The organism is Motilimonas sp. 1_MG-2023, assembly GCF_030547455.1.
Taxonomy (GTDB): domain Bacteria; phylum Pseudomonadota; class Gammaproteobacteria; order Enterobacterales; family CBDFNC01; genus Motilimonas.
The window spans coordinates 1-54,202 of record NZ_JAUOPX010000032.1 but is presented as its reverse complement, the minus strand read 5'-3'; the positions used below and the strand labels follow the sequence as shown (position 1 = coordinate 54,202).

58 protein-coding genes are annotated in these 54,202 nt (G+C 44.3%); 25 read left to right on the top strand and 33 right to left on the bottom strand.

Annotation, left to right across the window (positions count from 1 at the left end; genetic code table 11):
- Positions 1 to 43: 43 nt before the first annotated feature.
- Entirely contained in the window at positions 44 to 547 is a 504-nt protein-coding gene (locus Q4519_RS15675; protein ID WP_303513824.1) for a hypothetical protein, read from the bottom strand.
- A 171-nt stretch (positions 548 to 718) separates the two neighbouring features.
- Between Q4519_RS15675 and Q4519_RS15670 the strand changes: the two genes are divergently transcribed.
- Positions 719 to 1,627 (top strand): DMT family transporter, encoded by a 909-nt coding sequence (locus tag Q4519_RS15670; RefSeq protein ID WP_232800643.1) that lies wholly within the window; start codon positions 719 to 721, stop codon positions 1,625 to 1,627.
- A gap of 46 nt (positions 1,628 to 1,673) precedes the next feature.
- Here the strand turns inward: Q4519_RS15670 and Q4519_RS15665 are convergent, their stop codons facing one another.
- Positions 1,674 to 3,203 (bottom strand): bifunctional GNAT family N-acetyltransferase/carbon-nitrogen hydrolase family protein, encoded by a 1,530-nt coding sequence (locus tag Q4519_RS15665; RefSeq protein WP_232800642.1) that lies wholly within the window; start codon positions 3,201 to 3,203, stop codon positions 1,674 to 1,676.
- Positions 3,204 to 3,499: 296 nt separating this feature from the next.
- Between Q4519_RS15665 and metF the strand changes: the two genes are divergently transcribed.
- Positions 3,500 to 4,384: a methylenetetrahydrofolate reductase gene (gene metF, locus Q4519_RS15660; RefSeq protein WP_232800641.1), complete on the top strand. Its 885-nt coding sequence runs from the start codon at positions 3,500 to 3,502 to the stop codon at positions 4,382 to 4,384.
- A 205-nt stretch (positions 4,385 to 4,589) separates the two neighbouring features.
- Here metF and Q4519_RS15655 read toward each other — a convergent pair whose 3' ends face one another.
- Positions 4,590 to 5,483: a GyrI-like domain-containing protein gene (locus Q4519_RS15655; RefSeq protein WP_303513819.1), complete on the bottom strand. Its 894-nt coding sequence runs from the start codon at positions 5,481 to 5,483 to the stop codon at positions 4,590 to 4,592.
- A 102-nt stretch (positions 5,484 to 5,585) separates the two neighbouring features.
- Between Q4519_RS15655 and Q4519_RS15650 the strand changes: the two genes are divergently transcribed.
- Together Q4519_RS15650 and Q4519_RS15645 are read left to right on the top strand one after the other, a co-directional pair.
- Complete coding sequence (locus Q4519_RS15650) at positions 5,586 to 6,056, top strand: CYTH domain-containing protein (protein ID WP_232800639.1); 471 nt, start codon at positions 5,586 to 5,588, stop codon at positions 6,054 to 6,056.
- A 224-nt stretch (positions 6,057 to 6,280) separates the two neighbouring features.
- On the top strand, positions 6,281 to 7,411 hold the full coding sequence (locus tag Q4519_RS15645; protein ID WP_303513816.1) for a serine hydrolase: 1,131 nt from the start codon (positions 6,281 to 6,283) through the stop codon (positions 7,409 to 7,411).
- Positions 7,412 to 7,530: 119 nt separating this feature from the next.
- Here Q4519_RS15645 and Q4519_RS15640 read toward each other — a convergent pair whose 3' ends face one another.
- On the bottom strand, positions 7,531 to 8,202 hold the full coding sequence (locus Q4519_RS15640) for a TVP38/TMEM64 family protein (protein ID WP_232800637.1): 672 nt from the start codon (positions 8,200 to 8,202) through the stop codon (positions 7,531 to 7,533).
- Between the two features lie 29 nt (positions 8,203 to 8,231).
- Entirely contained in the window at positions 8,232 to 8,999 is a 768-nt protein-coding gene (locus Q4519_RS15635) for an SDR family oxidoreductase (protein WP_303513813.1), read from the bottom strand.
- Between the two features lie 132 nt (positions 9,000 to 9,131).
- Between Q4519_RS15635 and Q4519_RS15630 the strand changes: the two genes are divergently transcribed.
- From Q4519_RS15630 to Q4519_RS15620, 3 genes are all read left to right on the top strand, one after another.
- Positions 9,132 to 9,659 carry a Crp/Fnr family transcriptional regulator gene (locus Q4519_RS15630; protein WP_232800635.1) on the top strand — a complete coding sequence of 176 codons (528 nt, stop codon included), beginning with the start codon at positions 9,132 to 9,134 and terminating at the stop codon, positions 9,657 to 9,659.
- A 112-nt stretch (positions 9,660 to 9,771) separates the two neighbouring features.
- Positions 9,772 to 10,497, top strand: coding sequence for a LuxR family transcriptional regulator (locus tag Q4519_RS15625; RefSeq protein WP_232800634.1), 726 nt, complete (start codon positions 9,772 to 9,774; stop codon positions 10,495 to 10,497).
- Positions 10,498 to 10,916: 419 nt separating this feature from the next.
- On the top strand, positions 10,917 to 12,392 hold the full coding sequence (locus Q4519_RS15620) for an alpha/beta fold hydrolase (protein ID WP_303513810.1): 1,476 nt from the start codon (positions 10,917 to 10,919) through the stop codon (positions 12,390 to 12,392).
- Positions 12,393 to 12,584: 192 nt separating this feature from the next.
- Here Q4519_RS15620 and Q4519_RS15615 read toward each other — a convergent pair whose 3' ends face one another.
- Positions 12,585 to 13,430, bottom strand: a complete 846-nt coding sequence (locus Q4519_RS15615; RefSeq protein ID WP_303513808.1) for an MBL fold metallo-hydrolase — start codon at positions 13,428 to 13,430, stop codon at positions 12,585 to 12,587.
- On the bottom strand, positions 13,430 to 13,918 hold the full coding sequence (locus Q4519_RS15610; RefSeq protein WP_303513806.1) for a PaaI family thioesterase: 489 nt from the start codon (positions 13,916 to 13,918) through the stop codon (positions 13,430 to 13,432). The genes Q4519_RS15615 and Q4519_RS15610 overlap by 1 nt, the downstream gene beginning before the upstream one ends.
- Positions 13,919 to 14,002: 84 nt before the next feature.
- Between Q4519_RS15610 and Q4519_RS15605 the strand changes: the two genes are divergently transcribed.
- Genes Q4519_RS15605 through nqrM form a run of 3 tightly spaced genes read left to right on the top strand, consistent with a single transcriptional unit; the run spans position 14,003 to position 14,912 of the window.
- Positions 14,003 to 14,314: a DUF134 domain-containing protein gene (locus Q4519_RS15605; protein WP_232800630.1), complete on the top strand. Its 312-nt coding sequence runs from the start codon at positions 14,003 to 14,005 to the stop codon at positions 14,312 to 14,314.
- Entirely contained in the window at positions 14,311 to 14,712 is a 402-nt protein-coding gene (locus Q4519_RS15600) for a NifB/NifX family molybdenum-iron cluster-binding protein (protein ID WP_303513804.1), read from the top strand. The genes Q4519_RS15605 and Q4519_RS15600 overlap by 4 nt, the downstream gene beginning before the upstream one ends.
- Positions 14,712 to 14,912: a (Na+)-NQR maturation NqrM gene (gene nqrM / locus Q4519_RS15595; protein WP_303513803.1), complete on the top strand. Its 201-nt coding sequence runs from the start codon at positions 14,712 to 14,714 to the stop codon at positions 14,910 to 14,912. Before Q4519_RS15600 ends, nqrM begins: the two co-directional genes overlap by 1 nt.
- Before the next feature lie 256 nt (positions 14,913 to 15,168).
- On the opposite strand, the gene Q4519_RS15590 is transcribed toward nqrM, so the two are convergent.
- The 18 genes from Q4519_RS15590 to Q4519_RS15505 all read right to left on the bottom strand — a co-directional run bounded on the left by Q4519_RS15590 (position 15,169) and on the right by Q4519_RS15505 (position 30,556).
- The gene (locus tag Q4519_RS15590; RefSeq protein WP_303513801.1) at positions 15,169 to 16,413 is read right to left on the bottom strand and encodes a beta-ketoacyl-ACP synthase; all 1,245 of its coding nucleotides are present in this window, start codon (positions 16,411 to 16,413) and stop codon (positions 15,169 to 15,171) included.
- Positions 16,410 to 17,132, bottom strand: coding sequence for a 3-ketoacyl-ACP reductase FabG2 (locus tag Q4519_RS15585; protein WP_232800626.1), 723 nt, complete (start codon positions 17,130 to 17,132; stop codon positions 16,410 to 16,412). The genes Q4519_RS15590 and Q4519_RS15585 overlap by 4 nt, the downstream gene beginning before the upstream one ends.
- Before the next feature lie 62 nt (positions 17,133 to 17,194).
- The gene (locus tag Q4519_RS15580; protein ID WP_232800625.1) at positions 17,195 to 17,683 is read right to left on the bottom strand and encodes a 3-hydroxydecanoyl-ACP dehydratase; all 489 of its coding nucleotides are present in this window, start codon (positions 17,681 to 17,683) and stop codon (positions 17,195 to 17,197) included.
- Positions 17,673 to 18,902, bottom strand: a complete 1,230-nt coding sequence (locus tag Q4519_RS15575) for a beta-ketoacyl-[acyl-carrier-protein] synthase family protein (RefSeq protein ID WP_303513798.1) — start codon at positions 18,900 to 18,902, stop codon at positions 17,673 to 17,675. Before Q4519_RS15575 ends, Q4519_RS15580 begins: the two co-directional genes overlap by 11 nt.
- Positions 18,903 to 18,911: 9 nt before the next feature.
- A complete protein-coding gene (locus Q4519_RS15570; protein ID WP_303513797.1) occupies positions 18,912 to 19,562 on the bottom strand; it encodes a DUF3261 domain-containing protein in 651 nt (216 codons plus the stop codon).
- Positions 19,559 to 21,931 carry an MMPL family transporter gene (locus tag Q4519_RS15565; RefSeq protein ID WP_303513795.1) on the bottom strand — a complete coding sequence of 791 codons (2,373 nt, stop codon included), beginning with the start codon at positions 21,929 to 21,931 and terminating at the stop codon, positions 19,559 to 19,561. The genes Q4519_RS15570 and Q4519_RS15565 overlap by 4 nt, the downstream gene beginning before the upstream one ends.
- 5 nt (positions 21,932 to 21,936) lie before the next feature.
- Entirely contained in the window at positions 21,937 to 22,599 is a 663-nt protein-coding gene (locus Q4519_RS15560) for an outer membrane lipoprotein carrier protein LolA (RefSeq protein ID WP_232800621.1), read from the bottom strand.
- Positions 22,600 to 22,602: 3 nt separating this feature from the next.
- Positions 22,603 to 23,028, bottom strand: coding sequence for a thioesterase family protein (locus Q4519_RS15555; RefSeq protein WP_232800620.1), 426 nt, complete (start codon positions 23,026 to 23,028; stop codon positions 22,603 to 22,605).
- Positions 23,018 to 24,565 (bottom strand): histidine ammonia-lyase, encoded by a 1,548-nt coding sequence (gene hutH, locus Q4519_RS15550; RefSeq protein ID WP_232800619.1) that lies wholly within the window; start codon positions 24,563 to 24,565, stop codon positions 23,018 to 23,020. Before hutH ends, Q4519_RS15555 begins: the two co-directional genes overlap by 11 nt.
- Complete coding sequence (locus tag Q4519_RS15545) at positions 24,565 to 25,467, bottom strand: acyltransferase (RefSeq protein WP_303513791.1); 903 nt, start codon at positions 25,465 to 25,467, stop codon at positions 24,565 to 24,567. The genes hutH and Q4519_RS15545 overlap by 1 nt, the downstream gene beginning before the upstream one ends.
- A 2-nt stretch (positions 25,468 to 25,469) precedes the next feature.
- Positions 25,470 to 26,246: a glycosyltransferase family 2 protein gene (locus Q4519_RS15540; RefSeq protein WP_303513788.1), complete on the bottom strand. Its 777-nt coding sequence runs from the start codon at positions 26,244 to 26,246 to the stop codon at positions 25,470 to 25,472.
- Between the two features lie 6 nt (positions 26,247 to 26,252).
- Positions 26,253 to 26,597: a 3-hydroxyacyl-ACP dehydratase gene (locus Q4519_RS15535; protein ID WP_303513785.1), complete on the bottom strand. Its 345-nt coding sequence runs from the start codon at positions 26,595 to 26,597 to the stop codon at positions 26,253 to 26,255.
- Positions 26,590 to 27,924, bottom strand: coding sequence for a class I adenylate-forming enzyme family protein (locus Q4519_RS15530; RefSeq protein ID WP_303513782.1), 1,335 nt, complete (start codon positions 27,922 to 27,924; stop codon positions 26,590 to 26,592). The genes Q4519_RS15535 and Q4519_RS15530 overlap by 8 nt, the downstream gene beginning before the upstream one ends.
- Positions 27,917 to 28,486, bottom strand: a complete 570-nt coding sequence (locus Q4519_RS15525; RefSeq protein WP_232800614.1) for a hypothetical protein — start codon at positions 28,484 to 28,486, stop codon at positions 27,917 to 27,919. Before Q4519_RS15525 ends, Q4519_RS15530 begins: the two co-directional genes overlap by 8 nt.
- A 4-nt stretch (positions 28,487 to 28,490) precedes the next feature.
- Complete coding sequence (locus Q4519_RS15520) at positions 28,491 to 28,751, bottom strand: acyl carrier protein (RefSeq protein WP_232800613.1); 261 nt, start codon at positions 28,749 to 28,751, stop codon at positions 28,491 to 28,493.
- Positions 28,752 to 28,756: 5 nt separating this feature from the next.
- Positions 28,757 to 29,014, bottom strand: a complete 258-nt coding sequence (locus Q4519_RS15515; RefSeq protein WP_303513778.1) for a phosphopantetheine-binding protein — start codon at positions 29,012 to 29,014, stop codon at positions 28,757 to 28,759.
- Between the two features lie 41 nt (positions 29,015 to 29,055).
- On the bottom strand, positions 29,056 to 29,811 hold the full coding sequence (locus Q4519_RS15510) for a 1-acyl-sn-glycerol-3-phosphate acyltransferase (protein ID WP_232800611.1): 756 nt from the start codon (positions 29,809 to 29,811) through the stop codon (positions 29,056 to 29,058).
- Positions 29,798 to 30,556: a beta-ketoacyl synthase chain length factor gene (locus Q4519_RS15505; protein WP_232800610.1), complete on the bottom strand. Its 759-nt coding sequence runs from the start codon at positions 30,554 to 30,556 to the stop codon at positions 29,798 to 29,800. Before Q4519_RS15505 ends, Q4519_RS15510 begins: the two co-directional genes overlap by 14 nt.
- Positions 30,557 to 30,691: 135 nt before the next feature.
- On the opposite strand from Q4519_RS15505, the gene Q4519_RS15500 reads away from it, so the two are divergent.
- The 3 genes from Q4519_RS15500 to Q4519_RS15490 are packed head-to-tail and all read left to right on the top strand — an operon-like array spanning position 30,692 to position 33,427.
- On the top strand, positions 30,692 to 31,081 hold the full coding sequence (locus tag Q4519_RS15500; protein ID WP_303513775.1) for a hypothetical protein: 390 nt from the start codon (positions 30,692 to 30,694) through the stop codon (positions 31,079 to 31,081).
- A gap of 19 nt (positions 31,082 to 31,100) precedes the next feature.
- Positions 31,101 to 32,183 (top strand): class I SAM-dependent methyltransferase, encoded by a 1,083-nt coding sequence (locus tag Q4519_RS15495; RefSeq protein ID WP_303513773.1) that lies wholly within the window; start codon positions 31,101 to 31,103, stop codon positions 32,181 to 32,183.
- Positions 32,184 to 32,197: 14 nt separating this feature from the next.
- Entirely contained in the window at positions 32,198 to 33,427 is a 1,230-nt protein-coding gene (locus Q4519_RS15490) for an NAD(P)/FAD-dependent oxidoreductase (protein ID WP_232800607.1), read from the top strand.
- A 9-nt stretch (positions 33,428 to 33,436) separates the two neighbouring features.
- Here Q4519_RS15490 and Q4519_RS15485 read toward each other — a convergent pair whose 3' ends face one another.
- The 3 genes from Q4519_RS15485 to argE form a co-directional block, all read right to left on the bottom strand.
- Entirely contained in the window at positions 33,437 to 34,222 is a 786-nt protein-coding gene (locus Q4519_RS15485) for a hypothetical protein (protein WP_232800606.1), read from the bottom strand.
- 166 nt (positions 34,223 to 34,388) lie between these two features.
- A complete protein-coding gene (gene ppc / locus Q4519_RS15480) occupies positions 34,389 to 37,022 on the bottom strand; it encodes a phosphoenolpyruvate carboxylase (protein ID WP_232800605.1) in 2,634 nt (877 codons plus the stop codon).
- A gap of 413 nt (positions 37,023 to 37,435) precedes the next feature.
- Positions 37,436 to 38,584 carry an acetylornithine deacetylase gene (argE, locus tag Q4519_RS15475; protein WP_232800604.1) on the bottom strand — a complete coding sequence of 383 codons (1,149 nt, stop codon included), beginning with the start codon at positions 38,582 to 38,584 and terminating at the stop codon, positions 37,436 to 37,438.
- Positions 38,585 to 38,809: 225 nt separating this feature from the next.
- Between argE and argC the strand changes: the two genes are divergently transcribed.
- The 6 genes from argC (at position 38,810) to Q4519_RS15445 (ending at position 45,300) form a co-directional block, all read left to right on the top strand.
- Entirely contained in the window at positions 38,810 to 39,820 is a 1,011-nt protein-coding gene (gene argC / locus Q4519_RS15470; RefSeq protein ID WP_303513766.1) for an N-acetyl-gamma-glutamyl-phosphate reductase, read from the top strand.
- 97 nt (positions 39,821 to 39,917) lie between these two features.
- Positions 39,918 to 40,691 carry an acetylglutamate kinase gene (gene argB / locus Q4519_RS15465; RefSeq protein ID WP_303513765.1) on the top strand — a complete coding sequence of 258 codons (774 nt, stop codon included), beginning with the start codon at positions 39,918 to 39,920 and terminating at the stop codon, positions 40,689 to 40,691.
- Between the two features lie 46 nt (positions 40,692 to 40,737).
- On the top strand, positions 40,738 to 41,655 hold the full coding sequence (locus Q4519_RS15460; protein ID WP_303513763.1) for an ornithine carbamoyltransferase: 918 nt from the start codon (positions 40,738 to 40,740) through the stop codon (positions 41,653 to 41,655).
- Complete coding sequence (locus Q4519_RS15455) at positions 41,655 to 42,866, top strand: argininosuccinate synthase (protein ID WP_232800600.1); 1,212 nt, start codon at positions 41,655 to 41,657, stop codon at positions 42,864 to 42,866. Before Q4519_RS15460 ends, Q4519_RS15455 begins: the two co-directional genes overlap by 1 nt.
- A 130-nt stretch (positions 42,867 to 42,996) precedes the next feature.
- On the top strand, positions 42,997 to 44,856 hold the full coding sequence (gene argH, locus Q4519_RS15450; RefSeq protein ID WP_303513761.1) for an argininosuccinate lyase: 1,860 nt from the start codon (positions 42,997 to 42,999) through the stop codon (positions 44,854 to 44,856).
- 117 nt (positions 44,857 to 44,973) lie between these two features.
- Positions 44,974 to 45,300, top strand: coding sequence for a putative quinol monooxygenase (locus Q4519_RS15445; protein ID WP_232800913.1), 327 nt, complete (start codon positions 44,974 to 44,976; stop codon positions 45,298 to 45,300).
- Positions 45,301 to 45,359: 59 nt separating this feature from the next.
- Here Q4519_RS15445 and Q4519_RS15440 read toward each other — a convergent pair whose 3' ends face one another.
- The 3 genes from Q4519_RS15440 to Q4519_RS15430 form a co-directional block, all read right to left on the bottom strand.
- Entirely contained in the window at positions 45,360 to 46,154 is a 795-nt protein-coding gene (locus Q4519_RS15440; protein ID WP_232800598.1) for a carbonic anhydrase, read from the bottom strand.
- Positions 46,155 to 46,279: 125 nt separating this feature from the next.
- Positions 46,280 to 46,474, bottom strand: coding sequence for a hypothetical protein (locus tag Q4519_RS15435; RefSeq protein ID WP_232800597.1), 195 nt, complete (start codon positions 46,472 to 46,474; stop codon positions 46,280 to 46,282).
- 102 nt (positions 46,475 to 46,576) lie between these two features.
- Entirely contained in the window at positions 46,577 to 46,837 is a 261-nt protein-coding gene (locus Q4519_RS15430; RefSeq protein ID WP_232800596.1) for a glutathione S-transferase N-terminal domain-containing protein, read from the bottom strand.
- Between the two features lie 113 nt (positions 46,838 to 46,950).
- On the opposite strand from Q4519_RS15430, the gene Q4519_RS15425 reads away from it, so the two are divergent.
- Together Q4519_RS15425 and Q4519_RS15420 are read left to right on the top strand one after the other, a co-directional pair.
- Complete coding sequence (locus tag Q4519_RS15425) at positions 46,951 to 47,688, top strand: MbnP family copper-binding protein (protein WP_303513757.1); 738 nt, start codon at positions 46,951 to 46,953, stop codon at positions 47,686 to 47,688.
- A gap of 14 nt (positions 47,689 to 47,702) precedes the next feature.
- A complete protein-coding gene (locus tag Q4519_RS15420; RefSeq protein ID WP_303513755.1) occupies positions 47,703 to 48,770 on the top strand; it encodes an MbnH family di-heme enzyme in 1,068 nt (355 codons plus the stop codon).
- Here Q4519_RS15420 and Q4519_RS15415 read toward each other — a convergent pair.
- Together Q4519_RS15415 and Q4519_RS15410 are read right to left on the bottom strand one after the other, a co-directional pair.
- Entirely contained in the window at positions 48,767 to 49,495 is a 729-nt protein-coding gene (locus Q4519_RS15415) for a GGDEF domain-containing protein (RefSeq protein WP_303513752.1), read from the bottom strand. The two genes, Q4519_RS15420 and Q4519_RS15415, sit on opposite strands and share 4 nt — an antisense overlap.
- Before the next feature lie 41 nt (positions 49,496 to 49,536).
- On the bottom strand, positions 49,537 to 49,701 hold the full coding sequence (locus tag Q4519_RS15410; RefSeq protein WP_303513749.1) for a hypothetical protein: 165 nt from the start codon (positions 49,699 to 49,701) through the stop codon (positions 49,537 to 49,539).
- Positions 49,702 to 49,970: 269 nt separating this feature from the next.
- Between Q4519_RS15410 and pepQ the strand changes: the two genes are divergently transcribed.
- Genes pepQ through hemG form a run of 4 tightly spaced genes read left to right on the top strand, consistent with a single transcriptional unit; the run spans position 49,971 to position 53,959 of the window.
- A complete protein-coding gene (gene pepQ, locus Q4519_RS15405) occupies positions 49,971 to 51,296 on the top strand; it encodes a Xaa-Pro dipeptidase (RefSeq protein ID WP_232800592.1) in 1,326 nt (441 codons plus the stop codon).
- Positions 51,296 to 51,910 carry a YigZ family protein gene (locus Q4519_RS15400; RefSeq protein WP_303513745.1) on the top strand — a complete coding sequence of 205 codons (615 nt, stop codon included), beginning with the start codon at positions 51,296 to 51,298 and terminating at the stop codon, positions 51,908 to 51,910. Before pepQ ends, Q4519_RS15400 begins: the two co-directional genes overlap by 1 nt.
- Before the next feature lie 42 nt (positions 51,911 to 51,952).
- Positions 51,953 to 53,410: a TrkH family potassium uptake protein gene (locus Q4519_RS15395; protein WP_232800590.1), complete on the top strand. Its 1,458-nt coding sequence runs from the start codon at positions 51,953 to 51,955 to the stop codon at positions 53,408 to 53,410.
- A 30-nt stretch (positions 53,411 to 53,440) separates the two neighbouring features.
- A complete protein-coding gene (hemG, locus tag Q4519_RS15390; RefSeq protein WP_303513738.1) occupies positions 53,441 to 53,959 on the top strand; it encodes a menaquinone-dependent protoporphyrinogen IX dehydrogenase in 519 nt (172 codons plus the stop codon).
- The last annotated feature ends 243 nt before the right edge of the window (positions 53,960 to 54,202 follow it).

Below are 54,202 nucleotides of genomic sequence, written 5' to 3'. Positions count from 1 at the left end.
AGCCAATGGTGATCTGTCACCAGTGGAGTTTGAAAATTCTCAACTAAAGGTGTCCAGTTTTGGTTGACCAGAACAATAAGTTAACTAAAATGGTGTCGCTCATTTGCGCCATGGCCAAATGGCTTTCCGGCGCCGACCAATCCATTAACAGCATTTGCTGGCGATACATGGCTTCAAGCGCTGGCTGGCTAAAAAAGGTTAGGTCGGGCAGGGCGAGTTGCCGTGGGTCAATGTCAAACACTTGCAAGGCTAATTGCTTTAGGTGGCTATCCGTAAAATATAGGTGCATAAATTGTTGTGGATCGCCAAGCTGCCAGCGACTTTCACTGCCTTGTGGCATTAAGCAAAATTTACCGGCACCGCCTAATTCAGAGCGTATATCGGTACGATGGGTTTGCTCACCACCTGATAGATACAAGCTCAAGGTATGAAATTTATCGTTTTGGTAATACAAACGATCATAAGCATTGCTATATTGCGCCCACGCCAATTTCGGAGTGATCCCTTGCTGGCGATGGCACACTTTTGATGATTTAAAAAAGCTCATATAGCGGATGTTTTCGTTCATAACAAAATAATAAAGGCTTCAACGGTGGCGCTCAATCATTAGCGACAATTAAAACCGCAAGATCGTGTTAAAAGCCGCGCTATCGGGACAGCTTTACGCCATGCTATTGCTTAGAATCAAACAATCTTAAATCGATATGGGAGCGGTAAGATGTCGGCGTTGATATATGTGCTGATGATAGGCTTGTGGGGCTTTTCATGGATCGCTATTAAATGGCAGCAAGGCCTGGTAGCAACGGAAGTGTCAATCTTCTATCGCTTCGCGTTAGCTGCCTTGTTGATGTTTGTTTTTGGTAAGTTGTTTAACCAGTTGCAACAACCTAAGTTATCACAACATCGCTTTTTTGCTTTGCAGGGGCTGTGCTTGTTTTGTTGTAATTTCTTGGCCTTTTACAGCGCCACCCATTATATCGCCAGTGGCTTAACCGCGGTAATTATGGCAACGGCCCCCATTTTTAATGCGTTACATGGTCGCTTATTTTTCAAAACGCCCATTACCGCTAATTTTTGGCTAGGCGTGGCGATTGGCTTGTCAGGTATCGGGCTACTCTTTGGCGCTGATTTATTGGCGACAACATGGTCAATGGATGTGTTAATTGGCCTTGGTTATGCGCTAATGGGCACTTGGTGTTTCTCTATGGGTAATATGATCAGTATGCGTAACACACGCGATAATATTAAACCTTACACCGCTACTAGCTATGGTATGTTGTATGGCTGCGCAGCTTTGTTGGTGATTATTTACTTACGCGATTTACCTTTTAATATCGATTTACAAGTGAAATACCTCGGCAGTTTATTTTATCTGGCGGTACCCGCAACGGTGATGGGGTTTACCTTATATTTGATTTTGGTGGATCGCATTGGGGCTAACACCGCCTCGTATGTTTTACTCATTACGCCAATTGTGGCGTTGGTAGTCTCTAGCGTGTTTGAGTCATACCACTGGACTATCTATTCTAGTCTAGGTCTAGCGTTAGTTATTTTGGGGAATGTAGTGGCACGTACAGCTAAACCTTTATGGCGGCGTAAACAGAAACTAGCCGTTGGGGTATCATGACGCGTTCAAGTGGCATTTGAACGCGTCGGGATATCTAAAGCCGAGGTTAATCGGCTTTAATAAACGAGCCGTAAATATCCTTTCTACGATGTTTAAGATTGGTCACCGACCCCTCGGTATTAAGCTGCTTTAACTTGGTGAGGTCAACATCGGCAAAGATGATCATCTCGGTATTGGCACTGGCTTCAGTTAGAGTGGCATCGTGAGGAAAGTAAATGTCTGATGGTGAAAACACCGCCGATTGGGCATATTGAATATCAACGTTATCAACCCGTGGTAAGTTGCCAACACTGCCGCCAATGGCAACATAACATTCGTTCTCAATAGCACGGGCTTGCGAGCAAATTCGCACACGTTGGTAACCATTTTTGGTGTCGGTCCAAAACGGGACAAAGATAATTTGTACGCCTTGCTCTGCCATCATTCGACCCAGCTCAGGAAATTCACTGTCATAACAGATTAATATGCCCACTCTTCCGGCATCGGTATCATATACTTTGACACTATTACCACCATCAATAACCCAGTCTTTCTCTTCGTGAGGGGTAATATGAATTTTGTATTGAGCGTCAATTTGACCATCACGGTGCAGCAGATAAGAGACGTTGTAGAGCTTTTCGCCTTCGATAACAGGAACGCTGCCAGCAATGATGTTTATATTGTAGGTAACCGCCATTTGTGAAAAGCGATTTTTTATCTCGTCACTGAAGCTGGCCAGAAAGCGTATGGCCTCCACTGAATTCTGCCCTTCTTGTAAGCCCATTAGTGGCGCATTGAAGAACTCGGGAAACAGCGCAAAATCGGCTTTATAGTTAGAAAGTGAAGACACAAAATACTCGGCTTGATCCATTAAATCGTCAAGATCGTGCATGGTACGCATTTGCCATTGGATCACGCCAAGACGTACTAAGGTTTTTTCAATATCGTGGACGGATGTAATATCTTCTTCATAAAAAAAGTTATCCCACTCCAATAATGTGCCATAGCCCTTTGAAGCATCATCTTCGGGTAGGTAGCCTCGCATCAAACGCTTAACATCAAAGTCGTTGGCCAACTGAAATGACAAAATAGGGTCGTGTAATTCGCGGCGCTTAACTTTGTCTATGTATTCTGGCACGCTCAACTTATCGGCATGTTTGTAGTACAAAGGAATGCGGCCGCCCGCTAGGATAGCTTTAAAATTCTTATTTCGGCACAGCTCTTTGCGCGCATCATAAAGTCTGCGACCTAAGCGTAATCCGCGATAGTCAGGATGCACGAACACATCCAGTCCGTACATGGCATCACCCGTGGGGTTATTTTGTATTACATTGTTCTCATCTATGATGTCATTGTAAGTATGAGGTAAAGAATAGCGGTTGTAACTGACCTTAATAGTAAGGGCAACACCGACTATTTTATCGCTATCTACAATACAAATTTGTCCATCTGGAAACTGTTTAATAAGATCCATAATGGTCGTTTTTGGCCATGCTCCCCCCACGTCAGGAAAAACTAAGTCCATTAATTCAGCTATTTGGGTATAGTCACTTAATTCTATGGTACGTAAGGAAAGCTTGGGAGTATTGTGATCCATATTGAAAAGTCCTAGTGGCAATGTTTTGTTCAGGATGCCACAGGTATAGCGAAACAAAAACACCAGTCTCCAGTAATACCTTCTATTTCCAACGTTTGTTGCCAAGTAAGTGCAAATTGATTTACCTATAAATCATGAATATGAGTAAATTTCACCATATTTATGAGTAAATTTCATGTTAAATCAAAGTTGTTGACATTAATTCATAATTCATTAAATTAAGCCATTCAGACGGCTAAACGGCTATTTGTTTTAGTCACAGTTTCGTCTTTGCTTGAATTTAAAAGGAATGGATCATGGGTAGTCAAACGGCACGTAATATTGAAATTTTGAACCAGAATATCGCTGATTTAAAGGGCGATTTGAATGTGTCTTTTGAGTTTTTTCCGCCCACTTCCGAAGCGATGGAAGATACCTTATGGCAGTCTATTGATCGGTTAAAAACCCTAAAGCCAAAGTTTGTTTCGGTCACTTATGGTGCTAACTCGGGTACGCGTGATCGTACTCATAGCGTGATTAAAGAAATTAAAGATCGCACAGGGCTAGTAGCCGCGCCGCATTTAACTTGTATCGATGCCAGTAAAGATGAGTTAAAGCAAATAGCCCTAGACTATTGGAACAGCGGCATTAAGAACATTGTTGCCTTGCGCGGTGATATTCCAGCGGGCAGTGATAAGCCCCATATGTACGCGACTGACTTGGTGCGCTTATTAAAAGAGCAGGCCGACTTTGATATCTCGGTAGCGGCGTACCCAGAAGTACATCCTGAAGCGAAAAATGCACAAGCGGATTTACTCGCGTTTAAAGATAAAATGGATGCTGGTGCCGATCGTGCTATCACTCAGTTCTTTTTTGATGTGGAAAGCTACTTACGCTTTCGCGACCGTTGTGCTGCCATTGGTATTACGCAAGAGATTGTGCCGGGGATCTTACCCGTGTCTAACTACAAAACATTAGTGAAGTTTTCTAAGTTATGTAATGTGAAAGTGCCAGGTTGGATGCACAAGCTTTATGATGGTACGGATAACGATCCGACCACACGCAACTTGATTGGTGCCAGCATCGCGATGGACATGGTGAAGGTGCTAGGGCAAGAAGGCGTGAAAGATTTTCATTTTTACACCCTGAACCGCAGTGAACTAAGCTATGCAATTTGCCATACCTTAGGTTTGCGCCCTTAGTCATCACTAGCCTTCTCGCTGAGCTAATCGTGAAAGGGTGGGTTTGATTGAGCGAGTATACAAGGCAGGGATGCCTTGTTTCAGCCTACATGGATGTATTCACGGCGGCTCGTGAAACAAACTCACCCTTGAGTGTTGCAGTCTCAATTGCTAAAGCAGATCCCATCAGGATCTGCTTTTTTATTGGTGTAGAAGATTAATAAAGCTATTCAACCAAGCAATAGATCCTTGTGAGTAGATCTTTTGGCGCTGTGTCTTGTGGATTGTTGAGGTATTCTTCAAATGCGGGATGATCTTTAAGGGTACGGCCGCTTTGCGGCAACCATTGGCCAAATAGCCAAGCGTAGGGCTGCTCTAATTCGGCATAAGGCCCTTTAAACATCAAAGCAGCAGCTTTACTCGCTGGGATCGACAAGTGTTGGATCTGCTCATCCTCCAGTACCAAATTCGGATCGTCAATGGTAATACAAGCCATGGATTCCAGATCTTCCGTCGCAACGGTTTTAGGATCCTGATAATAGATGCCAAAGCTACGGGTTTGTGGTGTAAATAAGTTTCGACTGCCAGCATACATACACAACTTATCGAAGGCTTGGCCGATCTTCATATAATCGCCGTGATGTTTGATGCCGATAAAGTTAAGTAGTGGTATTTCGGTAACTTCAACTGGATACATAAGGTGGATCTCCTGATCATAAAAGGGCTGAAACTGCATCCACGACTGGGGTGACAGCGGTTCTGGTGTGGTATTGCCTTGGCTATTTTGTTGGCGATACTCACTGGGCGGCTGATTAAATAACTGAGCGAAGGCGCGGCTATAAGCTTCTAACGTGCTGTAGTTAAACTTTTTCGCTACTTCTGCAATGGGCGCTTGAGTGCGAATTAATTCGGCGGCAGATAGAAATAAACGCAGCCTTCTCACTGTGGTATTAATCGTTTCACCTGTCATCAAACGATAGATACGATGAAAGTGATACGGTGACATACAGGCCACATCGGCTAAGGTATTCACATCTAGTGGTGCATCTAAGTGTTGATACATATAATCCACCACCTTGATTAGACGTTGTTGATATCCCTGCTGCGTACTGGCTTTCATCTTTTTTCTCTCGCTAATTAGTTGACGGTTTCAGCATATGTCAGGTTTATTTGATAATGTTTGCGCAGTTTAAGCCAAATTACCCGAAAAGGATCAGTATAGATGCAAGAGATAGAGCGTAAATTTTTAGTGACAGGTGATTATAAGAATGACGCTTTTAAAGCTCAGCGCATTACCCAAGGTTACTTAAACTCTGCCCCTGAGCGCTGCGTGCGGGTGCGAATTAAAGGTGAGCAAGGTTTTTTAACCATTAAAGGCATCAGTGATGCTGCAGGATTAAGTCGTTTTGAGTGGGAGCGAGAAATCCCCGTCGCGGAAGCGCAAGCTTTATTGGCCTTATGTGAACCGGGTGTGATTGATAAAACCCGTTATTTGGTGAAAGCAGGCCTGCACACCTTTGAAGTAGATGAATTCTACGGTGACAACGCTGGTCTGGTGGTCGCAGAAGTCGAGTTAACAAGTGTTGATGAAGCCTTTGCCAAGCCCAGCTGGCTCGGCGAAGAAGTGACGGGTGATAAGCGCTATTACAACTCGCAATTAATGCAGCAGCCTTATAGCCTTTGGTCGAGGTGATTTTTTTCAGGGCTACATACTGATATCAGTACTTAATTTTCATTTGTCATTATTATATATTTTTTAATTAGATATTTTTTACAATGGTAAGTAAGCTACTTTCCATACATAGTTGAAGGTCAAGTCGCCATTGAATTCAGGTGGCTGAATATTGTTAGGATTGCTTTGTGAGATTGTTGATTAAAAAACTCTATCATTCTAACTTCTTTGGTTTGGGCCTAATAATGTTTATATTTGCTTTAATTTTCACTGCGTCAATTTATACCAGTATATATGATGACGTACTTAGCGCTTATGAGCTGACTAATGAAGCCCATAACGACGAATATTGGGTGGAAGGCTCTCCATCTGATGTTATTGTGCCTGAAGTTTTTATTGATGATGACGAACCATTCTTAGCTCGGCTTTGCCTTAACAGAATACGCTCCGGTGATGAGCTTAAAGCGATGATTGTTAGTGTTGCGGGTACTATTCGGTTTAACTGCTTTGCTAACGGTGAGTCCAAGCTTGAGCTTTATGGGTTAAATTCCGTGACAAAAAGTGTCACATCTTTGCTGGTAGGAATTGCGATAGATAAAGGTTTTATTCACTCAGTTCATGATCCCATTGCCATGTATTTACCGGATCATACTCACCTGCTTGGCGAGTATGGTAAAACGGTTACGATTGAAGATCTACTGCTGATGAAATCACCGATTGGCAATATGCCTCTATTTGCGGTTAATGATGGTCAAAGTGCTTTTTCACCTCAATTAGAGGCATATTTCGCAGCGCCAGACTCTGTCGAATTTATTCTAGGATTTGGCGCTGCCGAAAGTGGCATTGAAGGTTTTAATTATGGTGAAGGCCCAGCCACGCTGGTGGGGCGGATCATAGCAAATGCGACTGGAGTCAGTGTGGTTGAATTTGCCAAGCAGAACTTATTTCTGCCAATGGGAATTAAGTATTTTGAGTGGCACCTACTCGCTGACGGCAGTGCAAACACCGCAGGTGGGTTAGTACTAACAAGCTGGGATATGCTTAAAATTGGTGAACTTGTGCAAAATAATGGCGCATGGTCTGGTGATCAACTAGTGAATGCGCATTGGATAAAGAGTTCAATCGCGCCCCATATCTCGACAAGATCAACATGGAGCCAATATGGTTATTATTGGTGGAGTAATGTGTTTAAATTGAAGGGGAAAGATATCACTGTTATGGCTGCAAGAGGGTTTAAGGGGCAGTTTATTTTGGTTATTCCTGAGCTTAAAGCCACGATAGCGATCAATGGTGACCATGAAGGTTTTAATGATTTGGGCGGCGTCTCACTAGCTGAATACATTATAAAGCGTTATGTACCTCGTTTGCTCGATTGAAAGACTAGCTTTGCAGCAGTGGACTGAGTCCAGACGCACCCATAATGATGCCGCGCTGGACCAAATTAACAAGCAGTACTTACAACGGCGAGCCGTGAAGTAATCGTAGAGGGAAGAGTTTAAGCGCCATTTGATAGTGATGAAGCTTTTCGTTGTTGCTTAGTAAACAAATACCAACCCAACCAGAAAAATACACTTAAGCCTACGGCAGTGAGAATCGCTGGCTTTGGATTTTGCAGGGTGCTAATGGATCCAGCATAAGCGGCGATGGTTGCGTAAGGCACTGCGCTGGCGATCCAAATTCCGAGAAAACGCCAAAACGGCATTTTTGTCAGTCCTGCCATGCAAGCGCTCACTTCCGGTAAAATTGGCATCGCGCGTGACAGTAAGATCATCATGGCGCCGTAGCGATCAAAGCCATCGATCATCTCTGTTCGCTTTGCTGGATCGCGGATGAGCAGGCGAACGAATGGTTGACCAAAATACTGACTCAAAATATATCCACCTAAACCTGCTAACAATAGGCCAGTACTTGCTGCTAATGCGCCTTGGCTAAAGCCGAGAAAATAACCGGATAGAATAATAATAGTGAGCGTCGGCATGGCGATAAACAAGTCTAAAAATAGTAAGCCGATCACCAGTGCAAATAAATAACCATGGGGTAGGGCGCTGGCTTGCTCTAACCAGCGCGATATATCTGCCAAGCTAAGTATCCCTGCAAGCTTGAGAAAAATAAAGGTAGAAGCAAAGCCTAGGGCTAAAATTAACATCACTTTAAATAACGATTTCATATTGTTGTCCTTTCTATAGGAATTCAGTTTCAGGAAGCTTTCATCAGTTTGTAAGCCATGTTGGGCGCAAAGCGCATCAGCAAACGCAGTAATTTAACTTTGCCGATGTCGTTATCTAAGGTGCCGCGCTCAATGCCACGAATAATATGTTGAGCGGCCTCTCGAGCAACTAATTTCCCTGATCCTCTACCTTCTGTCATGGCGGTATCCACCAATGGCAATAGGGCTTGTTGCACTAACACCGAGGTGTGTTCGAGCTGATAACGTAACGATAAACTAAAGCTGTTCAGTGCACTTTTACTGGCGCAGTAAATGGCAGATTGGGCTTTTGGCGCGATGGCAAGGCCCGAATTGATATTGACGATCCGAGCAGACTCACTGGCCATTAATGTGGGCAGCAGCAGGTAAGTGAGCTGGCAAATAGCGGTAAAATTGACGTTAATCTCACTTGCTATTTGTTGATATTGGAAATTGGGATCTATGTATGTTGCAGTGTGTTGCACAGCGGCATTGTTAATGAGTACATCGACTTTAGATACTTGCTTTAATAACTGAGCTAGCTTAGTTTCGAGCAACGTGGTGTCGTTCAAATCGGCGTGAATGGCAATAACATTTGGGTACTTTTGCTGTAAATCGTTGAGTTTTGCAACGCTGCGGCCAATCACATAAAGGTGATTCGCTGGGGCAAGCAGCTGTACTAACTGCCTTCCAATCCCAGCGGTGCCGCCAGTGATGACGATGGTTTTATTGGTCAGTTGCATCTGTTTCTTTTTAGACCGCGTATTACTTTGTAACATGTGAGCTCCTTTCGATTTAAGCTCACTGTAAGTAGAAAGTTAGCCGAGGTAATTAACCTAGGTTAAAACGCTGATAATAGATCGGAGCATTGTCTTGCTTCGTATTTGTGATGGTTGCGGAGTAGAAATAATATGGATATTAAACAATACGTCATCGAGCATGGCCGCCAAGTGAATTTAGCTGCGGGGCAGCACTTATTCCGTCAAGGCGAGATGGAAGACGCGTTATATTTTGTTAAACAAGGGTTATTTAAAGCTTATTATTTATGCCAAGACGGTAAAGAGCTGGTGAAGTCTTTTATTGCTGAAGGTGATGTGATCACGAATTTATCAGCGGTATTTGAGCGTGAGCCCTGTACTTTTAGTTTGCTGGCCTTAGAGCCAGCAGCGTTGGTCAAGGTCGACTTTGATTCGCTTTACCAACATACCTTAGATGATCTTGAATTAAGTCGCTTTATGCTCGCATCATTAATCAAGCTGGCACAGAAAAAGGAGCGTCGTGAATACGAGTTTCTGTGTTTAGATGCCACCACCCGTTATCAGCAATTAATGCAGCACCAACCGGATTTACTCCATCGCATTACCCAGAACGACATCGCCCGTTATTTAGGGATCACCCCAGTGGCATTGAGCCGGATTAAACATGGGCGTAAAGGGTAGTTGTTTAGCGATCATTTTACTGTAAAGATCATTCACATTATGACGATAGGCTCAAACAAAGCTGAGGTTATATGATAAGTTACGTCCTCCTTTGAAGCACAAGGTAAAGAGTGTGAATGCTGTGTTAGATTTAATCCTCGAGCTCAAACGTGCAGATACGTTTGAAGCTATTAACCTAGTATTGGAAAAAGCGGCAGCTTTGATTGAACTTGAGTATTACCTATTTGGACTCTCTTCTGTGCAAAGCATTACTAAGAGAAGCACCTTTATTGTGGATAATTACCCAAGTGAATGGCGTAAATCATATGACGAAGAAAAGTTGATTAATCTTGATCCAGTGGTTGCTTATTCATATGACAACTACTTACCCGCAACTTGGTCACATATCCAAAAAGTGAGCCCAAAGAAAAAGGGCGGTGTTGATGTGATGAAAGAAGCAGCCTCAATTGGATTAAAGACCGGGTTTACTATCCCTGTACATGGTATGCAGGGCGAATTTGGTATGCTAAGTATGGCGCTATCCTCTGACTATGATGAAGCAAAGCTTAACGATATTTTACCCATTATGCAGTTGCTTACTCCCGCGTTACAGGAAGCGATTCATCGCATTAATAATAAAACGCATCAGCAAAAAATAAAATTAACTAAGCGCGAGAATGAATGTTTGCTCTGGGCTTCAGAGGGAAAAAGTGCCTGGGAAATATCTCATATTATTGGCTGCGCTGAGCGCACGGTCATTTTCCATTTATCGAATGTATGTAGCAAACTAAATGCGTCAAACCGGTATCAAGCCATATCTAAAGCGATTATGTCAGGCCTTATTTCCCCTTCTTTCTAAAGTCAGTTTATTCACTTTTTGATCAAGTAACTATAAACCTGCTTTATCTGACAGGTTAAAAATCCGTAATAAAAATATATATTCATTGCTGTTCTACTTAAAGGGGAAACATGCCTGAACGTGTATTCTCTGACAATTTTTCAGTCGTAATGATTATTTTCCATGCTAGAAAGCTAAAGAATTGGCAACCTTCTCGCTTTAAATTGGGCGAGATAAGCAGGTATTACTTACTTAAACGGGGTTAGTCAGTATGGCTAGGAATAAGAGTAGTCTGTGAATGACATGGGTTGCAGCAAGATAGATTAAAAAATCATGATTTAAGTCAAATAAATATAAATGATCAGTGTTGACATAATATGTCGCTATGGGTATTTTACTGGTGACTTTATCGTTTATAACAGATAAGAAATAGGGATATGATGAAAAAAGCAATATTAGCAAGTGCAGTGTCGGCCATTTTACTCGCTGGCTGTGGCGGCGGTGGCGGTGGCGACGGCTTTAGTGTTGGGGCCGATAAGTCAGAAGACTCACCAATATGTGCGACTGGCTTGGAATGCCAGCAATTAGAAGTGCCTGCTAGCTACATTAATGATGACGGCAGCAAAGTAAAAGTGTTTTATGCCATTCATAAAGCAACGGATACTAACAATCGAATCGGTACCTTATTCGTCAATTTTGGGGGCCCTGGTCAAGAAGCGCAAGCTAGTTTGGCTTGGATGGTTAATGCAGGCTTGTTTGATCAAGCAATTGTTGAGCGTTTTGATATTGTGGCGTTAGATCCACGTGGCTCAGGTCAGAGTGCCTATGCCAAAGAGTTAAAGCAATGTGCGGTTGAGCTGGCCAACAATGTGAATGCATGTGATGAGTTTAATACAAAGTCTGCGGTGAATATTAGCACTAATACCTTAGTGAAAGACATCGATGCGTTACGCGCCCATTTAGGCGAAGAGCAAATTAGCTTTTTAGGTTATTCCTACGGTACCCGTGTTGGCAGCGTTTACGCTGATTTGTTTCCAGAGCGGATAAGAGCTTTAGTATTAGATTCACCTATGTCGCCTAAGCGAGGGAATTTTGTCGAGATGAATCTTGATAATGCGAAAGGCTATGACGTAGTTGCTTCATATCGTTTGGGGACTCCAGAGCGTAAACAAGCGTTAGACCAAGGAGTAACATCATTATTTAATAACGGTGCCATTTATGGCAATGATGGCGAGCTTGATTTAGTTACTGGGGTGAATGCCATTTTTGCATTGCGCACTAAAGATAGTGAAGGCTATTGGGATCATCAAAAAGCTGGTGTGTTTGAGTTATTAGATAATGGCAAAGTGTCATTATTAAACCGCTTAGTTGCTTCGACAAATTGGTATCAAGCTGATGATCAAGCTGATGCAGCCCGCACTAATGCGATGTTCAAGTCTGTGGTATGTGCTGATGAGTCAACCCCGCTGACATTTGCAGAAGCGAATACTTATGAACCAGACTTTGCTCAGGCATCGGCTGTTTATGGGTTAAGGAATTTTTACTCTGAAGCGAACATGTGTATGAATTGGGTGGGTGAGCGAGACCCAATGGCTACCGTGACAGAAATGGATGCTAAGTTACAACAGCCTGTGTTGATCCTCGGTGGCCAGTATGATCCGCGTACTCCTTATATTTGGACTGAAGCAATGAGCGAAAGCTTTGCTAGCTTAACCCGATTGATCAGAGTGGAAAATATTGTGGAGCATGGCTTTAGTTATCGTGGTAATCGCTGTATTGATAATGCCAGTACAGCTTACCTATTAGATCCAAGTTCAGCGAGTAATGAGCTAGTATGTGATGGTTCCACATTAGCGCGTAGCGCAGGTAACACAGCGCTTAAGCCGCATCCAGTGATGTTGAATCAGCACTTTTAAAGACTAATTACTGAGTGTAAAAAAGCGTTATTGGTTAACCAATAAACGCTTTTTTATAAAGTGAGCTTGTTTGTCACAGCAGATCTCTATGACGTCGTTTGGGCTATTTTAAGCTTAAACCGCATTCAGCAGTAGAAAACTCACTTATCCCACCTTAAAGGTAGCTTTTAGCGCTCGCCAAATTATTATCTACTAAACGTTTATGACTCGTCCCACATAAGTAGATGTGACTTTATTTATCAGTGAGGGGAGTTGACCGATAGCATCAGTGGCTCGTGCGCCCGTGCAGTGGGAAAGGTACAAGTGCTGCCAAGGTTGTTGATGAAGATATTGGACACTGGCATCAAGCCGCTCACTCGTCGCGTTAGCTAAATGTAGGCCGCCGATTAAGTGAGTTAGTGAGGCGCGTGGCTCTTGTTGCTGGATAAACGCCAAGGTGTTGATTAAACCTGTGTGACAACAGCCCGTGATCACGCAGATGCCGTGCTTCGTAGTTAGCCATAAGCTTTGATCATCCCCTAGTTGATCAATATGCAATCCTTTTTGATCTAAATAGAATGGACCGCTGGTTTTTTCCAAGGGATGAAATTTGGGGATAGTACCAGTTAAGCTAATTTCTACAGTGAGTTTGCATGCCTGAGAAGTGAAGTGGATCAAGGCTGGATCGTGCTTGGCGATCGCTTGTTTGGCCGAGTTAGGCATGCCGATCATTTTTACTGGCTGGTTATCATGTAACACATACCGCTCAATGGTGCAGTCAGGATGCAGATATAACCGACAGTGCGGATTTAAATCCAGTAGTTGAGCAAGGTTGCCGGTATGATCGTAGTGACCATGGCTAAGTGCAATGGCTGTTAGGTTGTCTAAGGGGATGCCGAGTTGATCTGCGTTTTCAAATAGGGCGAGCCCTTGCCCCGTATCAAATAAAATCCGTTCTTGATCGCGTTCAATTAATACAGCAAAGCCATGTTCGCTGAGCAAAGGCGGTGTTGCGATATTGTCCGCTAATACGGTTATACGTGTGGTGGATTGTGCCATTATCTTGCCTTTGATTGAAAAAACTTAGCCCGCGCTTTAACCACTAATTGGCCGTTAACAAATAATTTGGCCTGCACGTTAAATAAGGGCGGATGGCTGGTAACTAGGCTTCCCTGCATTAAAATTTCACTGCCTACGGGAACGGGATGCAAATAACGAACACACATTTCAGCAGTGACGGCCGTTATTTCGTGGCTAAATAAGGTTTGGCACATGGTTGCGTCCACTAACGCAGCTAATACGCCGCCATGAATAATGTCCTGATAGCCCTGCTGATGTTGGCTTCCCTTGGTGTGTGCCCACACTGAATTTTCGGAACTGAAAAAATTAATCTTTAAGCCCATCAGGGCGTTTGGGCTGCACAAAACACAGTGTTGGTGACTTGGCTGTTTGGCGACGGGCAAGAGTTGCTGACCGCTATCATTGGGCTGAGCATGTTTAATTAAGTTCTGTAGTGTTGCAGTTGCAGTCCTAAGCTGACCACTCATTAGTTGCTCCTTTGAAAAAAAGTTATTGGCATATGCCAATAACTGGGTTAGGATAGCATAAGTACTTAGCAAAGAGCACCAATAATGAGACCCAAAATCAAACGTCATATTTGTCCACATCATGGCTCGCCCTATCGATTTTTTAAACCGAATGGCATCCCCACTAGTGAGTTAAACCAAGTCAGTATTGCGGTGGATGAGTTTGAAGCCATTCGGCTGGTGGATCTTGAAGGCTTATCTCAGCAAGATGCCGCTAAGCAAATGCAAGTATCGCGGCAAACATTCGCCAACATTCTGAAGCAGGCTCGGCATAAGATCACTCACGCCTTGGTGCATGGCGAGGCTTTGGCTCTTGGCGAAAACCGACCAATAATTGAACAAAAGGAATCAAGATGATTTATGCCATCGCGACAAGTAATGAAAAGTTATCCCATCGTTTTTCTCAGTCTGAGAGCTTCGATTTTTATGACCAACAGGGGCAGTGTTTAGCGCGGATTGAGAATCCGGCACTCGCCACATCGGGTTGTCAGGGCAAAACGCAGTTAATTAATATGCTTACTACCATGGGCTGTAAAACGGTCATCGTCAGAAAGATAGGCCAAAAAACCTTAGCTAAGCTTTTAATGGCGGGGATAGAGGTAGAGCAAGGCAATACTCGTCACTCGGTTACTGAGTTATTGGCGCAAGCGAAGACGCGAAGCCATTCACTGACTTGCCCTGATCAAGGCGTACTCCCTCAAAATGGCAGCTGTCAGCATGCTGGTTGTCATGGCCACATAAATGGTTGTCACTAATGGAATATGCGCTAGCTTTTGTGATTTTTTTATTCATCTCGCTGGCCATGGCGTTGGGCGTAATTTTTAAGCGCCGCGCCATTCAAGGCAGTTGTGGTGGCCTCGCCAGCATTGATATTGAGCCCAGTTGTGACTGTCAGCAGGTGTGCGCCGAGCATCGGGTGTTGTATCAGATCCAAGAGGCGGCCAAGGCGACATAGTCACCCTTGCCTTATACATGATGCTATCCATGCAGTGGGACGAGAGCTCACTTTGCATGGTTTTAGCCAATTAAGTTAGTCGCTCCTAATTGAATCGTAACAAGTCTAGTCATCTGGATCTCGCATAAGCGGAGATGGTCGCGTAAGGTTCCTTGTTAGCGTTCCAGGTTTCGATAAAACACCAGATTGGTATCTTTTTCGTCTAGCCATACAAGCCCGTGAAGACCCCCTAATTTCCAATCAAAATATCGCGTTATTATTCGATGTGTTTTTTGAAAATCAGTGATGTATTAATCCCACCAAACGCAAAGTTATTACTCATGATAGTGTCGCACGCTAATTCCAATGGTTGGTCTTTAATGTAATTTAACGCACCACAAGCGGGATCCACCTGTTGTAAATTACGTGTGGCGGCAAATTGCCCTGCTAACATCATTTTGATACTTAACATGGACTCCAGTGAGCCACATGCCCCTAGGGTATGACCAAAGTGGCCTTTAAATGAGCTGATAGCCGTTGTTGGGTTAAACAATGCCGCCGTCGCATTACTTTCGGCAATATCGCCGCGCTCGGTAGCGGTGCCGTGGGCGCAGACATATTGAATGGCGGAGGGCTCGATGATGGCATCGTTTAATGCCAGCTGCATGGCTTGTTGCATGGTCTCGGCTGTGGGCTGAGTCACATGCTCTGCATCGCAGTTGGTGCCAAAGCCTATCACTTCAGCGTAAATGCGAGCTCCGCGAGCCAAGGCATGATCGCGATTTTCTAAAATAAGGGTACAACCGCCTTCACCAATGACTAAGCCATCACGCTGGTGATCAAAGGGCTTTGGGGTGGTTGTTGGTTCGTCATTTTGTAAACTGGTGGCGTAGAGTGTGTCAAATATTGCTGCTTGCGTCGGGCATAACTCTTCAGCACCTCCTGCTATCATCACTTGTTGTTGGCCGTATTTTATGGCTTCGTAAGCGTAACCTATAGCTTGTGAGCTAGAAGTACAGGCACTGCTGGTGGTGATTACACGGCCTTTTAAGCCGAAAAATAGTGCCGTATTGACAGCTGTGGTGTGGCTCATTAGCTTGATATAGGTGGTGGCAGTGATGCCCGCGGTAGTGCGTTTTTCTAACACATCGGAAAAAGCTGCCAGTGGCGATGAACTGCCACCACAAGAGCCATAAGCGATGCCAGTTTGGCCATTGCTTAAAACATCTTTACCAAGTAAATCGGCATCGATTAATGCGTGTTCGGTGGCTAACGTCGCAAATTTGGCGACACGGCCCATGGCGCGGATTTTTTTTCGGCTGTAATGTTTCGGTAGGCTGAACTCTAGCACTGGCCCCCCGAGTTGAGTATTTAATCCTGCTATGTCTTGCCATTGTTCCATCCGTTTTATGCCCGACTTATTTGCGAGTACATTAGCTAAAATGGATTCTGGAGTTTGGCCTAATGAGGTGATAGCACCAAAGCCAGTAATAACAACACGGTGGCCTTCAATGCGAGTCATAGCATGCCTCCATTGATTGAAATCACTTGGCGTGTAACATACGCCGCTTTATCAGACATCAAATAGGCGACTAAGCCTGCTACCTCTTCCGGCTTGCCGGCGCGTTGGCTGGGTACTAAGGTTAAGGCGTGCTCTAGGGTTTCTTGATCTAGCATGTCGGTTTCTATGAGCCCTGGGGCAACACAGTTAACAGTGATTTTGCGCTTTGCTAGCTCGACCGCTAGGGCTTTGGTTGCGCCAATCACCCCTGCTTTTGCCGCGCTATAGTTTACTTGACCACGATTACCCATGATCCCAGAAACCGAAGCTAAGGTGACGATCCGGCCGCCTTTTCTGGTGCGGATCATGGGCATAATACAAGGGTGTAGTACGTTATAAAAACTGTCTAAGTTGGTGTGGATAACGCTATCCCACTCGTCGCCTGGCATTGCTGGAAAGGCATTGTCGCGCGCGATCCCGGCATTGTTCACCACGCCATAATAAGCACAGTGTTCAGCAATATCGGCTTCAATGACTTGTTTAGTTTGTTCGCGATCACTGATATCAAACTGGAGCAGTTGAGATGACTGTCCAAGCGCTGCGATGTCGGCTTGGGTTGCTCGCGCGCCGGCTAAGTCAGTGTGATAGTGTACAATAACTGTAAAACCTTGCTGGCTTAATTCAATGGCGATGGCGCGGCCAATCCCTTTGCTGGCTCCGGTGACTAATACTCTGCGCATAAAAATTGTTCCTACTACTTAAATTCAATCAATGCTGCATCACAGGGGCAGCGCTAGCCTTATTAGGCTAAATAAGTTTTTAAGGTGTCGGGGTCGGGCAAATATGCATTGATCCGCGCCTCAGCGATTAAAGTACCTAAGCCTGACCATGGCTCATCAACCCCTTGATGCAAAGAACAGGCAAATACGGTAAGCGAATTGTCGGTTAGCACATGAGTGGCGCTAATTTGCAGTTTTTGCCCAATCTTAAATAGTGGCGTCTGTACTTGATAACTGCGCGTACCGAGTAAAAAACCGATTTCAGGCTCTTGTGCTTTAGCTCTGGCTTGTACGCCTGCGAAGGCGGCAATGGTTTGCGCCATGTATTCGATACCTACCCAGCTTGGTACACCTTGCTCGTTGGCAAACAATGAGTTTGCATGGATCTCTAATTGGCTAATGCAGCGCGTTTCATCGGCAAATATGATCTTATCCAATAGCACCATGCTACGGCGATGAGGGATAAAGTGCTCAGCATCAAATTGGGCTAACGAGGTTGGTTTAACGGTCATGAGGAGGCTCTGTTTGCACTGGGGTTAATGAATGACGGCCTATAATAACGGAAACATTGCTGCCGCCAAAGGCAAATGAGTTACTCATAAAGATGCCCGATTGCCAAGTTTGTGCTTGGCGGATCAGCCCTATGGGAGGCAAATCAGGATCATAGTCAGTACTACCTTGTTGTTGTGGCAAAATGCGACGCGGGTTTTGGCTACTTAATAGCAGCGCGCATAATAACCATTCTTGAGCGCCTGCTGCCCCTAAGGCATGGCCCGTCAACGGTTTGGTTGAGCTGCAAGGTGTATTCGTGCCAAAAATACGATTGATGAGGTGGCTTTCCATTGCATCGTTTTTAATGGTGGCGGTGCCGTGTAGATTGATGTAACCAATCTGTGCTGGAGTCACTTTCGCTTGCTCTAAGGCTTGTTGAATCGCGAGCTCGGCTCCCCGGCCTTGTGGATCGGGCGATGAAATATGAAAGCCATCGGATGCTTCGCCGACACCTAACAGCTGGATCTCGGAAGGTACTTTGCTTAGGCAGGCTAAAGCGGCTGCTTCACCTATGTTTATGCCGTCACGCTGGGGGGAAAACGGTAAGCAGATATCTGTTGCTAAAGACTCTAACCCATCAAAGCCGTTGAGCGTAAGACCAGAGAGTGTGTCACAGCCGCCCACTATCACCATATCTGCCAAATCGGCATGCAGTAACCGCTGTGCACTGGCGAGAACCTTGCCTGAGCTGGAACAAGCTGTTGAAATGGTATAGCTCACGCCGGTGAGGCCTAAATAAGTGGCGGCAAAGGCAGATAAGTGACCGATTTCTTGCTGCGTATAATTATAATCGTCAGGCCAGTTTCCTGTGTGTATTTGCTGTGTTAGTGCCGTTTCACCATCGGCAATGCCCGATGTACTGGTCCCTAAAATAATGGCGATGCGATCGGCACCGTAGCGTTTTTTGGCTGCAGCTATTGGCTTGGCGATTTGGCTTAAGGCACTGAGTAATAATTGATTATTACGCGTTTGGTAAGATACTAGGTATTCGGGTAAGTGAGGTAAGGGATCACAAACTTGACCGACTAATACGGTTTTTCCCGACACTAAGGGACCATACGGGCGTAACAAATTAGCAGGTGGCTCCAATAGGTGTTCAAGCACTTGGGCTGCGTTAACTCCCAACGGGCTAGTGATGGCAAAATGGTTTAGATATAAAGGCGCACGTTCAGGTTGCACTGTTTGCTCCTATGGCTCAGCGTTAGGTTGGGGTTCAGCCATGATGGATTGAGCTAATGGCGCAGGTGTAAATGTTAAGGTTTTAATCTCCAGCTGATAACCGCGTAAATGGTTGTGGAAGTGGATATGGTTTTGCCAGCGGCTTTTCGCTGCTGTTACATTCGGGTTTGGCGCGTAGTCAATGGTAATGATTAATGTTTGTGCGAGCCAAATCTCACGTCGTGTTGCTGACTCTTTGATCGTGATCTCCTTACCGTGCAATGATTGCTTCAAGGCATCGTAAGGCAAATAGGTTAGTAAGAAATCAGCCAGCATATACCTCACATCAACTTGCGCGACACTGGTTTGGCTAGTGGTCAAGTTATTTGGCGTAAGCGTGGCGCTGAACAGCGAGGGGCCCCAAGGGGCAAGGGCAAGTAATACCAGTTTATTTTCGGTGAGTTCAAGCTGAAACTGGCCATTAAAGTCTTGGTTGCCGTATTGCCCAGTAACTAACTGAGTGGCGTGAAAAGGTTGGCCTAAGGCGTTCGGAGCGGGCAACTGCAAGGCTAATTGGCGGCTGAGCCGTATACTGTCTGCAGGCACTGAAGTGAGCTGACTACAGGCCGATAACAGTATTATCAAGGCTATGTGGGAGAGCAAGCGGCAAAGAAGTGTCATGATTGCTCCTCGGCGCTGCGCCAAGGCTGTAATGCAATGGGAGCAAAGCCATAGGCGGCAATAATGCCTATTAGTACTGTTGTGCCAAATGAAGCAATGGCGTAAGTATCGCTTAATGCCAGTAAACCAAATGACAATATGGTGGTTAGTGCAGACAAAGTGATGGCTAAGTGAGTTGGATAAATATTGCGTTGCTTGTTTGACATAGGTTTCATTTTTTCCTGCTGGCGCTTAGGTATTAAAATCCCCTGTTGGGCGGCAAAAAATAAGGTGTAATCTATGCCGATACCTAGCACCAAAATTAATGCAATAACGTGAAATAAATTAATGGCTTGGCCTGTCAAAGCTAATACAGCTAAGCTGCTTAGTGCGGCTAAAATGGGCGCGAGTATGATTTTAGTGGCGACCTGTCTACCAAAGTATCCCCATAAGGCTAACAAAATAATGCCATAAGCTAGTACCAGCAATAGCGTCATTAACTGTCGATATTGTTTAAATAATGCTGATAGCTGAGCGCGCTGATCTACTAACTCTACTTTGGGCAAGCTATCGACTAACTGTTGTAAGCGGGCTTTATCTTTGACACCGGATATAATGACTAAACTGGCATGCTGTTGCGGCAATGCCAACCAACCAAATTGCTCGCTCACAGGTGAAGCCAACCACTGAGTGAGTGTGAGTGGGGCTGGCGATGTCATTAAGGTTTGCGTAATTTTGTTCTGCTCGGCTTGCGTCATCCCGAGCTGAGTTAAGTACAGGCTGAGCTGATGGTTGATCAGCTGTTGCCAAGCGAGATGACTTTGCTGTTGCTGATTGGGGCTGGGAACCCATTGGCTAATACTTTGGTATCCGTCCAGTGTTTGCTGCTGTTTCAACTTATCTAATTGCACTGACACTACTTGATTTAGCGTTAATAAATCGGCTTCGCTTTGCCCTTGAATCAATAAATAGTAAGACTCTAATTGCTGTTGTGTAATGGTTTTTATTTGTTTTTCTTGCGCTGTTAATTCCGCTGGTAGCTGCTGCAGCTGACGGATATCGTCATTGCTGGTTAACAGCCAAGCGCTACAAGCAAGCAGTAATGCAGCAGAAACAAGTGTGGTGCGTTGGGATAAGCGCTGAGCGGGTTTTAGTAGCCAAGGCAAATAATGCATGCCTAATGTTGGCGGGCGATGTTGCCACTTAATAAGTGGAAAAATACCTAACACGAATAAATAACAAAATATCAGGCCACTGCTGGCAAATACCGCCAGTTGCTGCAACCCAGGGAAAGGCGCTAATGCCATGGTTAAATAAGCTGTCACACTGGTACATAAACCAGCAGTAATACCGTGATAAACCCGCTGTAGGGGTTGTTTTTGCTGAGCTTCGACCAAGTAGTGAAACGAGTAATCAACTGAAACTCCAATTAAACTCGCGCCAATCACTAGAGTGAAAAGGTGGATTTGACCAAATACCAATACGGTTGTGGCAAGGGCAACTAGGCAGCCACAAGCAATCGCGCTAAAGGTAAGTATTAGTGGTGTGATACTGCGAAAGCAGATTAAGACAAGTAAAATAACGCCCAATAATGAGCCTAAGCCTATGCTGGATATTTCAGTTTTGGCTGAGTTTGCTCCTGCTTGGCTGTAAAACAGTGCGCCAGATTTTAGCGTGGTTACTGAGTATGTTTGTTCAACTTGCTGCAAAATGTCGTCAATGTACTCACTCAAGCTGGCTTGTTGTTGTAACGAAAAATGGTCACTGTGTGTATGAGCAGTCACCAGCACATAATGTAATCCTTGATAGTGAAAACTAATGTAACCTTGAGCTAACTGCCCTTGATTAGGTTTTGGCAATAGTTGGCTAAGGCTGGTGGCGAATAAGAAAAAGGGGTCTTGCTGTAACAATTGTGAGTTCGTTGCGGCCATTGGACCGTATAACGCCACTAGAGCTTGTTGTGCAACTTGTTGGCCGGAATCGACATTAATAGCTTGTTGTTGTGCTGGGCTGAGTAAATAGCTGCGCAGCGGAAAGTAAAATTGACCTAATTGACGTTGTTGTTCTGTATTAATAGTGAGGTTTACCTTAGCTATTTGCGGCGCTTGTTGCAGCAACGAGCTTAGGGTGCTGGCAGCTTGCTGCGCTTGTTTGAGATCGGGCTGACCAATTAAAAATATCACTTGATTACCCAGTTGTTTATTCACTTGGTGTTGCGCGGCGGCTAAGGTTGCGCTGGGTAACTTCCCTTGTTGTTGCTGCGGCAACAGGGTGAGAAAGTTTGCCTCGAACAGGGGGCCTTGGTCGGCTTTAACCAGCAAAGTAACGACACTTGCTAGCAGTAATAGTAAGACAAGACTCGCGCGGATACGCAACGACAAGTGCAGCATACGAGTTAAGGCTCCACGGTGTTACTGCTTACCACATCAGAAAATTCAATGGTTAGCTTATCTTGATTGCTATCGATTAACTCAAAGTAATTTATGTGCTTGTTTCCTTGCAGACGAATGCTTTTAATTGCTTGATTTAAAGGGCTCCCCAATGGGACCCCTCCTAGCTGCCAAGCATTAATGTCGCCTGTAAAATAGAGCTGAAAGTTTTGTTTTAGGCTGATTTCATCGCCGCGAAACAAGCCTAAGAACAAACTTGAAAAAGCAAATAGTGCAGGTTGCTCTTGTGCGCTGATCACTTGCACTGGACCGTCGGCAATTTGTTGGCTGAGCTGGGTGTTGTTTAAGCTAAGTTGACTGGCAAAAGGAGTGATTTGTTGCCAATGCAGCCCTGCGCTGGCCGATAAACTAAAGTTTCCCGATGAAACTAAGGGCTGACTGAGAAGAGCCAGATGACGATGCTGGACAAAGCGACCTTGGAGCTGTGAGTACTGTGACAACTGCGTCAGAACTTGGCTCATTTGCTGTTGCTGTGCACTTGGCTCAGTTAACGCAAATTTAGGGCTAAATAGCTTATCTTCTGGTAACACTTGCTGATTGGCTTGGGCTGGCAAACTCAAGCTAGTAAGTACCCACAACAGCAGGCTGGAGCTAAAGGTTTTAAACATATATTAGCCTATGTAGGGTTGCAGTTTTTCGATTAAGATCGACGGCGATACATAGCACATTTCTTGGCTGCTTTGTTCTACCGCCACTTGCAAGGTGTGCCCTTTGGTCAACACCTCGCCACTGATTTTATCGCAAACTCGGTAGTTAATTTTAACTCTATGCTCATACTCGACTAAATCGGCATAAATGACGATATGTTGTTCAAATCGAGTGGGGCGAACATACTTAACCCTAACATCAACGATCGGCCACACAAAATCGGATGCAGCCATCGCGCTGTAACTAAAATCAATTTTTTCAAATAAAGCACAGCGGGCTAATTCAAAATATTTTAGATAGTTGCCATGCCAAGTGATGCCCATCGGGTCGCAGTCAAAAAAAGTGACTTGATGATTGATTGCGGCGCTGAGCACAATGTTATCGGTCACCGTAAAGCTCCCAGTGTTTTTGTTGGATTTGACTTAAGGTTCGGCGTAAGTCGTCTTCCAATGGTCGATCTTCACTGACAAACTCAAACTGCTCAAAAATGCGATCTTTAAATTGCGCCAGCGCTGGCGTTAGTTGTTGCGGTGTCAATTCGCCTTGGCTATTACGTAATGAGATGCCTTGGCTGACAGCCAGTAAACTGGCTGCGGTGACTTGCTCGGTTAGCTCTAACACTCGTAAGCAATCTCGTGCTGCAATGGTGCCCATACTGACTTTGTCTTGATTATGGCATTCGGTAGAGCGAGAGAATACGCTCGCTGGCATGGTTAGTTTCAAGGCTTCGGCAGTCCATGCTGAGGCGCCAATTTGTACTGCTTTGAAGCCGTGATTGATCATACTGCGCTCGGCACTAGCGCCTGATAGGTTAGCGGGTAAGCCGTTGTTGAATTTCGTATCCATTAACAGCGCCAGTTGACGATCTAACAGATCTGCGATATTTGCGACCGCGTTTTTCAGTGAGTCCATCGCAAAGGCAATGTGACCACCATAAAAGTGACCGCCATGAAGCACATGTTCGTCAACACCGTCGATAATAGGGTTGTCGTTAGCGCTGTTAAGCTCTGTTTCGATAAACTGACGTAAGAAGGGTAACGCGTCTTGGAGTACTCCGATCACATGAGGAGCGCAGCGCAGTGAATAACGATCTTGCAATCGATCTGAGTTCCGCGGCATATCGAGATGCTCAAGATCGCTTCGGATCCAGGAGGCAATTTGAGCTTGACCGGGATGGGGTTTCACCGCAAATAATTTTTCATCAAAATGGAAGGCATTGCCCTTAAGTGCAACGCTGGCCATGGCGGTAATACGGCTGGCTAATTTGGCTAAATAGCGTGCGCGATCGAAAGCAATGCAGGCTAGTGCTGTCATTACTGCGGTGCCGTTCATTAAGGCTAAGCCTTCTTTTGGTCGCAACGTGTGTGGCCTAATACCGGCAAGAGTCATGGCTTGTTTCGCGGCCATTAACTGGCCTTGATAGTACACCTCGCGCTCACCAATTAAGGCTCCCGCTAGATAAGATAAAGGGGTTAAATCACCACTGGCCCCAACCGATCCTTCCTCTGGAATACGTGGAACTAAATCTAAATTAATGAACGCCACTAACTGCTCTAGCAGCGCCATACTGACGCCTGAGGCGCCTTGGGTCAGTGAATTTAAGCGTGCGACCATGACCGCGCGTGCTTGGATGGGGGTTAAATTTTTACCCAAACCACAGCCGTGAAAACGGGTTAAATGCATGGGGAGTTCAGTGACTAAGTGCGGAGGTATAGTCACGGTGCACGAGTCGCCATAACCTGTGGTCACACCATAGATAACCCCGTCTTCCGCCAGTAACCGGTCTAAAAATTGGCTTCCTTGATTTATTTTGCTGATAAAGCTGGTTTGTTTGCTTAGCTGCACTTGGCCTTGACTTTGCGCCAGTTGCACGACTTGTTCAATAGTAATTGGCTGCTCGCCAAACAGGATCGGAGAAGGAGTCATTAAGGTGTTTTCTGCCAAAAGTTGAAAAAGTTAAACCATTGATACGGTGTTTTACGAGCGGCTATTTCTAGCTGCTCGGCATAGTGTCCCACCGCGATCGCTAAGTCTTGTTGCCGCTGCTGGCGTCTTAACACTAGCTTAGGGCTTAGCAATTGGGCGTTGATTTCAAAGTGTTGATCGATGCGCTGACAAAATAAACTAAACACAGGGCACTTGAGTAAGCTTGCTAGAATAAAAGGTCCTTGCGGAAAATAGGCTGTTTCTCCAAGAAACGGCGCGCCAATACTTCGTTCGGGAACCTGCGTTGAGGTGCGATCCGCCATGATGGCGATAAACTCACCCGCGGCTATTTTTTCTGCCAGCATGATAGCAGTATCGGGGCCGACATTATCCAGTTGGATCAAATTAAGGTTGGCTGTTGGCGCAATTTTTGCCAGCATGTTATTAAATTTGACTGCGTTTTTAGTAAACACCAATGCATTTATTTTTAGCCCTGGTAACACATCACTTAAGGCGCGACAGATTTCAATGTTGCCTAAGTGAGCGCAGAGAAATACGCCGCCTTGGCCTCTTTCAAGCATCTTGAGCACATCAGCGTTACCATAGCTTTTAAGGTGTTGTTGGTTAATCAAGCCACACCATACCGATACCTTGTCGAGAGCGGCGTGGCCAAAGCACATAAAATGCTTAAAGCTAGATAGCTGCTGATGCGGGCTAATGCGGGCTAGATAATCACGAGAGGCTTGCTTACTTTGCTTTGATGTTAAATAAAAATAACCAATCACAGGGTATAAAAACCAAGCGGTGACTCTTGGCCCCATTAATTTATACATCGTTAGCATAAAGCTTAAGCCCCAACTGGCGCCGCGCTCTTTGCGTTTTGACCAATGACTTTTGCTCATTACTAGTCTATTCCTTGAGGCTGCTGGTAACGTTGCCATTTCATCGCGAGTAATTTAGGGATTCGTATCAACATACCAAAGAACAATTTAGTGTGCATTTTGCTGATCAATACGTTGTCGGCCCAGCCTCGAAAGTGTGAAATGCCATCTTTAGGGTAGATGACCTGTGTGGGAAGCTGTTTAAAAGCAATCCCTTGCCAATATAAACGCACCATAATTTCAATATCGAAGTCCATTCGTTGGCCTAACTTTTGTTGCGTCACTAATTGACAGCAAGGAGCAAGGGGGTAAACGCGAAAACCACACATGGTATCTTTTAGCTCTAGCGAAAGCGTTTCAATCCAAACCCAAACATGTGTGACATAGCGGCCATATAAGCGTCCCTTTGGGATGGAATTATCATACACAGGCACGCCAGCAATAAGGTCGCAGGGGTTAAGTTCGGCACTGGCTAACATTGCTGGAATATCAGCTAAATTATGTTGGCCATCGGCATCTATTTGCAGTGCATGGCTAAAACCTGCTTTAAATTGGTGGCGCATACCAGCCATTACTGCACCGCCTTTGCCGAGGTTTTGCGCAAGAGTCAAGCTTTGGCATAGTGGATGAGCAGCCACCTGTTCGGCTAAGATAGCTTTGGTTTCGTCATTACTGCCGTCATCGACCACCAAGATTGGTAAATTGAATTGGCTCAGTGCGTTTAAGGTCGCCGTTAAGGTTGCACCATGATTATACAAGGGCACAATAAAACAAGGCTTAAATGGCACCGTCGACATCATGCTGAGTTAACTTAATAAGATTCGACCCGAAGCATGTAGCCCCTGATCAGAGTGATAACAGAAGTACAACTTACTTTTGCTTGGATCAAACTTTAAATCCAGCTGGATCTGTGTGTCTGGCTTAATCAGTTGTTGAAATTTGATCACTTCCATACCGGCAAAGGTTCGGTCCAAAAGCAATACAGTACGGCCATAAAACATCACAAACTCAATTTGTGCTACGCCGGGTAGGATGGGGCTTGCTGCAAAGTGTCCGTCAAAATAACGTAAGCTAGTGGGCATAGTTAAACTAAGCTCCGCTTGGTGCTCATTGATAATTTTAGTGTGAATAAGTTCTGGATAATCAGTCATGAAATACTTCTTGCAAGGCTGCATGGGTTAATTTGCCTTGGCTATTGTAAGGCAAGCTGGCCAAGTAGCGGTATTTTTTTGGTCGTGCAATAGCTTCAATATAGGGGCTGATGCTGTGATTAAAAATTTGACTGAGAGCGCGTTTGCCTTGAGTTTTCAGAGCTTGTTGACCGCTAGCGGTGAGTACTAAAGCGCAGCCAATAGCTTGGCGATGGGTCAGTTCAAGGGCGCAGGCGCAGGCTTCTTCAATCCAAGGGTGGGTCATTAAATGTTGTTCGATAGCGACTAAAGAAATGCGCTTTTCTTCAACTTTGACAATGCGATCACCGCGGCCGAGTAGTTCAAAATGATCTTGGTCGATAAGCTTAGCGGTATCCCCCATGGTAACGCTGTTAGCACTAAAATATGGGGATCTTACCTGTAAAAAACCGTCGCAATTTAGGCTGATGTCGACGTTATCAAAGCGTCGCCACAGGCTATTTCTACGTTGTTGTCGCCATGCCACACCACCGGTTTCAGTGCTGCCTAAAACTTCTATTGCGTCTTGCTGTAGCTGTTGCCGACATAAGTGTGCGCCAGCAAGACTTAATGCTCCTCCTGAGCTAAACACATGACTTGGTGTGGTTTGACAGGGTTCTATTTGTGCCAAACGCTTGAGCAGTGCTGGGCTAGTGATGAAAATATAAGGCTGGCTGATGTGCGTCAATTGCTCAGGATATTCTAGTTCAAAGTTCGCGAAGGGTCGCAGGCTTAGCCAAGGCCATAGCAAACGAAATAAAAAACCATAAATATGTTGGCAAGGAACACTGGCGTAGACAGGTTGCGATGCCATGTTAGTGCCAAAGGTGCGCTCTAATTGGGATATCTCGGCCAGTAACTGCGGCCACGTCTTATGCTCTTTTTTGGGCGTACCAGTCGAGCCAGAGGTGTAGAAATATACTCCAACGTTTTCGTTAATGGCTGGTAAGGGCAATTCGATATTGGCAGTTGGTGTCATTGGCAATATCAGCTGCTGAAATTTGCCAGTCAGCGAGCACTCCGGTGCACTTAGTACCACGTCAAAATGAGCGCTCATTTGCGCCACTGTACCTGCTGCATTATTGGGTAATAAAACCGGCGTTTTACCTGTATGCCACAGCGCGAGCAAGGCTGTCAAAAAGTCTAATGGCTGTTGTACGTTAAGCAACCATCGCTGCGCGCGATGAGCTTGTAATTGTACCACTAGCGCTTGTAACTTTGGTTGCCACTCGCCCACGGTGATCTGGGAACCATCTGCGTTAAAGGCAATGATCTGAGAGGCTGTTAAAGGTAGGTTTAGTTTAAACATGGCCGGGGTCGCGCTTTTTAAGCCATTGACGGACGATGAACTCAATCGCAAATAAGAGGCCGATTGCTAGATAGCTGGCCATGCCGTTATACCAAGTCCACGTAGCTAGGCTGCAAAATACAGCAGTATAAAAAGCGATACTGGCATTGATGAAAAAAAAGCCGCACCACATTTGAGTTACTCGGCGAATATAGGTTAAAGCAAAGGGGGTCAGATTGGGCTCGGTCAGACGGGCAAAGCGCTCTATGATTGTTGGTGGATGTATTAAACTAAATGCGAACACTGCCAGTAGACTGAGGTTGATCCAGACTGGATATAAACGCATACCGATTAAGTTATCTGTGATAGCGCTGAGGCTTAGCAGCAATAAGCTGCCGCCTAGCATGACTAAGGGAAATATGCCAGGTAAGCTGGCTTGCTGCGTTTTTTTGGCGTGCCAATGGCGCAGCAGTAAGAGCGCCGCTAACACCATCACTAAGGTTTGGATGCTGAAATAACCTAAACCAAAAAATACCAGCACGGGGTAGAGTACTAGGGCTGCGGCCACAAAGATATTGAACAAGTCGCTATTCGCCTTGTTGTTCTTTTAATAGCTCGTCTACCGCATTAACCACATCATTGACGGTGCGCACGGTTTTAAATTGATCTGGCTTGAGCTTGTAGCCTGTGATGTCTTGTAATGTCACAATTAAATCCACCGCATCGATACTGTCTAAATCCAGATCGTGAAATAAGTGCGCCTCTGGAGTAACTTGCTCAGGTGTCAGCTCAAACATTTCTTGCATGGTTTCACTGATTTTTTCAAATAAGGCTTGTTTGTCAGACATGGAAATTACTCTTGATTAGCTTGAATAAAGGCTGCGATAGTATTAACGCTATAAAAATGTGCTTTGTTTTCTTTTGAATCCGCATTCAGTTTAACTTGGTACTTTTTAGCTAATGCCATGCCTAGCTCTAACGCATCGATAGAATCTAGACCAAGGCCGTCGCCGAACAAAGGTTCATCGGCAGCGATATCGTCAGGGGTGATATCTTCAAGGTTGAGGGCCTCAATTATTAACTCTTTTATTTCAAGCGCTAGCTCTGTCATAACAAACTTTTCCTGCATATTTCAGTAAATGTAAAATCTAATTATTGGCTTAACGCCTTTGTTAAATAGCGTGTTAACACTCGCGCTGCCAGGCTAATGCTGGAGCAATCTTTGGTTACCTGCTTGGCGTCTACCGTGGCGCCTAGGACAACCTTAAAACAAGGCTGTTGTATTGGTATTTGATACCAAGCGTCCGCCTTGGCTAGGGTTCTTGGGCTAACGCTAATGTGAACTAATACAATGTCGGCTTCGGCGCGCAATGCGATGTTGGCGGCGCCGCGCTGTAATTTCAATGGCGAATTTGGCTCAGTACGCGTTCCTTCAGGAAAGACAATCACAGATTGCCCGGCCGCAAAGCTCTGGCGGCAAAGAGATAACACTTCTTCACCTGCTGAGTTAGGTATATATCCAGCTGAGCGGACAATCAGGCCGACAAAGGGACTGCGCCATAAACTTGCTTTAACGACGCAGTTTACCTGTTCAATATGGGCAATGAGTAGTACTACATCAATTAAACTAGGATGATTTGGGGTGATGAGTACGCCGCGTTTAGGGGCAACCAAGGGCAAATCAATATGGCAACGTAATACACCTAAGCTTTTCATTAAAAAAACGAAGAAACGAAAAGTTCGCTGAATCAAGTAACGACTAATATAAATCCGTTTAGCGGATGGCTTTATTATGAATGTGATCAGCAGTAATAACAGCGACAGGATTAAACCACCTACGCCAAAAAAGGCAAAGCTAACCGCGGTGCCGAATAAGCGCCAAGCTTGGTTGAGTTTAGCGCGTAACATGCAACATTTGCCCACTGCAAGGTAAGCTAAAATTGGCTTGGTCTAATGATGTATCCGATTCTGCTAACCACCATTGTAAAAAATGGCAAACAGCAGGGTATTTGGCTAAGTGAGGCGATTCCGTTGTTTTGCCGTTAGGCGTTAACGTGAGCGACAAGACATGGTTGCCAACTTCTTGTTGTGGTCGTGACAGTAAAAAAGCCACGCAATAGTCAAATGGGGTTTGCGGCAAAAATGTTTGGTAGGGAGCAACCAAGGTAGAGTCAAAACACACCAATAAGACTTTTTGCTCTGGGTGTGCGTTGAGATAGCAAGCCGCTTCAATTAAGCCTACCGCAAAGGTATCTTGCTGTGCGGCGATGGTCGTTGAAGCTTGCTGGATCTTTTCAATTAAAGTAAATAATCCCGCCGAAGTATTATGCACCGATTGTGAAAAGCCAATTGGAGAAATGGGTTGTTGCTGCACTAAATTTTCGAGCAAGGAATAAGTGGTGACAATTTCGCCATGACGGCTAGCAAACACACTGAAGTCCGCTTGACTTGCTTGCGGTAATTCTTGCACACAGCTGAGCACCAATCGGCTTAGGTTGCTGAATCGGCGGCGCTGCATTGTGGGTACCTTAGTCGCGGGGGCTTGCCAGTCATTTGCTAACGTATAGGGGCGGTGTAACCAGCTGCGCCAATCTGCTTGTGTTTGCAGGCTGGGGGCTAATGCAATCCAATTATCAATGATGATAGTTAGCACGTTGCTCGCTTTGGGTCAAAAATGAGAGCGATATTTTAACTTTGCAAGGGCGCAAGGTAAAGGTATCCTTTCTGATTAAATATATCAGCTTAACTGTTTGTTTTAAGTGTTTTTTGTTAAAAGGAATTAATGATTATGTTAAAAGTTTTTGGTTGGTTATTGATTACTGTATTAAGTACTTTGGTTATTTCTGGATGCAGCTCAAGCCAAAGAATTAATAATATCGAACAAGACATATCTCAGCAAAACTTAACACTAAGTCAGGTTGAAACGGCGATTGTACGGGCCGGTGAGTATAAAAAATGGACCATGAAGGTTGTCGAGCCGGGTTTGATTCAAGGCGATATTACAGTGCGCTCACACCAAGCAAGTATTGATGTGCGTTACTCTGCTACTCGTTATAGCATTTCCTTACGTAACAGCGTTAACTTGCAACAAAGCGGTGACCAAATTCATCGTAATTACAATAAATGGGTGACGTTGCTAGACCGTGAGATAAATAAGAATTTATCAGTAAGTCAGTAGTTTAAATTGAGGTTTCTTAATGGCTTTTTACGAAAAACCCATGCCGATATCTGCATTTGATGCCAAGTTTGAGGCGCAGAAAATTGCATTTGCACCTATTACTTTTCAAGTGGCGCGTTGTTTGCTGAAATTTAATATTCTTGCGCTGGTAGACAGTGCGGATGGGCAAGGATGTAGTTTAACTGAATTAGCTTCACAAACGGAGGTCAGTGAATATGGTGTGAGCGTCCTACTTGATATGGGATTAAGTATGGGCCTGGTGTGGCAACAGGATGGGCGTTTCTACTTGGACAAAATTGGTCATTTTTTGTTGCATGATGAAATGGCACAAAAGAACCTCAATTTTAGTCATGATGTTTGTTATCAAGGTCTATTCGATTTAGATAAAGCGATTGAAACTGGTAAGCCCGCGGGGCTAAAAGCACTCGGTGACTGGGACACCATATACCCCGGTTTGAGTCAGTTGCCTGAGCAGATAAAAGCCAGCTGGTTTGAATTTGACCATTTTTATTCTGATCGCGCTTTTCCGGAAGTTTTGCCATTATTATTTGCTCATAAACCGCAACATATTCTAGATGTTGGAGGGAATACGGGTAAGTGGGCGCTTGCTTGTACTGGCTATGATGCCACCGTAAAAGTGACTATTATGGACTTACCTGGCCAACTAAAAATTGCGATGGACAATGCTGAGCAGGCACAGGTTAGTGATCGTGTGTTTGGCTTTGCTACCGATTTGTTGGATGAGGGCCGAGGGTTTTATCAAGGCGCTGACACTATTTGGATGAGCCAATTTTTAGATTGCTTTAGCCCTCCACAAATTTTGAGTATTTTAAAGCGCGCAGCCAAGGTAATGAGTTTTGATTGTCGTTTATATATATTAGAAACATTTTGGGATCGTCAGCCGTTTGCTGCCGGAGCCTATTGTGTTAATGCGACTTCTATTTATTTTACGGCGATTGCCAATGGCAACAGCCGCATGTATCACTCCAGGGATATGCTGGATTTACTGCAACAAGCCGGATTGTATGTTGATGAAAGCCGTGATGAGTTAGGGCTGGGCCATACCTTACTGTGTTGTCGCTTAAAACCCATTTCAGGTTAAGTTAGGAATACATAGTGGCTGATATCCAGCATGTTCAAGTCGTAATTATTGGCGCCGGGCCTTCAGGTGCTGTCGCTGGTGCATTGCTAAAGCAACAAGGAATAAAGTCGGTGATCATAGAAAAATCGACTTTTCCACGTTTTTCCATTGGTGAAAGTTTATTACCTGCCTGTATGGAAGTGCTGAAGTTGGCCAAGTTAGATCACTTGGTAGAGCAAGCGGGCTTTCAATTTAAAAATGGTGCAGCTTTTCAATATCAGCAGCAATATACCCAGTTTGATTTTACCGATAAATTCAGTGTTGGCGCTGGTACAACCTTTCAAGTACAGCGGGCTTGTTTTGATCAAATTCTTGCCGATGGGGCAGCGGCACAAGGCGTGGATATTCGTTATCAAGAAACCGTGTTGGCGGTGGATTTGAGCGAGTCTGTGGCGCAGCTAACTATCGCTAATGCGCAAGGTGAATATCAAATCAATGCCGATTTTGTATTAGATGCCAGTGGTTTTGGTCGCGTATTACCAAGATTACTAGATTTGGAGCAGCCGTCTTGTTTGCCTGCCCGTCATGCTTTATTTACCCATATTGTTGATGGTATTGACGATGCGAATTATGATCGCAATAAAATTCTCATATCCGTGCACCCAGAATGCCCTGAAGTGTGGTATTGGCTGATCCCTTTTAGCAATGGCACCAGTTCTGTGGGGGTGGTTGCTAAGCCTAGTTTTTTAGCGCAATGCTCAGGTGATAAATTGGCGGTATTGCAACAATTGATAGAGCAAGAGCCGTCATTAGGCAGATTGCTGCGCAACGCACAATACCAGCAAGAGGTCGGTGAGATTGGCGGTTATTCGGCGAATGTGAGCCAACTATGCAGTGAGCAGTTTGCATTACTTGGTAACGCTGGGGAGTTTCTCGACCCTGTATTTTCATCGGGTGTCACCATTGCATTGCGGTCGGCACAATTAGCCTGTGCAGCACTAGTGAAAAAATTTGCTGGCGAGCCAATGGACTGGCAACAGGATTACGCTGAGCCATTAATGCTAGGGGTTAATACTTTTCGCTGTTATGTCGAAGCTTGGTATAGCGGTGAGTTACAAGACGTGATTTTTTATCCAAATCCAGAGCCTAAAATTAAACAAATGGTGTGCTCTATTTTGGCTGGGTATGCATGGGATAAGCAAAACCCTTATGTGGCAAAGCCAAGAGAACGTTTGGCTGCGCTCGCGAATTTATGTGCCTCTTAGCTAAATGCTTTAGGGAGTAAGTAATTTAAGCTTGACTCGCTGCTCTAACCCTAGTGAGTCAAAGTATTGGCTCCAATACTCTTTTATCAACTGATCCATTAGCCCGGATTTGTTTGCTTTGATCAGGGCTGATTCGATCATCGTTTTATGGTAAGCATTTTGGCTACTTAGGTAGAAGACGAAGTCTCGTTGATATTCAAACAATAAATGGGGCTCTACCACTAGGTAGGGATGCTGCTGTTGCTCTGATAGGATTTCGTTAACCCCGCGAGAAAAGTAATTTACTCCACCGTTGCTTGATAACATATCGTATAGCGCACGCCATTCTCCATCTCTGACGATATAGCGTAGTTGGTTTGCTTGCCAGACTTCGATGTCAAACCAATTTGCACCAAAGCCCCCCGTGACATTTAGCTGGCGAAAATCGTCTAAGTTGGTGACTTTGGCATAGCGCATTTTGTCTTCTTTCGGTACCAGTAGAATGCGTTTGCCAATTAAACCTTTGGTCAGGCCCATATTTACTTTAGTGAACTTTTGGTTACGCCTTGGCGTTTCAATCATCCAAAATAATGAGATCGCTTGGCTTTCCAATAAGCGCACTGCGCGCTTTTGTGGCAAGTGACTATATGGCGCGATAATTGTGACTTCGATACCCTGAGCTGATAATGAACGCAGAAGTAACTCATGAAAATACTCATGACTACCATCTTTACTAGCAGGTAGAATTAACTCGATTGACTCTGCCGCATAAGCAAAAGGACACAATAGCCATAGTAAGGTAAGCCATTTTTTCATTTATTTATCCCCCAGCTTTAACACTAGGCAAAATCTTGGCGGTAGTAAGCGTAAAAGCTCAGATATGAGGTAAATTTGTTTTCAATAAAAGCGCTAACTAGCAGGTATAAAAAAGCGGACAATCAATCTGTCCGCTTTATATTAGCCGTTTTTAAGCTTGTTCACATTAGCCTGTATTGCGTAAACCTGCTGCGATACCGGCAATGGTCACCATTAATGCTTGGTCAATAGTTGGGCAAATCTCTTCACCATTAGCACGTGAGCGGCTTAGTAGCTCGGCTTGTAACAAGTTAAGGGGATCAATGTACGGGTTACGTAGATTAATCGACTCTTTGATCCAAGGCTGGTCTTCCATTAGCTTATGCTTAGGAATGGTTTGTAGTACACAATCACGGGTTTGTTTTAGCTTGTTGCGTAAGCTTAAACCTAGGCTGTGTAGCTCTTCTGGTACAAGACGCTCTTCATAGAACTTAGCCAATGCTTCATCGGCTTTCATAAATACCATTTCGAACATTTCTAGACGAGTATGAAAGAAAGGCCAGCTTTGGTACATTTCTGTTAGCAGTTCTTGTTTGCCTTGCTCTAGGGCTCGGCCCATGGCATCGCCGGCACCGAGCCATGCTGGTAGCATGAAGCGGTTTTGTGACCAAGCAAAAATCCATGGAATAGCACGTAGGCTTTCAACGCCGCCGTTTGGTTTACGTTTTGCAGGGCGGCTACCTAATGGTAGTTTACCAAGCTCAAGTTCAGGCGTTACACTGCGGAAATAAGGTACAAAGTCTGGCTCGTGTTGCACCATGCCACGGTACTCAGTACATGAATCTTCCGATAATTGATCCATCATGTCGCGCCATTCTTGTTTTGGCGCCGGTGGTGGTAATAAGTTAGCTTCTAAAATGGCCGCGGTGTAAAGGTTCAGTGATTGCTGAGCAATGCTTGATAAGCCGAACTTAAAGCGGATCATTTCGCCTTGCTCAGTTACCCGTAGGCCACCTTTGAGTGAGCCTGGTGGTTGTGATAACAAGGCTGCGTGTGCTGGTGCACCACCGCGACCTATGGTACCACCACGGCCGTGGAATAAGGTTAAGCACACATTGTTTGCTTCACAAAGGGCAACCAATGCCTCTTGCGCGCGATATTGTGCCCAGTTAGCAGCCAATACGCCGGCATCTTTGGCTGAGTCAGAGTAGCCGATCATCACGTGTTGTTGGCCGTTGATATAACCTCGGTACCAATCGACAGCGAATAAGCGTTTGATCACTTGTTCTGCGTTGTTTAAATCGTCTAAGGTTTCAAACAAAGGTGCGACGGCAATGCGGAATGGGCAACCACATTCTTTTAACAATAGTTGCACTGCTAGCACGTCTGACGCTTGGCGCGCCATGGAAATAATATAGATACCTAAGGCTTGTGGATCGGTTTTTGCCACCACACGGCAAGTGTCTAGAACTTCTTGGTTGTCAGGCATTGGTTGCCAATCTTGTGGGATCAGCGGGCGCTTGCTGTTCAGTTCTTGTAATAAGAAGGTTTGTTTTTCTTCTTCGTTCCAGCTGGCGTAGTCACCAATACCGAGGTAACGAGTTAGTTCAGCGATCACATCGCCGTGACGTTCGCCGTCTTGGCGGATATCGAGTTTAACAAGGTTGATACCAAAACAAGCTACGCGGCGCAGCACGTCTAACAACAAGCCATCTGCAATAATGCCCATGCCGCAGTCATGTAGTGATTCATAACATAGGGTTAGTGGCTGGGTCAGTTGTTCGGTGCGATTGATAAGGTCGCGTGCTTCGGTATATTCGCCTTGCAGCGTTGCGCTAAGGTAGTTTAGCGTCTCTTTGAGATCACCACGCAGGCCTTTTAGTAATTCACGATAAGGTTCATGCACGTCGCCTGCCACTTCGCGTAGCGCGTCGTTACAGTCCATCATTGACAGTTCGCTAGTCAGCTGCTTGATGTCTTTAAGGAACAAGCTAACACCCACCCAACGGCTTGATAGTAATACTTCTTCCGTTACTTTACTGGTCACAAATGGGTTGCCATCACGGTCGCCCCCCATCCATGAAGTAAAAGTGATTGGCGCAGCATCAATAGGTAGGGCAAAGCCAAAGTTCTTTTGCACGCGTTCATCGAGATTACGAATATAATCTGGTACCGCTTGCCATAGGCTGTTTTCAACCACGGCGAAGCCCCATTTTGCTTCATCAACTGGAGTTGGACGTTGCTTACGAATTTCATCAGTGTGCCAAGCTTGGGTGATTAGCTCTTCCAAGCGGTAAAGTAATTTTTCTTTTTCGCGCTCAGAGATATCACTTAGCTCTAATGAAGCTAAGCAACTGTTGATGGCAACGTGCTTATGGATCAGGGTTCGGCGGGTAATTTCTGTTGGATGCGCAGTCAGTACCAAGTCCATTTTCATTTCTTCAATGGCGGCTTTAATCGCCTCTGGGCTCGCATCTGACGCTTTTAATTTGCCGAACAACTCATCAATTGGATCTGGTGCGCAAACTTGCTCTTCACAGTGGCGTGAAGTGGTATGAAACTGCTCTGCAATATTAGCGAGGTTTAAAAAGTGGGTGAAGGCACGAGCTACAGGTAACAGTTCATCGTCCGACAGGCCTGCAAGCATAGCTACGAGTAGTTCTCCATCAGCATCATTACCCGCACGAGATGATTTAGACAATTGTCTAATGGTTTCAATTTTTTCTAGAAACTCTTCACCTAGATGGTTGGAGATAGTTTGCCCTAATAGCTGACCTAGTAAGCCTACGTTACTGCGTAGAGCAGCATACTTGTCGTTCATCGCTGTTGTCCTTACATTTGTTGTGTTTTTACAACTTTTTTATTTTTCTGTTCGTGTTTCGAATCAGTTCAATAAAACCCATTTAAAACCTAATAACGCTAAACTTATCGTTAACTTGTGTCTAATCTATACGCAAAATGGGCATTGGGTCAAATTTACTCAGTCGATTTATTTGACCAATAACCCATGAGTAATTCATGGTTTTTTGTGTAACTTTCTTACATTTTTGTTAAGGTTGGATATAAAACCAACTGCTGATTCAATCAATTAGCCCGCACCGCTGCTGTTAGATTGTTGTATATTCATACCACAATTAGTCACCAATCTGTGTTTCAATAACCAAATTCAAGCAAGCCTATAATTAGCAACTATATCTAGCTGTTGTCAGACCTAAGCTTAACTTTTACGGCAGATTAGGCTAAGCAAAAGCGCTTTATCAGTGAGCTAAGCAGTTCACTGGTCGGCTTAACAAAAGAAAGATCCAAATATTCATCAGGCTGGTGTGCTTGGCCAATATGGCCTGGGCCCATGACGATGGTGTCACAGCCAAGTTGTTGAATAAAAGGCGCCTCAGTGCAGTAGTTAACCGCTTCAGCTTTATTCCCGCTTAACTGCTCGGCGGTTTGTACTAAATCAGAGGTTTCACTACATGAATAAGCAGGGATCGGCTCGTGTAAATGAAATACATCTACTGCGCCAGGGTATTGTTGCTCAATGCCCGCTAATGCCGATTTCAAGGTAATGAATAGTTCGTTAGGGCTGACCCCCGGAATGGGGCGCATATCAATATGCAGCTCGCAACAACCACAAATACGATTGGGGCTGTCGCCGCCATGAATATGGCCAAAGTTTAGGGTGGGGGCTGGCACTTCAAAATGTGGGCAATTGTACTTTTCTTTAAACAGCTGCTGCACTTTTAATAACTCGGCCAGTACCTTGTGCATGACCTCTATCGCATTTAGTCCTTTACTGGGATCTGAACTATGGCCACTGCGCCCGGTAATACGAATGGCTTCTGACATATGGCCTTTGTGCATAAATACAGGAACCAATCCCGTCGGCTCGCCAATGACAGCATAGTCTGGCTTGATATGTTGACGACTAGCAATGTCGCGAGCGCCAGCCATGGTGGTTTCTTCATCGGCAGTGGCTAGGATGCGTAGTGGCTTGTTCATTTTTGTTAAATCTAAGCCTTTTACGGCTTCAAGAATAAATGCAAAGAAGCCTTTCATATCGATGGTACCAAGGCCATATAAGCGATTACCATCTTCAGTGAGTTTAAAGGGATCTTTGCTCCACTGGCCATCATCAAAAGGTACGGTATCTGTATGGCCTGCAAGCAGTAGACCGCCTTCACCTTGGCCTATTGTGGCAACCATATTGTACTTGCCTGCTAGGCCAGGTAGCGGTGTCACTTCAACTTGAAAACCAGCGGTTTCAAACCAACTAGCCAGTTTTGTGATTACCTGTTGATTACTCTGATCCCAAGCGGAATCAGTAGAACTAATAGAAGGCGTGGCGATCAATTCGCGATATGTTTCAATAAATCCAGGTAATGACATAGGGCCTCAAAATTAAAAATAAATATTAATGCAGAAATATTGCATAAAAAGTTAGATTCGGCTAGCATTTCAGCCTGAATTAACATAACAAATTATGCCCGATAATGAAGACTAATTTTTCCCACAATTCGCGACGACGATCTCACCTTTAATCAAGGCGCTTTTAGGCGCGCATTTTGTTAGTCTTAATCTCATTTAAATAGCTGAAATCAAACGGAATTCGATATGTTGAAAACAATTATAGTGGGGGCCAGTGGTTATACTGGTGCCGAATTAGCCCTTTATATTGCTAAACATCCTGGTCTTGAATTAGCGGGTTTATACGTATCAGAGAACAGCCAAGATCAAGGAAAGCCTATTTCTGATCTATACGGTAAACTGCTGGGGGTGGTTGATCAAACCATACAGCCATTAGCGATTGCAGATATTCCCGCTACTTGCGACGGCATTGATATTGTAGTGTTAGCCACGGCGCACGAAGTAAGCCATGACTTAGCGCCACACTTTTTAGCAGCCAATACCACTGTGTTTGATTTATCTGGTGCATTTCGTGTTAAAGACTCAGCCTTCTATGAAAAATTCTACGGTTTTACTCATCAACACCCAGTACTACTAGAAAAAGCGGTGTATGGCTTAGCCGAATGGAATGCCGAAGCGGTAAAAGATACTGATTTGATTGCCGTTCCTGGTTGTTATACCACTACTTCTTTGCTGGCGCTTAAACCATTACAAGTAGCAGGTTTGATTAAGGCTGGTGTTAAGCCAACCATTAACGCGACGAGTGGTGTCAGTGGTGCAGGGCGCAAAGCGTCAACCACTTCGAGCTTTTGCGAGGTGAGCTTACAACCTTATGGCGTGTTTACCCACAGACACAAGCCTGAAATTGATAGTCATCTTGGTACGCCAGTGGTATTTACGCCGCACTTAGGTAGCTATAAGCGTGGTATTTTAGCCACCATTAATGTGGTACTAAAAGAAGGCGTGACACCCGAGCAAGTGCAAGAGGTGTATGAACAAGCTTATCAAGACGAGCCTATTGTTCGTTTACTTAAAGGTTCATACCCAGCAATTAAAAATGTTGAAGGTACGCCTTTCTGTGATATTGCTTGGGCACAAGATGGTGAAGACTTAGTGATTTTTAGTGCAACAGATAACTTGTTGAAAGGCGCATCATCACAAGCTATGCAGTGCATTAATATCAAATTTGGTTTCCCAATGACCACCTCGTTGATTTAAACCCTCGGTTCTGTGAAGCGTGACTTTTAAGTGATGCTGAAAAACACATAGAATAGCGAGTTTTGTTGGCCATTGGCCGTAAGGAAGTAACAACAGCATGAATAAACCACTGTTAATTAAACTTGGCGGTGCAGTACTTGAGAATAACACTGCCCTTGCAAACTTATTTGATGCGTTAACGCGCTATTTAACAGATAACCAACGTTCATTGATTTTGGTGCATGGCGGCGGAATAGTGGTAGAAGATGTGCTGAGTAAAATGGGCATCAAAAGCGAAAAGAAAAACGGCTTACGTATTACCCCATTTGAGCAAATTCCTTACGTGGCAGGGGCATTGGCGGGCACCTCAAATAAGCTATTAATGGCGAAAGCGCTGCAAGCAGGCCTAAGTGCTGTTGGCCTTTCTTTAGCCGATGGCTTTAGTACTAAGGTGACTCAACTTGATCCTGAGCTTGGTGCTGTTGGTCAATGTAAGCCAAATGATCCAACCTTGCTTAAGGTGTTATTAGCGGCGAACCAATTACCGGTTATTTCATCTATTGGCATTGGTGAAGACGGCCGTTTGTATAATGTTAATGCTGACCAAGCGGCTATCGCGATTTGTGAGTTAGTAGGCGCCGAGTTAGTGTTCCTGTCTGATGTTGATGGTGTGCTTGATGGTAATCAACAGCTTATTCCTGAACTTAATACCACGCTCGCCAATGAATTGATTGCAGCTGGCGTGATCCGTGATGGCATGACGGTGAAAGTACAAGCAGCATTAGAAGCGGCTGAAACCCTAGGTCACGTTATGTTAGCAAGTTGGAAACAACCGGAAAATTTAATTGCCTTATTAAAAGGTGACAATAAAGGTACTAAGGTACTTAAATAACGCATTTACGCTGGTGACTAAAAGCTGCCAGCAAGAGGGAGGGAGCATGGAACATTTATTAACAGGTAAAGAAGCCAGTAAGCAGCAGGTCATTGAGCTCATTAACTTGGGTAAGGACTTAAAAGCGAACCCGAAAAAATATGCTGATGCCCTAAAAGGGAAAAGCATCGTTACCATTTTTGAAAAGCAATCGCTGCGTACTCGCGTGACCTTTGATATTGGTATTCATAAAATGGGCGGTCATGCGGTCTACCTTGATTCACAAAATGGTGCGATTGGTGAGCGTGAAACGGTGAAAGATTTTGCATCGAATTTAACGCGTTGGGCCGATTGTATTGTGGCGCGAGTCATGTCCCATAAAACACTGGAAGAGTTGGCTGAGTACTCTAATGTACCTGTGATTAATTCCCTTTGTGATTTGTATCACCCATGCCAAGGTTTAGCCGACTTCATGACCATTGCTGAACACTATGATGATCTTTCCAAAGTAAAATTGGCTTACGTCGGTGATGGCAATAATGTTACCCACTCTTTATTTATTGTTGGTGCGATTGTGGGAGCGGAAGTGACAGCGGTATGTCCGATTGGCTCAAGCCCAGATGCGCAAATATTAAAACAAGTTGAAGACATTGCTGAAAACTCAGGTGCGACCATTCGCGTGACTAACTCAATGGATGATATCAAGGGATACGATGTCGTTTACGGTGATACTTGGGTATCCATGGGTGACGACACACCATTACAAGCAGTAAAAGATAAATTTATGCCTTATCAAATAAATAGGGCATTGCTGGATAATACCGGCATTAAACATGTGTTACATTGTCAGCCGGCACATCGTGAGTTGGATATCACATCAGAAGTGATGGACGACGAGAATGTTTCACTAATATTCCAACAAGCAGAAAACAGAATGCATATCCAAAATGCCATCATGCTGACATTGATGAAAGGAGATTTTTAATGAGCAAGGTAAAAAAAGTAGTACTGGCTTATTCAGGTGGTTTAGATACTTCGGCGATCATTCCATGGTTGAAAGAAACCTATGATGATTGTGAAATTGTTGCGTTCTGTGCTGACGTAGGTCAAGGCGCAGAAGAGCTAGTCGGCTTAGAAGAGAAAGCCTTGGCCTCAGGTGCTTCAGAGTGTCACATTGTTGACCTGAAAGAAGAATTTGTAAAAGACTACATCTACCCAACCATTGCAACGGGTGCGGTATATGAAGGCACGTATTTATTAGGTACCTCAATGGCGCGTCCAATCATCGCTAAAGCGCAGGTTGAAGTAGCATTGAAAGTTGGTGCGGATGCAGTATGTCACGGTTGTACGGGTAAAGGTAATGACCAAATCCGTTTTGAAAGCTGTTTTGCGGCGTTAGCGCCTGAGCTTAAAGTAATTGCACCTTGGCGTGAGTGGGACATGGTTTCTCGTGAAGACCTGCTTGATTACTTGGCAGAACGTAACATCAAAACCAGTGCTTCAGCGACTAAAATTTACAGCCGCGATGCTAACGCATGGCATATCTCTCACGAAGGTGGCGAGTTAGAAGACCCGTACAATGAGCCAAGCAAGGGTGTTTGGACCATGACGGTTGATCCATTAGATGCACCAAACGAGCCTGAATACGTGACGCTAACCGTTGAAAATGCACGTGTTACTGCAGTTGATGGTGTTGAGTTATCACCTTATCAAGCGCTTATGCTGTTAAATGAAAAAGCAGCTAAACATGGCGTGGGCCGTGTTGATATCACTGAAAACCGTACTGTGGGTATGAAGTCTCGTGGTTGTTACGAAACTCCAGGTGGTACAGTAATGGTTACTGCGCTGCGTGGTATCGATGAACTAGTGCATGACAAACCATCACGTCGCTGGCGTGATCAAGTGGGTCAAGAATTTGCTCACTTAGTCTATGACGGTCGTTGGTTTACACCGCTTTGTGAGTCGTTACTTTCTGCTTCTGAGTCGTTAGCAAAAGATGCCAATGGTGAAGTGGTTGTACGTCTTTACAAAGGCCAAGCGGTTGCAGTGAAGAAAAAATCACCAAACAGCTTATACTCTGAAGAGTTTGCGACTTTTGGTGCTGACGATGTTTACAACCAAAAGCATGCAGAAGGTTTTATTCGTCTGTATTCTTTAGCGAGTCGTATTCGTTCGTTAAATGCTAAAAACAAGTAAGTTTTGTTTTAATTAGCATCAAACAAAATAGCTGCTCTTGAGTGGCTATTTTGTCGTTTTAAAGACTTGATTGGTCACTTACTCTGACAAAAAAGACCGATTGTAAAAATATTTCAGGAGAGAAAAGCTCATGGCACTTTGGGGCGGGCGTTTTAGCCAAGCAGCAGACGCAAAATTTAAGTTATTTAATGATTCCTTGCGGTTTGACTATCGTCTGGCTAAGCAGGATATAGTTGGCTCGATTGCCTGGTCAAAATCACTGTTAGAAGTGAACGTACTGACCGCTGATGAGCAGCAGCGTTTGGAAGTGGCGCTGAACGAATTAAAAGAGTCAGTGGTGGCAAACCCTGAGCAAATTTTGGAGTCTGATGCCGAAGATATTCACTCGTGGGTTGAAACGCAGCTGATTCAAAAAGTGGGCGACTTAGGTAAAAAGCTGCACACAGGTCGTAGCCGAAATGACCAAGTAGCAACAGATTTAAAGCTCTGGTGTAAAGAGCGCGCCCAAGAGTTGATCGTGTTATTGGATCGCCTACAACAGAAATTGGTTGAGCTAGCGCGCATTCACCAGCAAGTGGTATTACCGGGTTATACCCACTTGCAACGTGCTCAGCCGGTGACTTTCTCTCATTGGTGTCTAGCTTATGTTGAAATGTTTGAGCGTGACTATGGCCGTATGAAAGATTGTTTAAAGCGTCTTGATACTAGCCCATTAGGCAGTGGCGCATTAGCGGGGACCGGTTACCCGATGGACCGTACTATATTGGCGCACAACTTAGGGTTTCGCCGTGCCACTCGTAACAGCTTAGACAGTGTATCTGATCGTGATCACGTGGTTGAGTTAATGAGTACCGCATCTCTTTCTATGCTGCACCTTTCTCGTATGGCTGAAGATTTGATTTTTTACAACTCAGGTGAGTCTGGCTTTATTGAAATGTCAGACCAAGTGACATCTGGTTCGTCATTAATGCCGCAAAAGAAAAACCCTGATGCGATGGAGCTGATCCGTGGTAAAGTGGGTCGTGTTTACGGCTCTCTGTCGGGGATGATGATGACCCTAAAAGCCTTGCCTTTGGCCTATAACAAAGATATGCAAGAAGATAAAGAAGGCTTATTTGATGCGCTTGATACGTGGGGCGACTGTTTAGAAATGGCGGAAATGGCCCTAACCGACCTGAAAGTAAACGAAGAGCGTACTAAAGAAGCGGCGCAAGGCGGTTATGCTAATGCCACCGAGTTAGCTGATTACTTAGTGGCTAAAGGCATTCCATTTCGTGAAGCGCACCATATTGTGGGAGCTGCTGTGGTAGGTGCCATTGAAAAGGGCGTACCACTAGAAGACTTAACGGTTGAAGAATTTAAAGTGTTCTCTAACGTGATTGAAGCGGATGTTTACCCAGTGTTGACCTTAGAAGCTACATTAGCCGCGCGTCAAGCGTTGGGCGGTGTAGCTCCTGAGCAGGTTGAATTTGCCTTAAGCTCTGCCGAAAAACGTTTAAATAAGCGTGATACCTCTGGCGTGTATGCACGTGCGGCGCGTTTAACGGATTTAGACGATATTGAACGTTTGGTCAATTACTGGTCAAATGCGGGCGAAAACCTACCACGCTCTCGCTCTGAATTAGTGTCAGCTGTGGGTGAATTTGCCGTTACCGAAGTGAATGGTAAAGTAACGGGTTGCGCTTCTCTTTATGTTTACGATACGGGTTTAGCTGAAGTACGCTCACTCGGTGTCGATGTTGAGTTTGCAGACCAAGGTCAAGATCAAGCCTTGGTTGAGTTCTTAATTAAGAAAGCACAGAAGATGGCGATCCAACGTTTATTTGTGCTGACCCGTGCATCTGAATTCTTTATGCAGCTTGGTTTTAGTCCAACCAGTAAAGCGATGTTGCCAGAAAAAGTGTTAAAAGATTGTGATGATTGCTTCCGTCAACATTCGTGTGATGAAGTGGCATTAGAGCTGATTTTTAATACTCGAATTAAGAAGTAATCCTTTGGCTTTTTTACTGGATTAAACTGGGAGCTGCGGCTCCCTTTTTTGTTGCTACCCTTTAATTGCTGATGGTTAGCGATATACTCGTTTTTATTATGTCTAAAGTAAGGAAAGATAATGTCTAAGGTGTATGTAATTGCCCAGTTTCGCGCTAAAGAAGGTAAAGAGCAGGAGTTGTTTGAAGTACTGAAGGCGTTAGAGCCCAGCTCGCGTGAAGAGGAAGGCTGTTTACAATATATTTTAACGCGTCAAATAGATCACCCAAGCGCCACGCGTTCTGATTACAGTATTTTGTTTAATGAAGTGTGGGCAGATGCTGCTAGCTGGACGGCTCACGGTGAGCGTAAAGAAATTCAAGATTTCTTCCAGCAACACGTGGTGGATGAAGATGGTTTAGTGGCTGATGCACAAGTAACAGCTTATACCGACCAAGGCTATTAATACCTTACAAGCAAGTAGAAATCGGGAGCCATTGGCTCCCGTTTTTATTTTATTCTCGGTTATTTACTCACACTAATTTTGCGTTGGTTCTGTGCTTGAATTGGGCGGTTGTTGTGGCTAGGCAATACCGCTTTGAATGCTGCTATTTGCTCAGGAGAGGCTGTAATTGCTTGCTGCATGACTAACCATTGCACGCCTTCACTGCAAGGTGGAGTGGTTAATGATCCCTTAAAGCTGTAATAGCCTCTATCTGCAGGCAATAATTCATTAAGGTTTAATTTTGCTTTCTTTAATGATTGCTTGGTCCCTGCTTGCGTTGGCATTTGTTGCCATAAAGCCGTTAAGGCTGGATTAGCTGGGCCGTGTTCAAAGAATACGCCAACCACGGCTAAATTGCCTTTTTTGTCGGCATGAACAAAATGTGCTTCTAACGGGTAACTCTTACCATTTAAATGGTTTTCACTGGGGGTATGAAAGTGGAATTGTTTCAATTGGTAATCTGTATCATTAACCTCTATTTCACTGCCAGGTTGTAGATTGACTTGTATTGTATGACCATTGTGAACGATGTTTTGGAATTTGGGCTCATAGTCCCACTCAATTTCTTCTAGTTGGCTGGGGTGCGCACTGACAATATCAATGGGTGATTGTTGTTTGCCGTTTTCACAGGTTTTTGAAATGTCTCCCCAAGCGTCAGGCCCTGTTTCACCGGTATAACCCCAAGAGTGAGTTTTTTCGTGTTGCGTGGCTGATTGTGACTGGCCATGTGTGATTGGGGCGGGGGCATCGGACAGTGCCACGTCAATGATATCGATTAATAATACGATGGCTGCGAACCAGAAAACCTTATTCATAAATGTCCTTTATCTCGTTATAGGTTGATAACTGTATATTACATTAATTTGATGTTAAGGGTTAGGCTGCACCTGAGTTAACTCAAACGCGAATTATAAATACTCACTAACCAGTAATAACGTTTTTACAGCTCATTGTTTTGTTGGCAAAGTTGGTCGGCTTGTTGGCGGCTAATACCGTATTTATTGGCTAATTCTTGGTAAGCAAGTTCTTTAACTCTTTGATTATAATCGTCACTTTTTAAAAATGATAACATGTTAGCGATACCTGGCGGTGGGATTATAAAGGTAGCAATGTAATTGGTTGGTAAGCTATTCATGTTGGTATCATTTTTAGGCGCATTTCCAATTAATGATACCGTGTTGGGGAGTTAAGTTGAACCAAAAATTGAGCAAGATCAATTTTCAGAGTTTTATAATAATTATTTTACCTGTTGCTTTAGAAACTTAATGATGTCGTTGGACTCATATAGCCAACGATAACCATCGGCTTCTTTGATGCGTAAACAAGGTACAGTTGCCTTGCCGCCTTTGCTGATTAATTCTTGGTGGTAATGGGTGTGTTTGCGGACATCTCTGAGTTCAATGTTAAGTTTTTGTTCGTTTAGGCTATCACGCACTTTGCGGCAATAGGGGCAAGCGGTGAAGTGATATAGTGCAACATCTTTGCTGGAATAAGTCATGAGTTTTCTCATCTTTAAAGAATAGGGAATTTTGCAATAAGCTGACAGGCTTTACCATAGGGTAGCTTTGGCTTTATGCTCAGCGCTAATGGAGTTTACTATGGATGGTAACAATGAAACAGATGATGCTGGTAATTGCCTGCTTGTGGTTGTTTGGCTGCGCTGAATCTAAAACAGAAACGGTCATTTTGCCATTCTCTCTCAACTTTGAAGGGCAAGAGGTGACATGTAGTAGCGCTTTACAAGTAAATGCGCTGACGTTGTATATTCACGATTTGGCGCTACAAGAGTTGTCGGGTCAGTGGCAAAAAGTTGAGTTAGATAACGCTCTAAATAGCCCTTGGCAAAATGAGTCAATTGCGCTGTTGGACTTGGCGCCCTGTCAAACCAATCAAATGGGTTTAACCTCTGTTGTAATGAAGGTTAAGCCCGGACAATATCGAGGGGTACGCTTTAGAATAGGTGTGCCGGAAGCGCTCAACCATCAAGACCCTCAACTTGCCAAAGCGCCTTTGGATATCAGCCAGCTACAATGGCATTGGACGGTGGGCTATAAGTTTGCCTACTTTGATCTTGCTTGGCGGGAGCAAACAGTAAAGCATCACCTAGGTAGCAGCGGCTGTGTTGGCAATATCGGTGATGATATCCAATGTAAGTATCAAAATCGCCCTGAGATTGTGTTGCCGAGTTATCAGTTAGGCCAACCAATTAAATTAGAGTTACGCCAGTTTTTTACCGAGCTTCCTCACGCCCGTTGCTTTGGTAAGCCGCAAGACAAGGGGTGTGATACGTTATTTAATTTACTCGGTTTACAAGATGCGCCGCAGCGTATATTTAGACTGGGGGCCTAGTGAGGAGTGTTGCTTTGCGCCTTGTTGTTTGCCTCGGTCTATTGATTTTGTGCATTTGGGGTTGGAGTAAGTGGCAAGGTGGGAAAGAGCAGCAAGCTCTGGCCGAGTTGGGGCGTCATTTATTTTATGACAAACGTTTATCAGCCAATAACAATTTAGCCTGCAGTGATTGCCATCAACAAGCTTATGCTTTTGCCGACAGTCGACGCTTATCTTTTAACACTCATGGTAAAGCGGGTCGACGCAACAGTTTGCCGCTGTTCAATTTGGCCAGTTACGACAGCTTTACTTGGGCGAACCCGTTACAGACTGAGCTTGCCTTTCAAGCGTTGATACCATTGTTTAGCGATGATCCCGTTGAAATGGCGGCTTCTGAAATTGATGTGTTGGCGCAAAATTTAACTTTATCGCAGTATGATTATGCTCCATTGTTTAATGCTGCTTTTGGCGATACTGAGATTTCGCTTACTCGGATTACTGCTGCATTAGCGGCTTTTCAAATGACGTTGCAGTCTTACAATAGTCCTTATGATCAATATTTAGCAGGTAATAAACAGGCGCTCAGTGATGAGGCTATCGCTGGGATGGTGCTTTTTGAATCCGAGCGATTAGGTTGTCGTCGTTGTCACGGCGGGATAAATTTTAATCAAACCTTGGATGCACAAGGGCGAGTGCAGCTAAATGAGTTTCACAATACCGGCTTGTATTACAGTGATATGGGCTATCCCGAATCGGACTTAGGTCTTTATGAAGTCTCGTTTGAACAATCGGATAATGGTAAGTTCAGGGCACCTTCTTTGCGAAATGTAACCTTAACCGCTCCTTATATGCATGACGGAAGCATGGCTCACTTGGCGCAAGTGATAGACCATTACAGCCGTGGCGGCAGTTTAAATTTAAAAGGTGTGCAAGGCGATGGTAGGCTCAACCCTAACAAAAGTGAGTTAGTCTTTGGTTTTGGGTTGACGGAACCAGAAAAAAACCAATTGATCGCTTTTTTAGCCGCTTTAACGGATAGCAAGTTCATACAAAACCCTCGCTTTTCAGCACCTAATGAGCAAGCAAATGCAAAATTGCGTTAGTCTTTAGCTTGGTCTGGTATTGGCCTTGGTCTAGGTTGCTTGGCCCTAGCTTGTCTTTGTTTTTTTTCTTGTTTGTTGCGATACATTAGCTCATCGGCTTCTTTTATTAATTGGTCTGCGGCAATGTTTCCACTGATGTTAATGAGTCCATAGCTGAGATCTACTCCCGATTCTTTATTTATCGGTGTTAGTTGTTTACGCAACTCTATTATAAAGTGCTCTGCGCTGGCACCGCCAAAAATAACCACGAACTCGTCGCCACCGAATCGGAATGCGGCGCCCTGACTAGCTAAAATTCGCTTTAGTCTACTAGCAAAGTTGACGAGGTACTCGTCGCCTGCTTCGTGACCTTGGCTATCATTTAGCTGCTTGAAATTATCCAAATCAATATAGATAAGAGTGGGTTGTTTATAGCGGATCAATAAGTTTGCATATTTCTCAAAAAAAGCACGGCGATTAAATAACTCAGTTAACGCATCTTGATGAGCTATTTTTTTCAGCCGAATTTCTAGCTGACGCCTAAACTCTATTTCACGTTCAAACGCTTTGATTAATCGCCTTTTGGTAACAATAGCTTGAAGGAAGGCGATACATATCAGAATGAGGCCAAACTGTAAAAAGTGCTCCAGTATATCGTGAAGCGTCATATATTGGGATTCTGCTGAGAATTCATCGAGCACATCTAGTGCGAGAGCAGAAGTAAAAGTGCCCCATCCTACACTCATTAACCAGCCAAGGCGTAAACGCATGATCTCAATAAATGTGCTTAAGCAGGCAAAGAAAAAAGTCCTTCCATGTAAAAGTCAATGAGCTGAAATGGGGCGGAAACACGAGTTAAGCTGATTAAGATAAAGCAACCGATTACCCAAATCAGGATGTGTACAGCTATGTACTTGCGATGTTTTCGTAAGGTGTCGGTTGGCTTCGTCATCAATCCCTCCTGTATTTGGGTAATGTCGATAGGCAGGGCTATGCCTTTAATCTAACCACTCCTAGCTTAGGAAAATTAAAAAAGCGACCTAAGTTCTAATACCTGATTGATTAGATATTAGTTGCAGCCCTGAGTTATTACTAGCAAATGATGGTTTACTGTGACTTGGTTGCAACAAGTCGCATTTCGGTCAAACAGTGTTGGCTGCCTTCATTATCTTGTGTGTTAAGATATTAATATCTGATTTGGCTCATTTAGCAGGGTTTTATATGAATAATGTTGTCACACTTTTTGCTGCGCATATTGCCGCACTTCAATCTCGTATTGCTGAGGCGTTAAAGCTGCAGGCATTTGACGCACTGATCATCCATTCTGGTCAGCTAAAAAAAGCATTCCTCGATGACCAAACCTACCCGTTTAAGGCTAACCCGCATTTTAAACATTGGTTACCTGTGTATGATAACCCCAATTGCTGGTTAGTGGTAAATGGCCAAGATAAGCCGAAATTGATTTTTTATCGCCCAGTCGATTTTTGGCATAAAGTACCCAATGAGCCAGATGATTTTTGGGCTGCATTTTTTGATATTGAATTACTTGCTCGGCCTGAGCAGGTGGCCGATTTGCTGCCTTACGATCGCGCCAATATGGCTTATATTGGTGAACATATTGAAGTTGCTGATGCATTAGGCATTGGTCAGTGTAATCCCGAGCATGTGCTTAATTATTTACACTTTCATCGTAGTTATAAAACCGACTATGAAATGGCCTGTTTACGACAAGCTAATGAGATAGCTGTTTCAGGGCACTTAGCGGCAAAGGCGGCATTTTTCGATGGTTTGTCAGAGTTTGAAATTAATCAACATTATTTAAATGCCATTGGCCAAGACGACAATGAAGTTCCTTATGGCAACATTGTTGCACTCAATGAGCATGCTGCCATTTTACATTACAGTCATCCCGAGCTACGTCGTTTATCGACGAGTGAACAGCGCTCATTTTTAATCGATGCTGGTGCTAACTATGCGGGCTATGCGGCTGATATAACGCGAACTTACAGCGCACGTGATGATCTGTTTGCCGAGCTTATTGTTGCTGTTGAGCAAGCCCAGCTGGCGTCGATCGGTGAAATTAAGGTTGGCATGCGTTATAGCGATCTTCATTTACAAATGCACAGTAAAATAGCTCAAATTTTGTTAGATTTTAAACTTGCCCAGGGAAGCGTTGAAAGTTTGGTCGCTGGTGGTGTGACTTCCGCTTTCTTCCCACACGGCTTAGGGCATTTGTTAGGTTTACAAGTTCATGATGTTGCTGGTTTTATGCAAGATGAACGCGGTACTCCTTTAGCCCCGCCTCAAGAGCATAGCTTTTTACGCTGCACCCGCATTATTGAGCCTCAGCAGGTTTATACTATTGAGCCTGGTTTGTATTTTATTCCGGAACTACTGAAACACCTGCAGCAAACCCCTCAACAAGGCCAAGTTAATTGGCAAAAAGTCGCTGAGTTATTGCCCTTTGGTGGCATTCGAATTGAAGATAATATTATTATTCATCAGCACAATATAGAAAACATGACGCGCGATTTGGGTTTAAGTTAATGCTTCAGCCTTATCCTATCATTGTCGAACAAGTTGAGTTTGTAGAGGAAATCAAGAAAAGCCGTTTTATTACTATGCTTGCTCATACCAACGGGCGAGAGCAAGCAACAGCTTTCATTCAAATGGTGAAAAAGCAGCACCCAAGTGCTAGACATCACTGTTGGGCATTTGTGGCTGCTGCGCCAAATAATAGTGTTGAGCTTGGATTTAGTGATGATGGTGAGCCCAGCGGCACAGCTGGTAAACCTATTTTAGCGGCGTTACAAGGAAGTGGCTTGGGAGAGGTTACTGCTGTAGTCGTTCGCTATTCAGGAGGGATAAAGCTTGGGACAGGGGGGTTAGTACGGGCCTATGGTGGAGGGGTACAGGCTGCTCTGAAACAAATTGAAGTGACTGAAAAAGTTCCTCAGGCTTTAGGGTATATTTTTTGCCATTATCCGCAAATTAGTTGGATTGAGATTTTATTAGCTCAGTTAGGTGGTGCAGTTGTCAGCAGTGATTATGGTGAAATGGTGGAGTTAAAGGTAAGTATTGATAGCCGTAATGTGAGTATATTAAAACAGAGTTTAAAAGATAAAAGCCAAGGTGAACTGCAGTTTGCTCTCATCGAATGATATGGATAAGTTATGTTGGAACAAACACAGGTGACACATTAAATGCAGTTTAGGGCTATTTTACGTATTGTTGGTTTATTGGTTGCCTTGTTTAGCGTCACTATGTTGGCGCCAGCGTTAGTCGCGGTAATCTACAAAGATGGCGCAGGTCGTGATTTTATTAGTGCATTTTTGATTGCTCTATTTTCCGGTCTTTCATTATGGTTCCCTAATCGATATTACAAAAGTGAATTAAAAGCAAAAGATGGCTTTTTGATTGTGGTGTTGTTTTGGACTGTACTGGGCAGTGTGGGTTCATTGCCTTTCTTAATCAGTGAACAGCCGCAAATGAATGTAGCCGAATCTTTTTTTGAATCATTCTCGGGCTTAACAACTACTGGAGCAACGGTGATAACTGGGCTAGATAACTTGCCCAAGGCTATTCTATTTTACCGACAAATGCTGCAATGGTTGGGCGGGATGGGGATCATCGTACTTGCCGTTGCTGTGCTCCCTATTCTAGGAATTGGTGGGATGCAGCTTTATCGCGCAGAAACACCTGGGCCTGTTAAAGATTCTAAAATGACGCCGAGGATAGCCGAGACGGCTAAAGCGCTTTGGTATATCTATTTGTGTTTGACCATTGCCTGTATGTTGGCGTTTTGGCTGGCTGGTATGACCTTGTTTGACGCGATCTGTCATTCGTTTGCGACGGTGGCAATTGGCGGTTTTTCCACTCACGATGCCAGTATGGGGTTTTTCAATAGCCCGCTTATCAACCTTATTACTGTGGTTTTCCTGATTATTTCAGGTTTTAATTTTGCTTTACACTTCGCTGCTTTTGGTAATCATGGTATGCGCTTGAAAGTGTATTTGAAAGATCCCGAAGTGCGCGCGTTTCTTTTCATACAACTGGGGCTGACGCTGGTTTGCTTTACTGTGCTGGCTGTACATCAGACATATGACACTCTTGAGCAGAGTTTAGATCAAGCATTATTTCAAGCGGTATCAATATCAACAACCGCTGGCTTTAGCACCACAAGCTTCGCCGATTGGCCCCTGTTTTTACCTGTGCTCTTGGTCTTCTCGTCTTTTATCGGTGGCTGCGCGGGCTCTACTGGCGGTGGAATGAAGGTGATTAGGGTATTACTTTTAAATTTGCAGGGTTTTCGCGAATTGAAGCGATTGGTGCACCCTCGTGCTATCTACAAAATTAAACTTGGCAAAAAAGCAGTTCCAGATAAGGTTGTGGAAGCGGTATGGGGGTTTTTCTCGGCTTATGCCTTGGTGTTTGTTATTTGTATGTTAGCGTTAATTGCAACGGGTATGGAGGAGCTTTCTGCGTTTTCTGCTGTCGTGGCGACTCTCAATAACTTGGGGCCGGGCTTGGGTGAGGTAGCTGTGCACTTTGGTGAAACATCTGATGCGAGTAAATGGATTTTAGTTTTAGCTATGTTATTTGGCCGATTAGAAATATTTACGCTACTGGTCTTGTTCACGCCTGTTTATTGGAAAAGCTGATTGCAGCTTAAATGTATTTTAAGGAAGCAAATGTCAAAAGTATTAATCTTGTTTTCAAGCCGTGACGGCCAAACATTAAAAATAATCAACAAGATCCAGTCTGAATTAGATCAAGACTCGGATTTGGTCAATATCAATGAGGCGGCTACAATTGATTTTACCCAGTACACAAAAGTGCTGGTAGGAGCATCGATACGTTACGGTAATTTTGAATCAAGTGTTATCCCTTTTTTAAATAAACACAAAGATGAGCTACACAAAAAACCAAATGCGTTTTTTGTTGTTTGTTTAACTGCGCGGAAACCTGAAAAGGCCAGCCCAGCAACAAGTGCTTATATGATGAAGTTTGATCGCTTATGTGAATGGCAACCAAAAATGAAAGGGGTGTTTGCTGGTGCACTAACCTACTCGAAGTATAACTGGTGGCAAACATTGATTATCCAGCTAATCATGAAGATGACTGGCGGTAGTACGGATAAAACCAAAGACCTAGAATTTACTGATTGGCAGCGTGTGGAAACGTTCGGTAAAGATTTTAATTGCTTATAACTGTGTATGAAAAATAGGCTGTCTTGCAGCCTTAAGTGCTATTTATGTGTGTTTTATGAGCAAATTACCTCGAAATAGTGAAAACTGTAACTTTTCTTAAAAAAAGCCTTGCACCAGAATCGAATCTCCCTATAATGCGCAACCACTGAGACGGCTCAGCGCAAGTCGCAACGCAACATCAGGTGGTTAAGAAGCTGCGGTTTCTAACCAGAAAGATAAATCGAAAATTTCTCGAAATTAACG

Bases quoted from the DNA above. Each gene is read 5' to 3' on its own strand.
- Q4519_RS15640 (WP_232800637.1), bottom strand. From the start codon at position 8,202: ATGAAATCGTTATTTAAAGTGATGTTAATTTTAGCCCTAGGCTTTGCT.
- Q4519_RS15645 (WP_303513816.1), top strand. From the start codon at position 6,281: ATGTTTATATTTGCTTTAATTTTCACTGCGTCAATTTATACCAGTATA.
- ppc (WP_232800605.1), bottom strand. From the start codon at position 37,022: ATGAACGACAAGTATGCTGCTCTACGCAGTAACGTAGGCTTACTAGGT.
- metF (WP_232800641.1), top strand. From the start codon at position 3,500: ATGGGTAGTCAAACGGCACGTAATATTGAAATTTTGAACCAGAATATC.
- Q4519_RS15395 (WP_232800590.1), top strand. From the start codon at position 51,953: ATGCAGTTTAGGGCTATTTTACGTATTGTTGGTTTATTGGTTGCCTTG.
- Q4519_RS15520 (WP_232800613.1), bottom strand. From the start codon at position 28,751: ATGTCTGACAAACAAGCCTTATTTGAAAAAATCAGTGAAACCATGCAA.
- Q4519_RS15565 (WP_303513795.1), bottom strand. From the start codon at position 21,931: ATGCTGCACTTGTCGTTGCGTATCCGCGCGAGTCTTGTCTTACTATTA.
- hemG (WP_303513738.1), top strand. From the start codon at position 53,441: ATGTCAAAAGTATTAATCTTGTTTTCAAGCCGTGACGGCCAAACATTA.
- Q4519_RS15535 (WP_303513785.1), bottom strand. From the start codon at position 26,597: ATGACTGATTATCCAGAACTTATTCACACTAAAATTATCAATGAGCAC.
- argC (WP_303513766.1), top strand. From the start codon at position 38,810: ATGTTGAAAACAATTATAGTGGGGGCCAGTGGTTATACTGGTGCCGAA.
- Q4519_RS15415 (WP_303513752.1), bottom strand. From the start codon at position 49,495: ATGAGTGTAGGATGGGGCACTTTTACTTCTGCTCTCGCACTAGATGTG.
- Q4519_RS15620 (WP_303513810.1), top strand. From the start codon at position 10,917: ATGAAAAAAGCAATATTAGCAAGTGCAGTGTCGGCCATTTTACTCGCT.
- Q4519_RS15515 (WP_303513778.1), bottom strand. From the start codon at position 29,014: ATGACAGAGCTAGCGCTTGAAATAAAAGAGTTAATAATTGAGGCCCTC.
- argB (WP_303513765.1), top strand. From the start codon at position 39,918: ATGAATAAACCACTGTTAATTAAACTTGGCGGTGCAGTACTTGAGAAT.
- Q4519_RS15655 (WP_303513819.1), bottom strand. From the start codon at position 5,483: ATGAAAGCCAGTACGCAGCAGGGATATCAACAACGTCTAATCAAGGTG.
- Q4519_RS15670 (WP_232800643.1), top strand. From the start codon at position 719: ATGTCGGCGTTGATATATGTGCTGATGATAGGCTTGTGGGGCTTTTCA.
- nqrM (WP_303513803.1), top strand. From the start codon at position 14,712: ATGGAATATGCGCTAGCTTTTGTGATTTTTTTATTCATCTCGCTGGCC.
- Q4519_RS15530 (WP_303513782.1), bottom strand. From the start codon at position 27,924: ATGTTTAAACTAAACCTACCTTTAACAGCCTCTCAGATCATTGCCTTT.
- Q4519_RS15570 (WP_303513797.1), bottom strand. From the start codon at position 19,562: ATGACACTTCTTTGCCGCTTGCTCTCCCACATAGCCTTGATAATACTG.
- argE (WP_232800604.1), bottom strand. From the start codon at position 38,584: ATGTCATTACCTGGATTTATTGAAACATATCGCGAATTGATCGCCACG.
- pepQ (WP_232800592.1), top strand. From the start codon at position 49,971: ATGAATAATGTTGTCACACTTTTTGCTGCGCATATTGCCGCACTTCAA.
- Q4519_RS15410 (WP_303513749.1), bottom strand. From the start codon at position 49,701: ATGACGAAGCCAACCGACACCTTACGAAAACATCGCAAGTACATAGCT.
- Q4519_RS15400 (WP_303513745.1), top strand. From the start codon at position 51,296: ATGCTTCAGCCTTATCCTATCATTGTCGAACAAGTTGAGTTTGTAGAG.
- Q4519_RS15425 (WP_303513757.1), top strand. From the start codon at position 46,951: ATGAAACAGATGATGCTGGTAATTGCCTGCTTGTGGTTGTTTGGCTGC.
- Q4519_RS15500 (WP_303513775.1), top strand. From the start codon at position 30,692: ATGTTAAAAGTTTTTGGTTGGTTATTGATTACTGTATTAAGTACTTTG.
- Q4519_RS15495 (WP_303513773.1), top strand. From the start codon at position 31,101: ATGGCTTTTTACGAAAAACCCATGCCGATATCTGCATTTGATGCCAAG.
- hutH (WP_232800619.1), bottom strand. From the start codon at position 24,565: ATGACTCCTTCTCCGATCCTGTTTGGCGAGCAGCCAATTACTATTGAA.
- Q4519_RS15560 (WP_232800621.1), bottom strand. From the start codon at position 22,599: ATGTTTAAAACCTTTAGCTCCAGCCTGCTGTTGTGGGTACTTACTAGC.
- Q4519_RS15540 (WP_303513788.1), bottom strand. From the start codon at position 26,246: ATGATGTCGACGGTGCCATTTAAGCCTTGTTTTATTGTGCCCTTGTAT.
- Q4519_RS15635 (WP_303513813.1), bottom strand. From the start codon at position 8,999: ATGTTACAAAGTAATACGCGGTCTAAAAAGAAACAGATGCAACTGACC.
- argH (WP_303513761.1), top strand. From the start codon at position 42,997: ATGGCACTTTGGGGCGGGCGTTTTAGCCAAGCAGCAGACGCAAAATTT.
- Q4519_RS15585 (WP_232800626.1), bottom strand. From the start codon at position 17,132: ATGCGCAGAGTATTAGTCACCGGAGCCAGCAAAGGGATTGGCCGCGCC.
- Q4519_RS15650 (WP_232800639.1), top strand. From the start codon at position 5,586: ATGCAAGAGATAGAGCGTAAATTTTTAGTGACAGGTGATTATAAGAAT.
- Q4519_RS15630 (WP_232800635.1), top strand. From the start codon at position 9,132: ATGGATATTAAACAATACGTCATCGAGCATGGCCGCCAAGTGAATTTA.
- Q4519_RS15605 (WP_232800630.1), top strand. From the start codon at position 14,003: ATGAGACCCAAAATCAAACGTCATATTTGTCCACATCATGGCTCGCCC.
- Q4519_RS15675 (WP_303513824.1), bottom strand. From the start codon at position 547: ATGAGCTTTTTTAAATCATCAAAAGTGTGCCATCGCCAGCAAGGGATC.
- Q4519_RS15460 (WP_303513763.1), top strand. From the start codon at position 40,738: ATGGAACATTTATTAACAGGTAAAGAAGCCAGTAAGCAGCAGGTCATT.
- Q4519_RS15440 (WP_232800598.1), bottom strand. From the start codon at position 46,154: ATGAATAAGGTTTTCTGGTTCGCAGCCATCGTATTATTAATCGATATC.
- Q4519_RS15610 (WP_303513806.1), bottom strand. From the start codon at position 13,918: ATGAGTGGTCAGCTTAGGACTGCAACTGCAACACTACAGAACTTAATT.
- Q4519_RS15435 (WP_232800597.1), bottom strand. From the start codon at position 46,474: ATGAATAGCTTACCAACCAATTACATTGCTACCTTTATAATCCCACCG.
- Q4519_RS15430 (WP_232800596.1), bottom strand. From the start codon at position 46,837: ATGACTTATTCCAGCAAAGATGTTGCACTATATCACTTCACCGCTTGC.
- Q4519_RS15545 (WP_303513791.1), bottom strand. From the start codon at position 25,467: ATGAGCAAAAGTCATTGGTCAAAACGCAAAGAGCGCGGCGCCAGTTGG.
- Q4519_RS15590 (WP_303513801.1), bottom strand. From the start codon at position 16,413: ATGACTCGCATTGAAGGCCACCGTGTTGTTATTACTGGCTTTGGTGCT.
- Q4519_RS15600 (WP_303513804.1), top strand. From the start codon at position 14,311: ATGATTTATGCCATCGCGACAAGTAATGAAAAGTTATCCCATCGTTTT.
- Q4519_RS15455 (WP_232800600.1), top strand. From the start codon at position 41,655: ATGAGCAAGGTAAAAAAAGTAGTACTGGCTTATTCAGGTGGTTTAGAT.
- Q4519_RS15510 (WP_232800611.1), bottom strand. From the start codon at position 29,811: ATGTTACGCGCTAAACTCAACCAAGCTTGGCGCTTATTCGGCACCGCG.
- Q4519_RS15615 (WP_303513808.1), bottom strand. From the start codon at position 13,430: ATGGCACAATCCACCACACGTATAACCGTATTAGCGGACAATATCGCA.
- Q4519_RS15485 (WP_232800606.1), bottom strand. From the start codon at position 34,222: ATGAAAAAATGGCTTACCTTACTATGGCTATTGTGTCCTTTTGCTTAT.
- Q4519_RS15665 (WP_232800642.1), bottom strand. From the start codon at position 3,203: ATGGATCACAATACTCCCAAGCTTTCCTTACGTACCATAGAATTAAGT.
- Q4519_RS15580 (WP_232800625.1), bottom strand. From the start codon at position 17,683: ATGACCGTTAAACCAACCTCGTTAGCCCAATTTGATGCTGAGCACTTT.